This is a genomic window from Streptomyces sp. Je 1-332 (assembly GCF_040730185.1).
Classification (GTDB): domain Bacteria; phylum Actinomycetota; class Actinomycetes; order Streptomycetales; family Streptomycetaceae; genus Streptomyces.
In genome coordinates, this window is sequence record NZ_CP160402.1 from 2,084,143 (window position 1) to 2,140,229 (window position 56,087).

The 56,087-nt window shown below is 71.2% G+C and carries 54 protein-coding genes and 1 riboswitch (2 of these 55 only partly in view); of the genes, 22 read left to right on the top strand and 32 right to left on the bottom strand.

The features are described from left to right. The 7 genes in view from murD to rsmH are tightly spaced (at most 48 nt apart) and all read right to left on the bottom strand, a layout consistent with a single transcriptional unit that may run on beyond the window. Positions 1-834: the 5' portion of a UDP-N-acetylmuramoyl-L-alanine--D-glutamate ligase gene (gene murD, locus ABXJ52_RS09710; protein WP_367040973.1), read on the bottom strand. It extends 591 nt beyond the left edge of the window; 834 of the gene's 1,425 nt are visible here — the first part of the coding sequence; the start codon lies at positions 832-834; its stop codon lies beyond the left edge, outside the window. Continuing rightward, entirely contained in the window at positions 816-1,886 is a 1,071-nt protein-coding gene (mraY, locus tag ABXJ52_RS09715) for a phospho-N-acetylmuramoyl-pentapeptide-transferase (RefSeq protein ID WP_160504534.1), read from the bottom strand. Before mraY ends, murD begins: the two co-directional genes overlap by 19 nt. Next, a complete protein-coding gene (gene murF / locus ABXJ52_RS09720; protein ID WP_367040976.1) occupies positions 1,883-3,295 on the bottom strand; it encodes a UDP-N-acetylmuramoyl-tripeptide--D-alanyl-D-alanine ligase in 1,413 nt (470 codons plus the stop codon). Before murF ends, mraY begins: the two co-directional genes overlap by 4 nt. Positions 3,296-3,299: 4 nt before the next feature. Further along, positions 3,300-4,952, bottom strand: a complete 1,653-nt coding sequence (locus ABXJ52_RS09725) for a UDP-N-acetylmuramoyl-L-alanyl-D-glutamate--2,6-diaminopimelate ligase (protein WP_367040978.1) — start codon at positions 4,950-4,952, stop codon at positions 3,300-3,302. Positions 4,953-4,972: 20 nt separating this feature from the next. Continuing rightward, a complete protein-coding gene (locus tag ABXJ52_RS09730; protein ID WP_367040980.1) occupies positions 4,973-6,931 on the bottom strand; it encodes a penicillin-binding protein 2 in 1,959 nt (652 codons plus the stop codon). Positions 6,932-6,936: 5 nt separating this feature from the next. Next, entirely contained in the window at positions 6,937-7,521 is a 585-nt protein-coding gene (locus tag ABXJ52_RS09735; protein WP_367040982.1) for a septum formation initiator family protein, read from the bottom strand. 48 nt (positions 7,522-7,569) lie between these two features. Further along, positions 7,570-8,526: a 16S rRNA (cytosine(1402)-N(4))-methyltransferase RsmH gene (gene rsmH, locus ABXJ52_RS09740; RefSeq protein ID WP_367040984.1), complete on the bottom strand. Its 957-nt coding sequence runs from the start codon at positions 8,524-8,526 to the stop codon at positions 7,570-7,572. 360 nt (positions 8,527-8,886) lie between these two features. On the opposite strand from rsmH, the gene ABXJ52_RS09745 reads away from it, so the two are divergent. From ABXJ52_RS09745 to ABXJ52_RS09760, 4 genes are all read left to right on the top strand, one after another. Continuing rightward, positions 8,887-9,510, top strand: a complete 624-nt coding sequence (locus ABXJ52_RS09745) for a carbonic anhydrase (protein ID WP_367040986.1) — start codon at positions 8,887-8,889, stop codon at positions 9,508-9,510. Between the two features lie 225 nt (positions 9,511-9,735). After that, positions 9,736-10,755, top strand: coding sequence for a MoxR family ATPase (locus ABXJ52_RS09750; protein WP_367040989.1), 1,020 nt, complete (start codon positions 9,736-9,738; stop codon positions 10,753-10,755). Further along, entirely contained in the window at positions 10,755-12,122 is a 1,368-nt protein-coding gene (locus ABXJ52_RS09755; protein WP_367040991.1) for a DUF58 domain-containing protein, read from the top strand. The genes ABXJ52_RS09750 and ABXJ52_RS09755 overlap by 1 nt, the downstream gene beginning before the upstream one ends. 67 nt (positions 12,123-12,189) lie before the next feature. Next, positions 12,190-14,604 (top strand): DUF3488 and transglutaminase-like domain-containing protein, encoded by a 2,415-nt coding sequence (locus ABXJ52_RS09760; protein ID WP_367040993.1) that lies wholly within the window; start codon positions 12,190-12,192, stop codon positions 14,602-14,604. 126 nt (positions 14,605-14,730) lie between these two features. Here ABXJ52_RS09760 and ABXJ52_RS09765 read toward each other — a convergent pair whose 3' ends face one another. The 3 genes from ABXJ52_RS09765 to ABXJ52_RS09775 all read right to left on the bottom strand — a co-directional run bounded on the left by ABXJ52_RS09765 (position 14,731) and on the right by ABXJ52_RS09775 (position 16,878). Then, positions 14,731-15,141, bottom strand: a complete 411-nt coding sequence (locus ABXJ52_RS09765; protein ID WP_367040995.1) for a DUF3040 domain-containing protein — start codon at positions 15,139-15,141, stop codon at positions 14,731-14,733. Positions 15,142-15,414: 273 nt separating this feature from the next. Further along, complete coding sequence (locus ABXJ52_RS09770) at positions 15,415-16,191, bottom strand: methyltransferase (RefSeq protein ID WP_367040997.1); 777 nt, start codon at positions 16,189-16,191, stop codon at positions 15,415-15,417. Between the two features lie 150 nt (positions 16,192-16,341). Further along, complete coding sequence (locus ABXJ52_RS09775; RefSeq protein WP_367040999.1) at positions 16,342-16,878, bottom strand: SAV_6107 family HEPN domain-containing protein; 537 nt, start codon at positions 16,876-16,878, stop codon at positions 16,342-16,344. Between the two features lie 162 nt (positions 16,879-17,040). Here ABXJ52_RS09775 and ABXJ52_RS09780 point away from each other — a divergent pair, with 162 nt between their 5' ends. From ABXJ52_RS09780 to ABXJ52_RS09800, 5 genes are all read left to right on the top strand, one after another. Next, positions 17,041-17,814, top strand: coding sequence for an ATP-binding cassette domain-containing protein (locus ABXJ52_RS09780; RefSeq protein ID WP_367041001.1), 774 nt, complete (start codon positions 17,041-17,043; stop codon positions 17,812-17,814). Beyond that, positions 17,786-19,870: a YhgE/Pip domain-containing protein gene (locus ABXJ52_RS09785; protein ID WP_367041003.1), complete on the top strand. Its 2,085-nt coding sequence runs from the start codon at positions 17,786-17,788 to the stop codon at positions 19,868-19,870. The genes ABXJ52_RS09780 and ABXJ52_RS09785 overlap by 29 nt, the downstream gene beginning before the upstream one ends. Positions 19,871-19,920: 50 nt before the next feature. Continuing rightward, positions 19,921-20,538, top strand: a complete 618-nt coding sequence (locus tag ABXJ52_RS09790) for a TetR/AcrR family transcriptional regulator (RefSeq protein WP_367041005.1) — start codon at positions 19,921-19,923, stop codon at positions 20,536-20,538. Between the two features lie 399 nt (positions 20,539-20,937). Beyond that, on the top strand, positions 20,938-21,552 hold the full coding sequence (locus ABXJ52_RS09795; RefSeq protein WP_367041007.1) for a DUF4126 domain-containing protein: 615 nt from the start codon (positions 20,938-20,940) through the stop codon (positions 21,550-21,552). A gap of 45 nt (positions 21,553-21,597) precedes the next feature. Then, positions 21,598-23,124 (top strand): NAD(P)/FAD-dependent oxidoreductase, encoded by a 1,527-nt coding sequence (locus tag ABXJ52_RS09800; protein WP_367041009.1) that lies wholly within the window; start codon positions 21,598-21,600, stop codon positions 23,122-23,124. A 13-nt stretch (positions 23,125-23,137) separates the two neighbouring features. Here ABXJ52_RS09800 and ABXJ52_RS09805 read toward each other — a convergent pair whose 3' ends face one another. The 5 genes from ABXJ52_RS09805 to ABXJ52_RS09825 form a co-directional block, all read right to left on the bottom strand. Continuing rightward, entirely contained in the window at positions 23,138-24,007 is an 870-nt protein-coding gene (locus tag ABXJ52_RS09805; protein ID WP_367041011.1) for a hypothetical protein, read from the bottom strand. Positions 24,008-24,051: 44 nt separating this feature from the next. Beyond that, positions 24,052-24,972 carry a methylenetetrahydrofolate reductase [NAD(P)H] gene (gene metF, locus ABXJ52_RS09810; RefSeq protein ID WP_367041013.1) on the bottom strand — a complete coding sequence of 307 codons (921 nt, stop codon included), beginning with the start codon at positions 24,970-24,972 and terminating at the stop codon, positions 24,052-24,054. Between the two features lie 88 nt (positions 24,973-25,060). Next, complete coding sequence (gene thiE, locus ABXJ52_RS09815; RefSeq protein WP_367041015.1) at positions 25,061-25,717, bottom strand: thiamine phosphate synthase; 657 nt, start codon at positions 25,715-25,717, stop codon at positions 25,061-25,063. Positions 25,718-25,803: 86 nt separating this feature from the next. Continuing rightward, the gene (locus ABXJ52_RS09820) at positions 25,804-26,169 is read right to left on the bottom strand and encodes an Rv2175c family DNA-binding protein (RefSeq protein ID WP_160504555.1); all 366 of its coding nucleotides are present in this window, start codon (positions 26,167-26,169) and stop codon (positions 25,804-25,806) included. Between the two features lie 66 nt (positions 26,170-26,235). Next, positions 26,236-27,402: an FAD-dependent oxidoreductase gene (locus ABXJ52_RS09825; RefSeq protein WP_367048930.1), complete on the bottom strand. Its 1,167-nt coding sequence runs from the start codon at positions 27,400-27,402 to the stop codon at positions 26,236-26,238. 183 nt (positions 27,403-27,585) lie between these two features. Next, a riboswitch (TPP riboswitch) is annotated at positions 27,586-27,698 on the top strand. Between ABXJ52_RS09825 and thiO the strand changes: the two genes are divergently transcribed. The 5 genes from thiO (at position 27,696) to ABXJ52_RS09850 (ending at position 32,928) form a co-directional block, all read left to right on the top strand. Next, positions 27,696-28,907 carry a glycine oxidase ThiO gene (gene thiO, locus ABXJ52_RS09830; protein WP_367041018.1) on the top strand — a complete coding sequence of 404 codons (1,212 nt, stop codon included), beginning with the start codon at positions 27,696-27,698 and terminating at the stop codon, positions 28,905-28,907. Its footprint overlaps the riboswitch before it by 3 nt. Then, on the top strand, positions 28,904-29,131 hold the full coding sequence (thiS, locus tag ABXJ52_RS09835) for a sulfur carrier protein ThiS (protein ID WP_367041020.1): 228 nt from the start codon (positions 28,904-28,906) through the stop codon (positions 29,129-29,131). Before thiO ends, thiS begins: the two co-directional genes overlap by 4 nt. Before the next feature lie 6 nt (positions 29,132-29,137). After that, positions 29,138-29,932: a thiazole synthase gene (locus ABXJ52_RS09840; protein WP_367041022.1), complete on the top strand. Its 795-nt coding sequence runs from the start codon at positions 29,138-29,140 to the stop codon at positions 29,930-29,932. A 91-nt stretch (positions 29,933-30,023) separates the two neighbouring features. After that, complete coding sequence (pknB, locus tag ABXJ52_RS09845; protein ID WP_367041024.1) at positions 30,024-31,985, top strand: Stk1 family PASTA domain-containing Ser/Thr kinase; 1,962 nt, start codon at positions 30,024-30,026, stop codon at positions 31,983-31,985. Between the two features lie 43 nt (positions 31,986-32,028). Further along, positions 32,029-32,928: a deoxyribonuclease IV gene (locus ABXJ52_RS09850; RefSeq protein ID WP_367041027.1), complete on the top strand. Its 900-nt coding sequence runs from the start codon at positions 32,029-32,031 to the stop codon at positions 32,926-32,928. A 17-nt stretch (positions 32,929-32,945) separates the two neighbouring features. On the opposite strand, the gene ABXJ52_RS09855 is transcribed toward ABXJ52_RS09850, so the two are convergent. Further along, a complete protein-coding gene (locus tag ABXJ52_RS09855) occupies positions 32,946-33,578 on the bottom strand; it encodes a sulfite oxidase-like oxidoreductase (protein WP_367041029.1) in 633 nt (210 codons plus the stop codon). A 174-nt stretch (positions 33,579-33,752) separates the two neighbouring features. Between ABXJ52_RS09855 and bfr the strand changes: the two genes are divergently transcribed. Beyond that, a complete protein-coding gene (bfr, locus tag ABXJ52_RS09860; RefSeq protein WP_367041031.1) occupies positions 33,753-34,232 on the top strand; it encodes a bacterioferritin in 480 nt (159 codons plus the stop codon). Between the two features lie 15 nt (positions 34,233-34,247). Here the strand turns inward: bfr and ABXJ52_RS09865 are convergent, their stop codons facing one another. The 3 genes from ABXJ52_RS09865 to ABXJ52_RS09875 all read right to left on the bottom strand — a co-directional run bounded on the left by ABXJ52_RS09865 (position 34,248) and on the right by ABXJ52_RS09875 (position 37,011). Next, positions 34,248-34,517 carry a (2Fe-2S)-binding protein gene (locus ABXJ52_RS09865; RefSeq protein WP_367041033.1) on the bottom strand — a complete coding sequence of 90 codons (270 nt, stop codon included), beginning with the start codon at positions 34,515-34,517 and terminating at the stop codon, positions 34,248-34,250. 164 nt (positions 34,518-34,681) lie between these two features. Continuing rightward, positions 34,682-36,034 carry a class II 3-deoxy-7-phosphoheptulonate synthase gene (locus ABXJ52_RS09870; RefSeq protein WP_367041035.1) on the bottom strand — a complete coding sequence of 451 codons (1,353 nt, stop codon included), beginning with the start codon at positions 36,032-36,034 and terminating at the stop codon, positions 34,682-34,684. Positions 36,035-36,069: 35 nt separating this feature from the next. Then, the gene (locus ABXJ52_RS09875; protein ID WP_367041037.1) at positions 36,070-37,011 is read right to left on the bottom strand and encodes a DUF2867 domain-containing protein; all 942 of its coding nucleotides are present in this window, start codon (positions 37,009-37,011) and stop codon (positions 36,070-36,072) included. Between the two features lie 51 nt (positions 37,012-37,062). On the opposite strand from ABXJ52_RS09875, the gene ABXJ52_RS09880 reads away from it, so the two are divergent. The 3 genes from ABXJ52_RS09880 to ABXJ52_RS09890 all read left to right on the top strand — a co-directional run bounded on the left by ABXJ52_RS09880 (position 37,063) and on the right by ABXJ52_RS09890 (position 39,708). After that, positions 37,063-37,650 carry a TetR/AcrR family transcriptional regulator gene (locus tag ABXJ52_RS09880; RefSeq protein ID WP_367041039.1) on the top strand — a complete coding sequence of 196 codons (588 nt, stop codon included), beginning with the start codon at positions 37,063-37,065 and terminating at the stop codon, positions 37,648-37,650. A gap of 10 nt (positions 37,651-37,660) precedes the next feature. Continuing rightward, the gene (locus ABXJ52_RS09885) at positions 37,661-37,720 is read left to right on the top strand and encodes a trp operon leader peptide (protein WP_106977022.1); all 60 of its coding nucleotides are present in this window, start codon (positions 37,661-37,663) and stop codon (positions 37,718-37,720) included. A 113-nt stretch (positions 37,721-37,833) separates the two neighbouring features. Beyond that, positions 37,834-39,708 (top strand): anthranilate synthase family protein, encoded by a 1,875-nt coding sequence (locus ABXJ52_RS09890; RefSeq protein WP_367041041.1) that lies wholly within the window; start codon positions 37,834-37,836, stop codon positions 39,706-39,708. A gap of 7 nt (positions 39,709-39,715) precedes the next feature. On the opposite strand, the gene ABXJ52_RS09895 is transcribed toward ABXJ52_RS09890, so the two are convergent. The 5 genes from ABXJ52_RS09895 to ABXJ52_RS09915 all read right to left on the bottom strand — a co-directional run bounded on the left by ABXJ52_RS09895 (position 39,716) and on the right by ABXJ52_RS09915 (position 44,772). Beyond that, on the bottom strand, positions 39,716-40,720 hold the full coding sequence (locus tag ABXJ52_RS09895; RefSeq protein WP_367041043.1) for a 2-hydroxyacid dehydrogenase: 1,005 nt from the start codon (positions 40,718-40,720) through the stop codon (positions 39,716-39,718). A gap of 129 nt (positions 40,721-40,849) precedes the next feature. Continuing rightward, complete coding sequence (locus tag ABXJ52_RS09900; RefSeq protein ID WP_367041045.1) at positions 40,850-41,887, bottom strand: 6-phosphofructokinase; 1,038 nt, start codon at positions 41,885-41,887, stop codon at positions 40,850-40,852. A gap of 167 nt (positions 41,888-42,054) precedes the next feature. Further along, positions 42,055-42,738, bottom strand: a complete 684-nt coding sequence (locus ABXJ52_RS09905; protein WP_367041047.1) for a response regulator transcription factor — start codon at positions 42,736-42,738, stop codon at positions 42,055-42,057. Next, entirely contained in the window at positions 42,735-43,961 is a 1,227-nt protein-coding gene (locus tag ABXJ52_RS09910) for a DUF5931 domain-containing protein (protein WP_367041049.1), read from the bottom strand. The genes ABXJ52_RS09905 and ABXJ52_RS09910 overlap by 4 nt, the downstream gene beginning before the upstream one ends. Positions 43,962-44,025: 64 nt before the next feature. Next, entirely contained in the window at positions 44,026-44,772 is a 747-nt protein-coding gene (locus ABXJ52_RS09915) for a lysophospholipid acyltransferase family protein (protein ID WP_367048932.1), read from the bottom strand. Between the two features lie 156 nt (positions 44,773-44,928). Between ABXJ52_RS09915 and ABXJ52_RS09920 the strand changes: the two genes are divergently transcribed. Both ABXJ52_RS09920 and ABXJ52_RS09925 read left to right on the top strand, forming a co-directional pair. Beyond that, positions 44,929-45,708, top strand: coding sequence for an alpha/beta fold hydrolase (locus ABXJ52_RS09920; protein WP_367041051.1), 780 nt, complete (start codon positions 44,929-44,931; stop codon positions 45,706-45,708). Further along, a complete protein-coding gene (locus ABXJ52_RS09925) occupies positions 45,701-46,348 on the top strand; it encodes a hypothetical protein (protein ID WP_367041053.1) in 648 nt (215 codons plus the stop codon). The genes ABXJ52_RS09920 and ABXJ52_RS09925 overlap by 8 nt, the downstream gene beginning before the upstream one ends. Here ABXJ52_RS09925 and ABXJ52_RS09930 read toward each other — a convergent pair. The 6 genes from ABXJ52_RS09930 to ABXJ52_RS09955 all read right to left on the bottom strand — a co-directional run bounded on the left by ABXJ52_RS09930 (position 46,345) and on the right by ABXJ52_RS09955 (position 51,236). Then, on the bottom strand, positions 46,345-47,109 hold the full coding sequence (locus ABXJ52_RS09930; RefSeq protein WP_367041055.1) for an endonuclease/exonuclease/phosphatase family protein: 765 nt from the start codon (positions 47,107-47,109) through the stop codon (positions 46,345-46,347). The two genes, ABXJ52_RS09925 and ABXJ52_RS09930, sit on opposite strands and share 4 nt — an antisense overlap. Before the next feature lie 97 nt (positions 47,110-47,206). After that, on the bottom strand, positions 47,207-48,148 hold the full coding sequence (locus ABXJ52_RS09935) for an ROK family glucokinase (RefSeq protein ID WP_367041057.1): 942 nt from the start codon (positions 48,146-48,148) through the stop codon (positions 47,207-47,209). A 54-nt stretch (positions 48,149-48,202) separates the two neighbouring features. Beyond that, entirely contained in the window at positions 48,203-48,670 is a 468-nt protein-coding gene (locus ABXJ52_RS09940; protein ID WP_367041059.1) for a DUF5304 domain-containing protein, read from the bottom strand. Positions 48,671-48,742: 72 nt separating this feature from the next. Continuing rightward, positions 48,743-49,873, bottom strand: a complete 1,131-nt coding sequence (locus ABXJ52_RS09945) for an ArsA-related P-loop ATPase (protein ID WP_367041061.1) — start codon at positions 49,871-49,873, stop codon at positions 48,743-48,745. 79 nt (positions 49,874-49,952) lie between these two features. Further along, positions 49,953-50,396, bottom strand: a complete 444-nt coding sequence (locus ABXJ52_RS09950; protein ID WP_367041063.1) for an SRPBCC family protein — start codon at positions 50,394-50,396, stop codon at positions 49,953-49,955. A 90-nt stretch (positions 50,397-50,486) separates the two neighbouring features. Further along, positions 50,487-51,236 (bottom strand): metallophosphoesterase, encoded by a 750-nt coding sequence (locus ABXJ52_RS09955; RefSeq protein ID WP_367048934.1) that lies wholly within the window; start codon positions 51,234-51,236, stop codon positions 50,487-50,489. Between the two features lie 339 nt (positions 51,237-51,575). On the opposite strand from ABXJ52_RS09955, the gene ABXJ52_RS09960 reads away from it, so the two are divergent. After that, the gene (locus tag ABXJ52_RS09960) at positions 51,576-53,372 is read left to right on the top strand and encodes an AMP-dependent synthetase/ligase (RefSeq protein WP_367041065.1); all 1,797 of its coding nucleotides are present in this window, start codon (positions 51,576-51,578) and stop codon (positions 53,370-53,372) included. Positions 53,373-53,543: 171 nt separating this feature from the next. Here ABXJ52_RS09960 and ABXJ52_RS09965 read toward each other — a convergent pair whose 3' ends face one another. Then, positions 53,544-54,686 (bottom strand): glycosyltransferase family 4 protein, encoded by a 1,143-nt coding sequence (locus tag ABXJ52_RS09965; RefSeq protein ID WP_367041066.1) that lies wholly within the window; start codon positions 54,684-54,686, stop codon positions 53,544-53,546. Between the two features lie 114 nt (positions 54,687-54,800). Here ABXJ52_RS09965 and ABXJ52_RS09970 point away from each other — a divergent pair, with 114 nt between their 5' ends. Next, a complete protein-coding gene (locus ABXJ52_RS09970; protein ID WP_367041068.1) occupies positions 54,801-56,069 on the top strand; it encodes a glycosyltransferase family 87 protein in 1,269 nt (422 codons plus the stop codon). Here the strand turns inward: ABXJ52_RS09970 and ABXJ52_RS09975 are convergent. Beyond that, positions 56,026-56,087: the 3' portion of a hypothetical protein gene (locus ABXJ52_RS09975; protein WP_367048936.1), read on the bottom strand. It continues 1,099 nt past the right edge of the window; the window shows 62 of its 1,161 coding nt (coding positions 1,100-1,161); its start codon lies beyond the right edge, outside the window; its stop codon occupies positions 56,026-56,028. The two genes, ABXJ52_RS09970 and ABXJ52_RS09975, sit on opposite strands and share 44 nt — an antisense overlap.

The following is a 56,087-nucleotide window of genomic DNA, read 5'->3' on the forward strand; positions in this document are numbered from 1 at the left end:
CTGCTTCTGGCGGTCCGGCACGAAGGCACGGTCGACCAGAATGCCGTCCACGACGCCCAGTTGCGAGGGCGCGGGCGCGTTCAGCGTGAAACCGATGGCGCGGCAGCCCTCTTCGACGTCGGCCTCGCGGACGAGGTCCTCCGTCGCCTTGTCGGCGACGTTGTAGACGCAGGCGACCTGATTGCCCTCGTAGATCCGGCCCTTGTCGGCGGCGTACGCCTCCATGGAGCCGTGCCAGTCCAGGTGGTCGGGCGCGAGGTTCAGGACGGTCGCCGAGTGGGCGCACAGCGAGGGCGCCCAGTGCAGCTGGTACGAGGACAGCTCGACGGCGAGTACGTCGTACGGCTCGTCGCCGGTGACGACGTCGAGGAGTGAGACCCCGATGTTGCCGACGGCTGCGGTGCGCAGACCGGCCGCCTCCAGGATCGAGGCCAGCATCCGTACGGTCGTGGTCTTGCCGTTCGTGCCGGTGACCGCGAGCCAGGGAGCGGCATCGGGGCCGCGCAGGCGCCAGGCCAGCTCGACGTCGCCCCACACCTCGACGCCGGCGGCGGCCGCTGCCGCGAAGAGCGGCTTGTCCGGCTGCCAGCCGGGCGTGGTGACGACGAGTTCGGTGCCTTCGGGCAGGGTGGCCCCGTCACCGAGGCGGACACTGATGCCCTCGGACCTCAGCTCGTCGGCCTGCGTACGGGAGCGTTCGTCGTCGCCGTCGTTGACGACCGTGACGACGGCGCCCAGGCCGTGCAGCACGCGGGCCGCCGGGATCCCGGAGACGCCGAGCCCGGCGACGGTGACGTTCTTCCCCTGCCAGCTGGTCACTTCTTGGCTGCCCATCCTGCGTAGAAGAGGCCGAGTCCGACGATCACGCACATGCCCTGGATGATCCAGAAGCGGACCACCACAAGGACCTCGGACCACCCCTTGAGTTCGAAGTGGTGCTGCAGTGGCGCCATGCGGAAGACGCGCTTGCCGGTCATGCGGAAGGAGCCGACCTGGATGACGACCGACATCGTGATCAGGACGAAGAGGCCGCCGAGCAGGGCGAGGAGCATCTCGGTGCGCGAGCAGATCGCGAGTCCGGCGAGCGCGCCGCCCAGGGCCAGCGAGCCGGTGTCACCCATGAAGATCTTGGCGGGCGAGGTGTTCCACCACAGGAAGCCGAAGCAGGCGCCCATCAGCGCGGAGGCCACCACCGCCAGGTCGAGTGGGTCTCTGACCTCGAAACACGCCTGTGGGTTGGTGAGCGTGACCGCGTTGGCGCAGGACTCCTGGTACTGCCAGACACCGATGAAGGTGTACGCGCCGAAGACCATCACCGAGGCGCCCGTGGCGAGGCCGTCGAGGCCGTCGGTGAGGTTCACGCCGTTCGACATCGCGAGGATCATGAACAGCGCCCAGACCACGAAGAGCACCGGGCCGATCGACCAGCCGAAGTCCGTGACGAACGACAGCTTGGTGGAGGCCGGGGTCTGGTTGCGGTTGTCGGGCCAGTTCAGCGCGAGCACGGCGAAGCCGATGCCGACGATCAGCTGTCCGGCCATCTTCGCCTTGGCGCGCAGACCGAGCGAGCGCTGCTTGACGATCTTGATGTAGTCGTCGAGGAAGCCGACGAGGCCCATGCCCGCCATCAGGAAGAGCACGAGGAGACCGGAGAGCGTGGTCTCCGTGCCCGTGATGATCTTCGTGAGGAAGTATGCGATGAGCGTGGCGAGGATGAAGGCGATGCCACCCATGGTCGGCGTACCGCGCTTGCTGTGGTGCTCGCGCGGGCCGTCGTCCCGGATGAACTGCCCATAGCCCTTGCGGGCAAGGAACTTGATAAGGAGCGGGGTTCCGACCAGGGTCAGGAAGAGCCCGATCACACCCGCGAAGAGGATCTGCCTCATCGGCCGGCGACCTGCCCCTCGGGAGACGCGGAGTCATCGAGCAGCGCCGTGGCGACCCGCTCGAGACCGACCGATCTGGAAGCCTTCACCAGCACGACGTCTCCCGGGCGCAGCTCGCTGCGCAGCAGGTCGATCGCCGCCTGTGCGTCGGACACGTGCACCGACTCCTCACCCCACGAACCCTCGTTGTATGCGCCCAGTTGGAGCCAGGACGCTTCCCTGCCCCCGACTGCCACGAGCTTGCTCACGTTCAGCCGGACAGCGAGCCGTCCGACCGCGTCGTGTTCGGCGAGCCCCTCGTCACCGAGCTCGGCCATGTGACCGAGCACCGCCCACGTACGACGTCCCTTGGCCATGGCCGCGAGCGCGCGCAGGGCGGCTCGCATGGACTCGGGGTTCGCGTTGTAGGCGTCGTTGACGACCGTCACGCCGTCCGGGCGCTCGGTGACCTCCATCCGCCAGCGGGACAGCGTGCCCGCCTCGGAGAGCGCGCGGGCGATCTCGTCTGCGGACATGCCCAGCTCATGGGCGACGGCGGCCGCGGCAAGCGCGTTCGACACGTGGTGCTCACCGTACAGCCGCAAGGTCACGTCGCTGCACCCGGAGGGTGTGTGCAGCGTAAAGGCAGGCTGTCCGACGTCTGTGAGCCGGACATTCTCGGCACGTACGTCGGCGTCGGCGGACTCTCCGAAGAGCAGGACGCGCGCCTTCGTGCGGGAAGCCATGGCGCGGACGAGGGGGTCGTCGGCGTTGAGCACGGCGGTGCCGTCGGCGGGCAGGCTCTCGACGAGTTCACCCTTCGCCACTGCGATCTGCTCGCGTCCGCCGAACTCGCCGATGTGGGCGGTGCCGACGTTGAGCACGAGGCCGATCTTCGGCGGGGTGAGGCCGGTGAGGTAGCGGATGTGGCCGATGCCGCGGGCGCCCATCTCCAGGACGAGGAACCGCGTCTCGTCGGTGGCGCTGAGGGCGGTGAGCGGCAGGCCGATCTCGTTGTTGAGCGAGCCGGGCGTGAAGACCGTGGGCGCCTTGCTCCGCAGGACCTGGGCGAGCAGGTCCTTGGAGCTCGTCTTGCCGACGGAGCCGGTGAGCGCCACGAGTGTGGCGCCGAGGCGCTCCACGACGTGCCGCGCGAGAGCGCCGAGCGCCGCCTGCACGTCGTCGACGACGATGGCGGGCACGCCGACGGGGCGCGAGGCGAGGACCGCGGCGGCGCCCGCCTCGACCACGGCGGACGCGTAGTCGTGGCCGTCGACGCGCTCGCCGGCGAAGGCGACGAAGAGGCTGCCTGGCTCCACTTCACGGGAGTCCCTGACGACCGGTCCGGTGACCTGGACGGACGGATCCGGTATGTCGTGCGGCTGCCCGCCGACGACAGTGGCGATCTCGGCGAGGGAGAGGGCGATCACAGATTCATCCCTGGGTTTGCTGGATTGCTTCGCGAAGTACCTGGCGGTCGTCGAAGGGACGCACCACCCCGGCGATGTCCTGTCCCTGCTCGTGGCCCTTGCCCGCGACGAGCACCGTGTCGCCCGGTTCGGCCCGGGCGACGGCCGCGCGGATGGCGGCGGCGCGGTCCTCGAAGACGGCGACGTCGCCGCGCTCGTGGATCGGCACGTCGGCGGCGCCGGCGAGCATCGTGGCGAGGATCGCGAGGGGGTCCTCGCCACGGGGGTTGTCGGAGGTCAGTACGGCGGTGTCGGAGAGGCGGGCCGCCGCGGCGCCCATCGGCATCCGCTTGGTCTTGTCCCGGTCGCCGCCGCAGCCGAGGACGATGTGCAGCTTGTTCTCGGTGACCTTGCGCAGGGCGCGCAGGACCGATTCGACAGCGTCCGTCTTGTGGGCGTAGTCGACGACCGCGAGGTAGGGCTGGCCCTCGTCGATGCGCTCCAGGCGGCCGGGAACGCCCGGCACCGCCGCGACGCCGTCGGCGGCCTGCTGCGGGTCGATCCCGGCGACGGCGAGCGAGACGATCGCGGCCAGCGTGTTGGCGACGTTGAAGGGACCGGCCAGCGGGGACTTCGCGATGATCCGCTCCCCCTGCGGGCCGACCGCGACGAACGTGGAGTCGAAGAGCCGGACGTCCACGTCCTCCGCGCGCCAGTCGGCGTCGGGGTGGCCCTCGGCGGAGAAGGTGGTGACCGGGACCTCTGACTCGGTGATGAGCCGGCGCCCGTACTCGTCGTCGAAGTTCACCACTCCGACCTTGGAGCGCTGTTTGCTGAACAGCTGCGCCTTGGCCTGGAAGTAGTCCTCCATGTCGGAGTGGAACTCCATGTGCTCCGGGCTGAGGTTGTTGAAGACGGCGACGTCGAAGACGCAGCCGTCCACCCGGCCGAGCACGAGGGCGTGCGAGGAGACCTCCATGGCGACGGCCTCGACGCCGCGCTCGCGCATCACCGCGAACAGCGCCTGCAGGTCGGTCGCTTCAGGGGTCGTACGTTCGGACTTGATCCGCTCCTGACCGATGCGCATCTCGACCGTGCCGATGAGGCCGGTCGACTTGATGCCCTCGAGGCCGCCCTCGACGAGGTACGCCGTGGTGGTCTTGCCGGACGTGCCGGTGATGCCGATCTGCAGCAGATCGCGGCCCGGATGGCCGTACACCGTGGCCGCGAGCTCCCCCATGGAGCCGCGCGGATCGTCGACGACCAGGACCGGCAGGCCCGTGACGGCGGCGCGTTCGGCGCCCGTCGGGTCGGTGAGGATCGCGGCGGCTCCGAGGTCGGCGGCCTGGGCGACGAAGTCGGCGCCGTGCAGCCGGGCGCCGGGCAGGGCGGCGTAGATGTCGCCGGGGCGGACCGCGCGGGAGTCGTGCGTGATGCCGCTGACCTCCCCCGTGCCCGGGGCGGCGACGCCCAGCTGATCGGCGATCCTGGCGAGCGGCGTCGCGGAGACCTGGACCGGCCGCGGCGGTCCCGGATATGTCACGGGAACGCCCTTCTGGGTGGTTTGGGACTGATCAGCGTGTGGCACGGCGGTGAGCGTACCGGGCGCACCGGGCTCAGAGCCAAGCGGGCGGTGTGGCGGGGGCTGGTTCCCCGGCCCCGGAGTGATCGTTGTCACGGGAATGTCCTGGTAGGGGCTCAGGGTTCGAAGGTGACGGGGAGCCGGGCCGCGCCCTTGCCGGTGGGCGGGACCTGGAGCGTCTTGAGGGCGAACTGCATGACTTCCTTGTAGATGGGTCCGCAGATCTGGCCGCCGAAGTAGCTGCCCTTGGTGGCGTTCTGGATCGCGCAGTAGACGGTGACGCGCGGTTTGTCGGCGGGCGCGAAACCGGCGAACGACGAGGTGTAGCCCTTGTACCTGCCGGTCTCGGGATCGACCCGGTTGGCCGTACCCGTCTTGCCCGCGACCCGGTAGCCGGGGATGCGGGCCTTGGTGCCCGTGCCCTCTTCGTCGTCGACGACCGATTCGAGCATGTGCGACACGGTCTTGGCGGTCTTCGCGCTCACCACCCGGGTCTTCTTGGGCTTCGACGCGGGCGTGAAGCGGCCGTCGGGCCCCTTGGTGCCGCGCACCAGCGTGGGCTCGACGCGTACGCCGTCGTTGGCGATGGTCGAGTAGACGGAGGTCGCCTGCATCGCGTTGATCGAGAAGCCCTGGCCGAACGGGATCGTGTACTGCTGCGAGGTGGACCACTTGTCGGCGGGCGCGAAGATGCCCGACGTCTCGCCGGGGAAGCCGAGCCCGGTCTCCCTGCCGATGCCGAACTTGCGCAGGTACGAGTAGAGCGACCGGTTGGCCTCCTTCTGGGTCTTGCCCAGTTCGCCGGTGGCCAGGATCGTGCCGATGTTGGAGGACTTGGCGAGCACGCCGTTGAGCGTGAGGTGCCAGGTCGGGTGGTCGATGTCGTCCTGGAAGAGCCGGTCGCCGCGGTGCAGTCGGTTGGGGACCGTCACGCGGGTCGCGGGCGTGGCCGCGTTCTCCTCCAGGACGGCGGCCATCGACATGACCTTGGCGGTGGAACCGGGCTCGAAGGCGTCCTGGAGCGCGGCGTTGCCCATGGCCGTCCCGTCGGCCTGCGAGAGGTCGTTCGGGTCGAAGCCCGGGGAGTTGGCCATCGCGAGGATCTCGCCGGTCCTGGTGTCCTGCACTATCACGTAACCGCGGTCGGCCTGCGACTTCTCCACCTGTCTGGTGATGGCGCTCTGCGCGGCCCACTGGATGTCGCGGTCGATGGTGAGCTCGACGTCGGAGCCGGGCACGGCGGGCGTCTCCGTGCTGCCGGCGGTCGGCACCTGGTGGCCGCCGGACTGGGCGTACCTGATCTTGCCGTCCTTGCCCGCGAGTTCCTTGTTGAGCTGCTGCTCCAGGCCGCCCGCGCCCTTGCCCTCGGCGTTGACCCAGCCCAGTATCCCGGCGCCCAAATCGTCGTTCGGGTACACGCGCTTGCTGCTGGGGTCCTGGAAGACGCCCGCCAGGATGTTGGCGCTCTTCTTGTCGGCGCCTGCCTTGTCGGCGAGTGCGCCGCGCAGGTCCTTGATCTGCTTCCAGACCTGCGGGGTCTGCCGGCGGGCGAGCAGGACGTAGCGCGTCTTGGGGGTCTTCAGCTGTTCGGTGAGCCGGTCGGCGTCCTTGTCGAGGATCGGGGCGAGGAGGGCCGCGGCCTGCTCGGGCGCGTCCTTGATGCCCATCTCCTTCGCGGTGAACATCGTGGGGTCGGCCGTGATGTCGTACGCGTCCACGCTGGCGGCCAGTTCGACGCCGCGGCGGTCGGTGATGCCGCCGCGCTCGGCGGTCAGGACATGGCTGAAGTAGCGGTTCTTCTCGGCCTTGGAGGTGTACACGCTCGCGTCGACCGCCTGCACCTGGAGCAGGCGTACGACAAAAGCGAGCATCACCAGGGTCAGGCCGAGGCTCACCATGCGAAGCCGGGGCCGCGGGCTGCCGAGCCGGATGGTGCGGGCCTTGGTGGCGGGGCGTGGCCGGCGGGCGGCGGGGCGGGGCCCTCCTCCGGGGCGGCGCTGTTCACCGGGGCGGGCGGGGCGCGAGGGCCGCGCGGGACCCGGGACCCTGCGTCGCGGGGGTTGGCGGTCCGTCACTTACGTCACCTGCCGGAGGTCGTGGGGCCGGGCGTCGCGGGGAGGTCGGGCGTGGGCGGGGCTTCCGAGGCCGCGGCGGAGGGTACCGGGGAGGCCTGGGGCAGCGCGGGCTCTGTGGGTTCTGCGGGCTCCGCGGGCTCCGCGGGCGGCAGCAGCGCCGGGATCGAGACGGAGGGCGCCGGGGAGGCCACCTCCTGGGGGCGCGGGTCGGGCTCAAGCGCGGACTGCTCGGCGGTGCCGGGGACGCCGCGAACGGTGCCGTCCGGGTTCAGGAAGGCCGGGTCGCCGCCCGGCACCATGCCGAGTTCACGGGCGCGGCGCTGGAGGGCGTCGGGGGCGGCGTAGGCGTCCACGTCCCGCTGGAGCTCCTGCTCCTGGTCGGTGAGCTCCGTCGTCTGCTTCTTGAGCTCGCTCAGCTGGAACGAGCCTTCGTTGAGCGAGGAGTTCAGGATCAGCAGGGCGATCAGACCGCCGCCGAGCAACAGCACGACGAGCAGCACGAACGGCGTGCGCGCGGCCTGGTTCCGCCCCGACGGCAGCAGCCGCGCGAGCCGGGCCGCCCTCCCCCGCAGCTCGGGCTTCTTGCTCATGGGGCCTCCTCAGGGACGCCGTTCACGGGTGCTCCCGGCGGGCGCGCTTCACGGAGTCTCCTCGCGGATGCGCTGCGCACCCCGCAGCCGTGCCGGGGCCGCCCGGCGGTTCTCGGCGATCTCTTCCTCGGTGGGGAGTTCGGCGCCGCGCGTGAGGAGCTTGAGCCGGGGCTGGTAGCGCTCGGGGACGACGGGCAGGCCGGGGGGCGCGGTCGTCGCGGCGCCGGCCGCGAACACCTGCTTGACCAGCCGGTCCTCCAGCGAGTGGTACGACAGGACGGCGATGCGGCCGTCCACGGCGAGGGCCTTCACGGCCGCCGGGATGGCCGCCTCCAGGACGCTCAGCTCGCCGTTGACCTCGATGCGCAGGGCCTGGAAGGTGCGCTTGGCGGGGTTGCCGCCGGTGCGCTTGGCGGCCTGCGGCAAGGAGTCACGGATCAGCTCGACGAGCCGCGCGCTGTTGCTGAACGGCTCCTTCTCGCGCTCACGGACCACGGCGCTCACGATCCGCTTGGCCTGCTTCTCCTCGCCGTACTGGCGCAGGATCCGCACCAGTTCGCCCGGTGCGTACGTGTTGAGGACCTCGGCTGCGCTCATGCCGGTCGTCTGGTCCATGCGCATGTCCAGGGGCGCGTCCTGCGCGTAGGCGAAGCCGCGGTCCGCCTCGTCGAGTTGCATCGAGGAGACGCCGAGGTCGAAGAGGACGCCCTGGACCTTCGCGATGCCGAGCCGGTCGAGCACATCGGGCAGTTCGTCGTAGACGGCGTGCACGAGCTCGGCCCGGTCTCCGAAGGGGGCGAGCCGCTCTCCGGAGAGCCGCAGCGCTTCCTTGTCGCGGTCCAGGCCGATGAGGCGGGCCGAGGGGAAGGTCGACAGGAGGGCCTCGCTGTGGCCGCCGAGTCCAAGGGTGCAGTCGACGACGACCGCGCCCGGCTGGGCGAGCGCGGGGGCCAACAGGTCCAGGCATCGCTGGAGCATCACCGGGACGTGTCGGGTCTGGCTCAAAGGGCCCTCTCAGATCCGGCGCGGCGAGACGTGCGCACGGCCGGGTCCCCGCCCGCTCAAGAAGGGGAATGGCCTGCTGGCGCCGGGGAAGTGGCGTCAGCCGACCGAGAGCGGGAGGAGGCCGAGCCGTACGTACGCGCCGCGCACGCGGGGGGATTCAGGTCAATCCCCGGGGTGAACATTCCAGCGGGGAGCAGGTCACGGCCCTCCCACTTCGCGTCACTTTAGTCCACCCCGTCGCCCGGTCAATCAACTGGCCTGCGCGTCGCGGACGGGTCATCGGCGAGCCCCGGACAGCGCCCCGTCACCCGTTCGGGGGCATGCGCCGCACCCCTGTGGGTTAGCTCATAACAAGACTCATTGACGTTCTTTGTCCCTTCTCACAGCGGGCCCGAGCGATCAGTGCCGACTAACGTCATAGCCATGTCGACTTCCGCATCCTCCACGGGCCACTCCCCCGCAGAGCCGAACGGTGGGATAACCGCCGCCGGCACCGTCACCGATCGCCTCGTCGAGGCGAACAAGGGGTACGCGAAGGCCTTCACCGATCCGGGCATGGACGCACGCCCCGTCCTCAACGTGGCCGTGGTCGCGTGCATGGACGCCCGCATCGACCTGCACGCCGCGCTCGGCCTCGAACTGGGCGACTGTCACACCATCCGCAACGCGGGCGGCGTGGTCACCGACGACGTCATGCGTTCCCTGACGATCAGCCAGCGTGCCCTCGGCACCCGCAGCGTCGTACTGATCCACCACACCAGCTGCGGCCTGGAGAGCCTCACCGAGGAGTTCCGGCACGATCTTGAACTCGAGGTCGGCCAGCGGCCCGCCTGGGCGGTGGAGTCCTTCCGCGACGTCGACCAGGACGTTCGGCAGTCGATGCAGCGGGTGCGGACCTCGCCGTTCCTGCTGCACACCGACGATGTGCGGGGATTCGTCTTCGATGTGACCACAGGTCTGCTGCGGGAGATCGACCCTGCGTGACGGGGTCCGGGCCGGCCCTTTCCGGACCGGCTCGGCCGCCAAAAGGCCGTAAGACCCGACATATCGCCGCCAGTTATCCACGGGCGAGTGACACAACCCGGTATGCCCAACAAGAATGCGGGTGGGGCATCACGCTGAACCATTCACGCGTGGTGTCCGTGATTCGGGGTGGGCCGGGCCGCACACAAACGCGTCGGCCCGGAGAACGTGTCCGAGGAGGGCCGGGTGACGACCTATGACGATCGAGCGAGCCTCACAGATCTGACCGCCACAGCGGAGCGTGTCCGCGGGTCGGTCGAGGGTGTGATCGAGGGCAAGCCAGAGGTCGTACGGCTTTCGCTGACCGTGCTCCTCGCCGAGGGGCATCTGCTGATCGAGGATGTACCGGGCGTGGGCAAGACCATGCTCGCCAAGGCGCTGGCGCGGTCCATCGACTGCTCCGTGCGGCGCATCCAGTTCACACCTGACCTGCTGCCGTCGGACATCACCGGTGTGTCGATCTTCGACCAGCAGCGCCGGGACTTCGAGTTCAAGCCCGGCGCGATCTTCGCGCAGATCGTGATCGGCGACGAGATCAACCGCGCGTCCCCCAAGACGCAGTCGGCGCTCCTGGAGTCCATGGAGGAGCGCCAGGTCACCATCGACGGGCAGACGTACGAACTGCCGAGCCCCTTCATGGTGGTGGCGACGCAGAACCCCGTCGAGATGGAGGGGACCTACCCCCTGCCCGAGGCGCAGCGCGACCGCTTCATGGCGCGCGTCTCGATCGGCTATCCGAACGCGGAGGCCGAGCTGCAGATGCTGGACGTGCACGGCGGTGTCTCGCCGCTGGACGACCTCCAGCCGGTGGCGCACGCGCACGACATCGTGAAGCTCATCGACGCGGTCCGCACGGTCCACGTCGCCGACGCCGTACGGCGGTATGCCGTGGACCTGGTGGGAGCGACCCGCAACCACCCGGACCTGAGACTCGGTGCGTCGCCGCGCGCGACGCTGCACCTGCTGCGCGCGGCCAAGGCCTCCGCCGCGCTCAGCGGCCGGGAGTTCGCCCTGCCGGACGACGTCCAGGCCCTCGCCGTCGCGGTGCTCGCGCACCGGCTGCTGCCCACGGCGCAGGCCCAGTTGAACCGGCGTACGGCCGAATCGGTCGTCCTGGAGATCCTCCAGCGCACGCCCGTGCCCGCCGCCGCCCAGCCGAACAGCGGCTACTTCAACCAGCAGCCGCCCGGCGCCCGGAGGCTGTGATGGCGGCCGGGGGGCCGCAGCCGGCGCAGGCCGAGGAGGGCAAGGGCGGACTGCGGACCGCGCTCGCGGGACTGACCACGCGCGGGCGTTCGTTCCTGGCTGCCGGGGTCGCCGCCGCCATCTGCGCGTACGTCCTCGGGCAGAGTGATCTGCTCCGGGTCGGGCTGCTGCTCGCCGTGCTCCCGCTGGTGTGCGCGACGGTGCTCTACCGCACCCGCTACCGCGTCGCGGGCAGCCGCAGGCTCTCCCCCGCGCGCGTGCCCGCCGGTTCGGAGGCGCGTGTCCACCTGCGGATGGACAACGTCTCCAGGCTGCCCACGGGTCTGCTGATGCTCCAGGACCGGGTGCCCTACGTCCTGGGGCCGCGGCCCCGGTTCGTGCTCGACCGGGTGGAGGCGGGCGGCCGCCGTGAGGTGTCCTACCGCGTCCGCTCGGACCTGCGGGGGCGCTATCCGCTGGGACCGCTGCAGCTGCGTCTGACGGACCCGTTCGGGATGTGTGAACTGACCCGCTCCTTCTCGACGTACGACACCTTGACGGTCATCCCGCGGGTGGAGGCGCTGCCTCCGGTGCGGCTCACCGGCGAGGCCAAGGGCTACGGCGACGGGCGCAACCGCTCGCTTGCCCTCGCGGGCGAGGACGACGTGATCCCGCGGGGCTACCGCCACGGCGACGACCTGCGCCGCGTCCACTGGCGCTCCACGGCCCGCTATGGAGAGCTCATGGTGCGCCGCGAGGAGCAGCCGCAGCGGGCCCGCTGCACGGTGCTCCTCGACACCCGGGGGCACGCCTTCCGGGGCGCGGGGCCCGAATCGGCCTTCGAATGGGCGGTGTCGGGCACGGCCTCCGCTCTGGTGCACATGCTCGAACGGGGTTTTTCGGTACGGCTGTTGACGGACACCGGGAACTCCGTCCCCGGTGAGGGCTCGGACGGTTTCGCGGGCGCCAGCCAGGAGTCGGCGGACGCGGCGGGTCTGATGATGGACACCCTCGCGGTGATCGACCACTCGGACGGCACGGGGCTCTCGCCCGCGTACGACGTGCTGCGCGGGGGCAACGAAGGCCTGCTGATCGCCTTCTTCGGCGACCTCGACCAGCAGCAGGCGACGGTGGCCGCCAAGATGCGGCAGCGCAGCGGAGCCGCGGTCGCCTTCGTCCTGGACAGCACGGTCTGGGCCCAGGGCCCCGGCGGGGCTCCCTCGGGCCCCGGCGACGAGCGGATCCGGATGCTGCGCGAGGCGGGCTGGACGGCCGTGGCCGTGCCCCCCGGGGTCGCTCTGGTGGACCTGTGGCGCCAGGCGGACCATCTGCGGGCGAGCACGGGCCCGGCTCCCGCCGCGGGGACGACCACCGGAGGCTGGGGATGAACGGCGGGCCGGGGGCGAGCGGTGGCCCGTCCGGCAGGACCACAGGCACGACAACAGGGGGACGTACATGAGTGGGCGCGCGCGACTCGCGCTCTGTGCCACGGCGGCCACGCTGATGGCATCGGGCGCGCTGCTGCCGCTCGTCGATCCGGCGACGTGGTTCGTCCAGGCGGCGATCCTGCTCGCGCTGCAGAGCGGCGTCGGGGCGCTCACCCGGCGGGTGCCGCTGGCCCGGCCGGTCACGGTCGCGGTGCAGGCCCTGGTGACGCTGCTGTTGCTGACGCTGGTGTTCGCCCGTGAGCAGGCGATCGGCGGGGTGCTTCCGGGCCCCGACGTGTTCCGGGCGTTCGGACTGCTGCTCGAAGCGGGCGGCAACGACGTCGGGCAGTACGCGATCCCGGCGCCGCTCAGTGACGGCATCCGGCTGATGCTGGTCGGCGGCGTCCTGGTGATCGGCCTCGCGGTGGACGCCCTCGCGGTGACGTTCCGTACGGCGGCGCCCGCGGGACTGCCGCTGCTCGCGCTGTACTCGGTCGCCGCGGGGCTCTCCGGGAACGGGGCCGGGTGGCTGTGGTTCCTGCTGGCGGCCGCGGGGTATCTGCTGCTGCTCCTCGCGGAGGGCCGGGACCGGCTCTCCCAGTGGGGGCGGGTCTTCGGGGGCGCGGCGCGCGCTCCCGGCCGTGTCTCCGGGGGTCTGGAGACCGACGGCGGCGCGATCGCGCCGGTCCGCACGGGGCGGCGCATCGGCGCGGTGGCCCTCGGCATCGCCCTGGTGGTGCCGCTCGCGCTCCCCGCACTCGACGGCGGGCTCCTGGACGGTACGGGCGGCGGCGCAGGCTCCGGTTCCGGCGGTGGCGGCACGATCTCCGCGGTGAATCCGCTGGTCGCGCTCCAGGACAGCCTGAACGAACCGGACGACCGCGAGGTCATCTCGTACAAGACGAACGCCAAGGAGACCGAGAACCTCTACCTGCGGATCGTCTCCCTCGACCAGTTCGACGGGACCACCTGGAAGACCACCGTCCGGAGCATCGAGGACGTACCGCCGCGCCTGGAGGACCCGCCGGGGCTCTACCCCGACGTCCGCAGGAGCGAGATCCAGACGAACATCTCGGCCGCCGACCGCTACGCGCAGAACTGGCTGCCGATGCCCTACCCGGCGAGCGAGGTGAAGATCAACGGCCGCTGGCGGTACGAGCCGGTCGGGCGCGCCCTGGTGGGTGACCGCGGGCAGACGACGCGCGGCGCGCGGTACGAGGTCAAGAGCCTCGTCGTGGAGCCGACGGCCGAGCAGCTGGCGAACGCCTCCGAGCCGCCCCAGCAGATCGCGGACGAGTTCACCAAGGTGCCCGGCTCCCTGCCGCCCGTGGTGGCCTCCGAGGCCCGCAAGATCACCAAGGGCGCGTCGAACGACTACGAGAAGGCGGTCGAGCTCCAGGACTGGTTCGCGTCGGAGGGCGGCTTCACGTACAACACGCAGGTGCGGGCGGGCAGTGGGCCCGCGGCGATCGCCCGCTTCCTGGAGCAGAAGGAAGGCTTCTGCGTCCACTTCTCGTTCGCGATGGCCTCGATGGCGCGGACGCTGGACATCCCGGCACGCGTCGCGGTGGGCTTCACGCCGGGTGCCGCGCAGGGGGACGGTTCGATGTCGGTCGGTCTGCGGGACGCGCACGCCTGGCCGGAGCTGTACTTCGAGGGCGTGGGCTGGACCCGCTTCGAGCCGACCCCGAACCGCGGCACGGTGCCTGACTACACGCGCCCGGACACCCCGTCCGACGGCGCGAGCGACCCGGCGGTGCCCGAGCCGAGTGCGTCGTCGGCGCCGTCCGACGAGCCGTCGGCCTCCGCGAGCTGCCCGCCCGACCAGCAGAAGCAGGGCGGCTGCACGAGCACGGCCCCCGCGATCGCGGGTGGTTCGGGCGGCGACGGACCGCCGATCGGCATGATCGTGCTCATCGCTCTGGGAGCGCTTGCGGTCGTCGGCCTGCCCTTGCTGCCGATGCTGTGGCGCAAGCGGATCCGGGCGGTCCGCCTCGGCTCGACGGGTCGTACGGAGGCGGACGCGGCCGCGCGGACGCTCGCCGCGTGGCTCGAGGTGACCGACACGGCCTGGGACCACGGAATCACGCCGGACGATTCGCAGACCCCGCGCAAGGCGGCGGCCCGAATCGTACGCATCGGGGAGCTCGCCGAGGCGCCCGCGGAGTCCGTCCATCGTCTGGCGGCAGCGGTCGAGCAGGTGCTGTACGCGCCACGGCCGCAGCCGGTGGCCGGCCTCGCCGACGACGTACACCGGGTGTCCGACGGTCTGCGGGGCACGGCGAGCCGCCCGGCCCGGCTGCGGGCGACACTCGCGCCGCGTTCCGCCGCACGAGTGGTGTGGGTGCTCTCCGACCGCTGGACGGCGGTCAAGGAGCGGTGGTCCGAGCGGATCACCAAGCGGTGGGCGGCGCTGCGGAGGCCTTCACAGCAGCAGGGCTAGCGGCAGGGCCGGCAGCAGGGGGCAGCAGGGCTGGAGAGCACAGGGCCAGCGGCAGGGCTGGAGCGCATGCGTAAGGGGTGACCGCCTGGGCGGTCACCCCTTACGCATTGCTGAAAAGCTAAGAACTCACTGGCCCTGTTCGTCGCGGCGGCGCTGCCACCGCTGCTCGATCCGGTCCATCATCGACTTTCGCTGCCGGGCCTGCCGACGAGCCGGGGCGCCGCCCGGTGCCGTGGGCGTGCCGGCGGCCGGTTGTTCACCTGGCTTGGGCGCTTTGCGCCATCCGGTGACGGCGAGCACCGCACATCCCAGCATGACGAGGAATCCCACCACGCTCACCCAGATCTGCTGGGCGACCATTCCGGCCATGAGAAGGGCGATACCCACAAGGAAGCCCGCGACCGCTTGGTAGACCCGTCGCCGGGTGTACGTACGCAGCCCGCTTCCCTCGAGCGCTGTCGCGAACTTGGGATCTTCGGCGTACAGCGCTCGCTCCATCTGCTCGAGCATGCGCTGCTCGTGCTCCGAGAGCGGCACGGAGTCCTCCTCATCGTGCAGTCGCCGGGGCGACCGGGGGTCCCCTTCAGGATAGGCAGGGAATCGCCCCCGTGAAACCCGCCCCTCTGCGCCAACTTCGCCAAACCGGACCACCCTGCCGCTCCGGCTCGCTGAAGCGTGCATTCCCCAGCGGCCGACCCGGCATGCCGGACGGTCTGCCTCGATCATACGGCGCCCATAGCCCGTTCGGGGGGTGTGTGCCGTACTCCATGTGCGGTCGCGCCGCTGATCAGCGGGCAGCGGGGTCGGACCTCAGGCCTCGTCGGCATCCCGGGTCTCACCGAGCACGTGCAGCTGGGTGGCCACGGAGTGGAAGGCGGCGAGCTCCGCGGCGGCCGCTTCCAGCTTGAGGAGGGCCTCGAGTGCGCCGGGCTCGGTGTCCACCAGAACGCCGGGAACGAGGTCCGCGAAGACCCGCACCCCGTGCACGGCGTCGACCTTGACGCCCGCGCCCTCGACCAGCTCGGTGAGCTGCTCGGCGGTGAAGCGCCGGGGCACGGGGTCGCCGTCGCCCCAGCGTCCTGCCGGGTCGCCGAGCGCCTGCCTGGCCTCGGTGAAGTGCCCGGCGAGCGCCCTGGCGAGCACGGCTCCGCCGAGTCCCGCGGCGAGCAGGCTGAGGGTGCCGGAGGGCCGCAGCGCGCTGACCGCGTTGCGTACGCCCTCGGCGGGGTCGTCCACGTACTCCAGGACGCCGTGGCACAGGACGGCGTCGAAGCCGGCGCGCTCCACGACGTCGAAGAGGCCGTGTACGTCGCCCTGGACGCCGCGCACCCGGTCGGCCACGCCCGCCTCGGCGGCCCGGCGCTCGAGCGCGAAGAGGGCGTTCGGGCTGGGGTCGACGACGGTGACGCGGTGGCCGAGGCGGGCGACGGGCACGGCGAAGTTTCCGCTGCCGCCTCCGGTGTCGAGCACGTCGAGGGAGTGTGACTCCCGGCCCGTGGCCTTGACCCGGCGGTCGAGGGCGTCCTTGAGGACCTCCCAGACCACGGCGGTACGGAGAGAAGCGCGGGGGCGCATCGGGTCCGACACGGCAGTTGACTCCTCGGCGCGTCCACCGCAGGTCCGCGGCGGAGCTAGGGGGTTCCCCCCGCTGCTCGTGCGGCAGTCGGGAGGGTGCGGGCGGCTCCCACCCTATTGCCTTCGGCCGACTGTCCCGTCACCCGTCCCGGACTGCCCCCGTCACCCGTCCCGGCCGGCGTCCGGCGGCTCCTGCCGGGGCTGGGGCAGCACGGGCTGGAGCACCAGCATCCGCTCGACGAGCCGTAAGAACATCGCCACGTCACGCAGCAGGTCGTCCGCGTCCCGGATGGTGGCCGCGCCCTGTATGCCTGCCTCCGCGCGCGCCCTGCGTGCCGCGCCCGAGGCGAACAGGGCGCTCCACTCGGTCAGTTCGGGCGCTATCTCGGGGAGCACCTCCCAGGCGCTCCGGATCCGCTGCCTGCGCCGGGGGGTCGTCTCGGGCCGTCCGCGGGCGGCGAGGACGGCGGCCGCGGTGCGCAGGGCGGCGAGGTGGGCGGTGGAGTAGCGCTCGTTCGGAGTCTCCAGGTGCGCGGCCTCGTCGATGCCGGCGCGGGCCTGGGCGAGCAGTTCGAGTGCGGCGGGCGGGGCCGTGGCCCGGCGCAGGACGGGGTGCACGTCGCTCGCGGGGCCGGTCGCTACGGGGGCAGGGCCGACGGGGTGGTGCCGACGTGCGGCTGCTGCGGAAGTGCGGGCCATGACGAACCTCCTGTCGTCGCGTAACGGCTATGTGGCCGTATGTGCACATCGTGTAGTACGCCACTGACAATCGGCTCTGACCTGCGGTTTTGCCTCGCCCGCCGGTTCGCGTTAGTTTTTGCACTGACCAGTCAGTTCAAAAAGAGGGTGCGAGGGGGAACTGTGGACGGGTCGAACGACGGCGCCCGGGGAGCCGCCGTCACAGCGCGGGAGTTCGGGCTCAAGGGGCCGCGGGGCTGGGCGTTTCGCGGGGTCGGGGTCGAGGCCGGGCCGGGGTCGCTGATCGCGATCGAGGGGGCTTCGGGGTCGGGCCGTACCTGTCTGCTGCTCGCGCTCGCCGGGCGGATGCGCCCCACGGAGGGAGAGGCCACCGTGGGGGGCTTCCGGCTGCCCAAGCAGCTCGCCGCGGTCCGCCGGATCAGTGCGCTCGGGCCCGTCCCCGGCGTGACGGACCTCGATCCGGCACTGACCGTGGCCGAGCAACTGCACGAACGGGCGCTGCTGGAGCGGCGGTTCGGCGGCTCGCTGCGGAATCTGCTGAGGCCGCGCGCCGAGCGGGCGGCCGAGGCACGGCTGCGGATCGACACGGCCCTGGCCGCGGCCGGGCTCGACACGGAGTCGCTGCCCAAGGGACGGCGGACCTCCGTACGCGACTTGGAGCGCCTCGAGATGCTGCGGCTCTCCGTGGCCCTGGCTCTGATCGGACGGCCCCGGCTGCTCGCCGTGGACGACGTCGACCTCAAGCTGTCGGACGCCGAACGCGGCGAGGCCTGGGCCCTGTTGAGGTCCCTCGCGGAGAGCGGCACCACCGTCGTGGCCGTGTGCAACGAAGCACCCGAGGATGCGATCGCCGTGTCCACCGACCGCGGCGCCGACAACGACAACGACGACGACAAGGAGACGGCGGATGCGCTCGCCGAAGCTGGCCGCGCTTGAGCTCAGGCGCTTCGGCAGGGGGAAACTTCCGCGCATGGCGCTGGTCGCGCTCCTGCTGCTGCCCCTGCTGTACGGCGCGCTGTACCTCTGCTCGTTCTGGGACCCGTACGGCCGTCTCGACCGCATACCCGTGGCGCTCGTCAACGACGACAAGGGCGCCACGGCCTCGGGCAAGAAGCTCGCGGTGGGCGACGGCATCGTCGACGGGCTCAAGGACAGCAAGACCTTCGACTGGCACGAGGTGAGCTCCGCCGAGGCGCGCAAGGGCGTCGAGGACGGGACGTACTACCTCTCCCTGAGGATGCCTTCCGACTTCAGCAAGCGCGTCGCGTCGAGTTCGGGCGACTCACCGGAGACCGGTGCTCTCCAGGTCCGCACGAACGACGCCAACAACTACATCGTCGGGCAGATCTCCCGGACGGTCTTCTCCGAAGTGCGCACGGCGGCCTCCACCAAGGCCTCGCGCACCTTCCTCGACAAGATCTTCATCTCGTTCTCCGACATCCACGGAGAGACGGAGAAGGCCGCCAAGGGCGCCGACAAGCTCGACAGCGGCATCGGTGAGGCCAAGAAGGGCTCGAAGAAGCTCGTGACCGGCCTCAAGGACGCCAAGAACGGCAGCAGTGACCTGGCCGGGGGCATCAAGAAGCTCGACAAGGGCGCCGGCAAGCTGGAGACGGGCTCGAAGAAGGTCTCGGACGGCACCCAGAAGCTCGCCGACAAGGTCAACGGCACCGCGGACCAGGTGCGGCCCTTCCTCAAGGACAACGGCAAGACCATCGGGGACACCGCCCGGCTCGTCGCCGACTCCTCCAAGGCACTGCGCGGCAACCTCGACACCTGGGTCGAGCTCGCCCCCGTGGCGGCCGACGGCGCCAAGAAGGGCTCCGAGACCATCGGCGGCCTCTACACGGAACGTTGCGAGAACCTCCCCGTACCGGACCCGGCCTGCCCGCGGCTCAAGAAGGCCAAGACGGCCGCCGAGAACGTGTCGACCATCGCGGACGACATGAACACCGTGGTCAAGGACCAGAACAGCGACGTCAAGAAACTCAACAAGCACCTCGCCGCGCTGCAGAAGAAGTCCGAGGCACTCGCCGAACGCGCACCGCACCTCGACGAGGACCTGGACAAGGCCGTCACCCAGATCAACGACCTCAACGCGGGCGCGGGCAAGGTCGCCAAGGGCGCCAAGAAGCTGCACACGGGCCTCGGCACCGCCCATACCGGCGCCACGGACCTCGACACGGGCATCGGCAAGCTGGAGACGGGCGCGAGCGACCTCAAGGGCGGCATGTTCAAGCTGGCCGACGGCTCCGAGAAGCTGTCCGGCGGACTGCACGACGGCGTCAAGAAGATCCCCGACTACGACAAGAAGGACCGCGACCAGCGCACCGACGTCATGGCCGACCCGGTGCAGCTCGCGTCCCGATCGATGCACCAGGCGCCCAACTACGGCACGGGCTTCGCCCCGTACTTCATCCCGCTGTCCCTGTGGGTGGGCGCGATGGTGGCGTACATGCTGATCCAGCCGCTCAACCGGCGCGCCCTCGCCGCGGGCGCCTCCTCCTGGCGGATCGCGTTCGCGGGCTGGCTGCCCGTCGCCGCCCTCGGTGTGGTGCAGACGGCGGCCCTGATGTCGGTCCTGCACTGGGGACTTGGCCTGCAGATGGCGCGAGCCGCCGCGACGGTGGGCTTCCTCTGCCTGGTGACGTGCTGCTTCGCGGCGATCGTGCAGTGGCTGAACGCGCGCTTCGGGGCGGCGGGACGCATCCTCGTCCTCGCAGCCCTGATGCTCCAGCTGACCTCGGCCGGCGGCACCTACCCCGTCCAGACGAGTCCGTCCTTCTTCAGCTGGATCCACCCCTTCTTGCCGATGAGTTACGTCGTCGACGCCCTGAGGAGGCTCATCACGGGCGGCGGGCTCGGTCCCGTCTGGCAGGCGTGCGTGGTTCTGACGGCCTTCACGGCGGGCGCACTGGCGCTCACCGCGCTCTCCGCACGCAAGAAGCAGGTATGGACCCTGGACCGCCTGCACCCGGAGCTGACCCTGTGAGCCCCGAAACCGCGCCTGTGCCGGCGCCAGGACCTGTGAGAATCGGGCCCATGGACAGCAGCGCAACCAGCACCCGGCGTGAGGCCACCCGGCAGAAGCTCTACGAGGCGGCCGTCACCCTCATCGCGGAGCAGGGCTTCTCGGCCACGACGGTCGACGAGATCGCCGAGCGGGCCGGGGTCGCGAAGGGCACGGTCTACTACAACTTCGCGAGCAAGTCGGTCCTCTTCGAAGAGCTGCTGCGGCACGGCGTCGGTCTGCTCACCGCCTCCCTGAAAGAGGCGGCCGAGAAGGCGGCGGGGAGCGGCGGCAGCCAGGTCGACGCACTGGACGCGATGATCCGCGCGGGCCTGGTCTTCATCGACCGCTATCCGGCCTTCACCCAGCTGTACGTCGCCGAACTGTGGCGCACCAACCGCGCCTGGCAGTCCACCCTGATGGTGGTCAGGCAGCAGGCGGTGGCCGTCGTCGAGGACGTCCTGCGCGCGGGTGTCGAGAACGGCGAGCTCAGCGAGGAGATCGACATCCCCCTGACGGCCGCCGCGCTCGTCGGGATGGTCCTGGTGGCGGCCCTGGACTGGCAGGCCTTCCAGCCGGAGCGCTCCCTGGACGACGTGCACTCGGCGCTCTCGCGCCTGCTCCAGGGCCGGGTGAGCGGCGGGCGCTGAGCAGCCCCTGAGCAACCCCCGAGCGGCACACACAAAGCGCCGGGCCGGTGCCACCCGTTCTCAAGGTGGCACCGGCCCGGCGCTTCCTGCGTTCCCCCGCAGTCCCCCGCAGTCCCCCGTTCGGCCCCTCGGCCGGTCATCGCCGAGCGGCCGCCCGTCTCCCCCGTGTCTCGCTCCCACCTTCGGCGGGGTGGGAGGAGCGGCCAAGGGCGCCGCGCCGTTCCGCCGCCCCGTGTCGGCGGTACGGGCGCTGCGCCCTTCTCCGTGTCCCTCACTCTTCCTTCTTCGCAGGTCGGGACCCATCCGCGCTGGTACTCATCTCCAGCACTAGGTACGGATACTCAGTCCTGGGTGCTCATCCCCAGGCCGAGCGGTTCCCGACTGGTTACGATCGCGTCCGTGTCCGTACTCCCCCTGGTCTTCACCAGCGGCTGGGCGAGCGGGATCAACGCGTACGCCGTTGTCCTGCTGCTCGGTGTCTTCGGCGCGACCGGGATCTCCGACGAGGTGCCCGAGGCGCTGCAACGTCCTGATGTGCTGATCGCCGCCGGCATCCTCTTCGCCTGCGAGGCCGTCGCCGACAAGATCCCTTACTTCGACTCGGTGTGGGACACGGCGCACACCGTGATCCGGCCGGTGTCGGGCGCGGTGGTGGGCGCGCTGCTCGCCGGCCAGAGCGGTTCGCTGTCCGACCTGGCGGCGGGCGCTGTGGGCGGCTCCACGGCGCTGGCGAGCCACTTCGTGAAGGCCGGGACGCGGATGGCGATCAACACCTCGCCGGAGCCGTTCAGCAACGTCATCGTGAGCACGGCGGAGGATCTCGGGGTGGGCGGGATCGTCACCTTCGCGATGTTCTACCCGGAGGCGGCGGCGATCATCGCGGCCGTGCTGCTGGTGCTCGGCCTGATCCTGGTGTTCTTCCTCGTCTCGCGGATCAGACGGTTCCTGCGGCGCAGGGCGCAGCGGCGCGAGGAGAAGCGGCTCGCGGCGCACGCGGGGCGGCCGCCGGACTGAGGCCTCCCGGCGGGACTGTCAGTGGTGGCCGATAAAGTCCCTGGCATGGCACGGATTGTGGTGATCGGCGCCGGGATGGGCGCGATGGCGGCCGCGGCCCGGCTGGCCGTCGCGGGCCACCGGGTGGTGGTCCACGAGCGTTCGGGGACGTACGGCGGCGCGCTCGGCAGCGTCGAGCGGGACGGCTTCGCCTTCGACACGGGACCGGCCCTCCTCCAGCTTCCGGCCGTCTATCGCGACCTGTTCGTCAAGACGGGCAAGGAACCGCTGGAGAAGTGCGTCGAGCTGTCCCAGGTGGAGCCCGCCGTGCGGCACGTCTTCGCGGACGGCACGACGGCCGATCTGCCGAACGCCTCGCGCGCGGGCGTCGGCGATGCCCTCGACGCGGCGCTCGGCAGCGGCGCGGGCGCCCGCTGGTCGGCGTACATGAACCGCGCCCGTGAGGCCTGGGACCGCACCAGGCGTCCCCTCCTGGAAGAGCCCCTGTGGCCGAACTGGCAGGTGCTCGCCGAGCGCGAGCCCTATCCCTCGGTGCCGCACAAGCGCCTCCTGCGGCGCGAGCGGCGCGCGAGAACCCTCACCGAAGTCGGTGAACTGGAACTGGGCGGCGACGCACGCCTTGTGGCGCTCCTCGAGCAGTACGCCCTCGCGCACGGCCTCGACCCCCGGTCGACCCCGGCGAGCGCGGCCGTCCTGCCCTACTTGGAACACACCTTCGGAGCCTGGTCCGTGCGCGGCGGGATGCGCGCGCTCGCCCGGGCCGTGTACGAGCGGTGTCTCGCCCGGCGGGTCGAGTTCGCGTTCGACTCCCCCGTCGTCCGGATCATCGAGAAGGACGGCCGCGCGGCAGGTGTCGAACTCGCGGACGGGACGGCGGAAGAGGCGGACTTCGTGGTCGCGGGTATTGCGCCCGGCGCACTGGACGGCTTGCTGTCCGGTGTATCCGCCTTGCCCGGCGAATCCGGTGTGAACATACGGTCGGAGGGTGAGGTGCGGCCCCGGTCAGGACTGCCGAGCCGTCTGACGGTCTTCCTCGCCCTGAGCGGCCCGCGGCCGGACGGGGCACCCCACCGGACGGTGCTGCACACCCCCGACCGCCAGGAGGAGCTCGACCGGCTCTTCGGAGACCGCCCCGGGCTGCCCGCCGCGCCCACCCTCACGGTGCTGCGCCCCGACGACCCCGCGCTCACCCCGGACGCCGGGCACGAGGCGGTCACGCTGACGGTGACCGTGCCCGCGCACACCGAGGTCACCGAAGCGGACGTGGAGCGATTGCTGGGCCGCGCCGAGGCCGTGGTGCCCGGCCTGCGGGACCGCCTCCTGTGGCACGAGGTCCGCACCCCCGCCGACATCGCGGAGGCCACCGGCGCGGACGGCGGCGCGGTCCCGCCCCCGTCCCTCGCCGCGGGAGAGGGCCGTCTGCTCCACCCGGCCAACAGCACACGCCTGCCGGGGCTTTTCGCCGTCGGCGGCTGGTCGCATCCCGGCGGCGGGCTTCCGCACGCGGGCATGTCCGGCACGCTGGTCGCCGGACTGATCGTGGAGGGACCGGAGTTCCGGGGCTCGCAGTGAGCGAGCCGCCGGGTCAGTAGCGGTACTGCTCGTTGTACCCCGCGTCGTACCCGTTCCCCTGGGCCTGCTCGCCCTGGTAGGGGTATGGCTGCTCCGGCGGGAGTTCGCCGCCGTACTGCCCGTAGGGGTCGTCGGCGTTGCGCTGCTGGGGCACCCAGACCCCGCCGGGCGGCGTCTCGTTGTACGTCCCGTCCCCGCTGCCGTAGGGATCGGCGGGGTAGGGCGCGTACTGCTGCTGGTCGCCGTACGTGTCGTAGCTCTGCTGGCCGCCGTACGTCTGCGTCCCGATGTACGGGTCGGAGTAGGCGGCGTACTGCTGCTGCCCCGTCTCGCCGTAGGCGTACGGCTGCTGGGGGTCGTAGCCCGCGGCGGCGTAGGTGTCGTAGCCGTAGCCGCTGTCCTCGGAGGCCGACTGCTGCTGTGCGAACGCCGCGTCGCTGTAGATGCCGTACTGCCCGGTGTCGTCGGGCAGCGGCTCAGGTGCGTAGACCCCGACGCCGGGCGGGGTCTCGGGCGGCGGCCCTGCCGGGCCCGCGTCCTCGTACTCGAGGTCGGAGACCTGGAGCGTCGGGTCCTGGGATGCCTCGGCGCCGCGCGGCGTCGTCTTGCGGCGCTTGCTCAGGCCGGGCCGGCCGCCGAGCGCCCAGCCGGTCGAGAAGCCACGGCGGAAGGACAGCGTCACGTACGTCTGGCCGGTGGCGAAGGCGATCGCACCCGCACCGATGACGATCACCGACGGCAGCAGCACACCGATGACCACGGCGAGGAAGCCGCCGAAGGCGAGCAGCCGCCAGCGCAGCCGCGCCTTGTACTGCAACAGCACTTCGCCGAGCAGCCACAGCGCGACGCATCCGAACGCGATGTAGAGGACCGTCCAGCCCATGTACGCCCCTCTCCCCCCGGCCGCCGCCCGAGGGGTACAGCCGGTCAGGCCTGCGGGTGATGCAGACCCAGATTCTCGTAGATTTCCAGCGTCGCCGTGGAGTTGTTGAGCGTGATGAAGTGCAGCCCCGGCACACCCTCGGCAAGGAGACGCGCGCAGAACTCCGTCGCGAACTCGATGCCAATGGAGCGTACAGCCGCCGGATCGTCTTTGGCTGTGAGGATGCGCTCTTTGAGCGCCGGCGGGATGGTCGCGTTGCTGAGCTGCGGCAGCCGTTCCAGCATGCGCACACTCGTGACCGGCATGATCTCCGGGATGATCGGCGTCGAACAGCCCGCCGCCTCGACCCGGTCACGCAGGCGCAGATACTCCTCCGGGTAGAAGAACATCTGTGTGATCGCGTAGTCGGCGCCGGCCCGGCACTTGTCGACGAAGTGCCGGACGTCGGTGTCCCACTCCTCCGAGCGCGGATGCATCGCGGGGAAGGCCGCGACGCCCACGCAGAAGTCACCGGACTCCTTGATCAGTCGGACCAGTTCGGCGGCGTACGTCAGGCCCTCGGGGTGCTTGACCCAGTCGGCGAGCGGGTCGCCGGGCGGGTCGCCGCGGACCGCGAGCATGTTCCTGATGCCGGCGTCCGCGTACTGCCCGATGATGTTGCGCAGTTCGGCCACCGAGTGGTCGACCGCGGTCAGGTGCGCGACCGGCGTGAGCGTCGAGTCGGCGACGATCTGCTGCGTCTCCTTGACCGTGCCCGCCCGCGTCGAACCGCCCGCTCCGTACGTCACGGAGACGAAGCTGGGGGCCACCGCCTCGACCCGGCGCAGGGCGTTCCACAGGTTCCGCTCGCCCTTCGCGGTCTTCGGCGCCGAGAACTCGAAGGAGTACGTCGTCTTGCCGGTCGCGAGCATGTCGCGCACGGTCCGTGCGCGATCAGTTCTGGTGGAAGCAGTGCCTAGGGCCATACGGGCAGGTTAGCCACGGTCCACCGCCACCGGCCAATCCCCGTCCAGCCTGCGGACAGCATCCCCGGAAGTTGGCCGAAGATCGCCGTCAGGCCGTACGCAGCCGCTTCGCGAAGTCGGCCGCCGCGGCCCCCGGATCGTCCGCCTCCGTGATCGCCCGTACGACGACGACGCGGCGGGCGCCCGCTTCGAGCACCTCGTCGAGGTTGCCCGCGTCGATGCCGCCGATGGCGAACCACGGGCGGTCCGTGCCGAGCGAGGCGGTGTACCGGACGAGGTCGAGCCCGGGGGCGTACCGGCCCGGCTTGGTGGGGGTCGGCCAGCAGGGACCCGTGCAGAAGTAGTCCACGCCGTCCTGCGTCGCCGCGGCGCCGGCCTCGGACTCGGCGTGCGTGGAGCGGCCGACGAGGACGTCGTCAGGGCCGCCGAGGATCGCGCGGGCCGCGGGCACCGGCAGGTCGCCCTGGCCCAGGTGCAGCACGTCGGCGCCGATGGCGTGCGCGATGTCCGCGCGGTCGTTCACCGCGAGGAGCTTGCCGTGCCTGCGGGCGGCGTCGGCGAAGACCTGGAGGTGTTCGAGCTCCTCGGCCGCCTCCATGCCCTTGTCCCGCAGCTGCACGATGTCGACGCCGCCGCCGAGGACCGCGTCGAGGAACTCGGGGAGGTCTCCCTGGCGCTTGCGGGCATCCACGCAGAGGTAGAGGCGGGCGTCGGCGAGCTGCTCGCGGGCAGGCTTGGTGGCCATGAAGAGGTCCCCCCGGGTCGTCGGTGGCCTACGGGCCGTGTGTCCCGGGGGACACACGGCCCGTACGCAACGGTTTTCCGTGTCGGTCAGACGGCGAGCGCCTGGGCGCGGCGCTTCACCTCCGTGCCGCGATTCTCGCTCAGGGCCTGCGCGGGCGTGCCGGGCAGGGTCGGGTCGGGAGTGAAGAGCCACTCCAGCATCTCTTCGTCGTTGAAGCCGTCGTCCCTCAGGAGCGTCAGGGTGCCGGTGAGGCCCTTGACGATCTTGTCGCCGTCGATGAAGGCGGCCGGCACCTGGAGCGCGCGGTTCTCACCACGGCGTACGGCGATCAGCTGGCCCTCCTTGACCAGCTGGCGCACACGCGTCACCTCGACGTCGAGCATTTCCGCGATGTCGGGGAGGTGGAGCCACTCAGGGACGAGAGCATCAGTCTTTGCGTCAATCTCGGTCACGGGGTCAAGCGTATCTCCGGGCACCGACAGCGGCCGGGCAGCGGCCCCCCGGTCACGACGCAACCGCTACGGGAGCACGGCCTTCTTCAGGGGGACCGCGGGGTCAGAGGCCAGTTCGGCGGAGAGGCCTGCGCCCGCCTCGATCAGCTTGCGGCCCTGCGCCAGGTCCCTGGGACGGCCCACCGCGAGGACGGCCACCAGGACGCCCCCGCGCAGCCAGCACACGGTCCAGGCGACGCCCAAGGGGTCGCCGCGCCACACCAGCTCGTCGGCGGAGGCGTGGTGCCCGGCGTACTGGACGAAGCGGCCGAACTGCTCGGACCAGAAGTACGGGACGGGGTCGTACGCCGAAGGGGTATCGCCGATGATGTTCGCCGCCACCGTGCGCGGGCCCTGCAGGGCGTTGTCCCAGTGGTGGACGAGGAGGCGCTCGCCATACCTTCCCGAAGGGAAGGAGGAGCAGTCGCCGACCGCGTACACGTCGGGCTCCGAGGTCCGCAGGTGGTCGTCGGCGAGGACCTCCCGGTGGGCGCCCAGGGTGATGCCGGAGTCCGCGAGCCAGGCCGTGGCGGGGCGTGCGCCGATGCCGACGACGACCGCGTCCGCGGGCAGCCGGGTGCCGTCGGTCAGGAAGACGCTGCCGGGTTCGACGCGGTCCACGCGCGCGTGGGTGCGCAGGTCGGCCCCGGAGTCGGCGTACCAAGCCGCCATGGGCGCCGCGACCTCCGCGGGCAGGGCCCCGGCCAGCGGTCGCTCCGCGGCCTCGACGACGGTGACCGAACAGCCCGCCTCACGCGCGGCGGTCGCGAACTCGGCGCCGATCCAGCCCGCGCCGACGACCACGATGCGGCGCTGTTCGGCGAGCACGGGCCGCAGCCGCTCGGCGTCGTCCAGGGTGCGCAGCAGATGGACCCCGGGAACCCCGGAGGCGCCGGGCAGCAGGATCGGCGCGGCGCCGGTGGCGATGACCAGGGCGTCGTACGGGACCGGGCCACGCTCGGTGTCCAGTTCGTGCTCCGCGGGGCGCACGCCCGTGACCTCGTGGCCCAGGCTCAGCTCGATGCCGAGGGCCTCGAAGTCGATGTCGAAGGCGGAGCCCTCCGCCTTGCCGAGCAGCACGGCCTTGGACAGCGGCGGCCTGTCGTACGGCTGGTGGGGTTCCGCGCCGATCAGGGTGACCGCACCGGTGAACCCCTGCTCGCGCAGCGCCACGGCGGTCTGCACGCCGGCCATCCCCGCGCCCGCGATGACGACCCGGCGCTCTTCCTGCCTCCGCTGCTCACTCACCCGATCACTGTAGGACGGCGGATGGCGCGCGCCTCAGGGCGCGGCGGGGAGATCTCTGACACACCGTCACAGCCCCTGACCGCACAGCTGCCCTACTACGCCGGGACGCCAAAGGCTAAGGTTGCCGTGCAGAGCACTCGCGGGAGCCCGGACGCACCGGGCTGAGAGGGAGGCTGGACGGCCTCCGACCGTACGAACCTGATCCGGGTCATGCCGGCGAAGGGAGGGGCTGGACACCCATGCATCCACGTACACCACCCCACACGACGAGTACGACCGGCGCGAGCACGACCGACGTCCTGGTCGTCGGGGGCGGCATCATCGGCCTGGTCACGGCCTGGCGGGCGGCGCAGCGCGGCCTGTCCGTCGCGGTCGTGGACCCCGAGCCCGGCGGCGGCGCGGCGCAGGTGGCCGCGGGCATGCTGGCCGCCGTCACCGAGCTGCACTACGGGGAGCAGACGCTGCTCGCCCTGAACGTGGCCTCCGCGCAGCGCTATCCCGACTTCGCGGCCGAGCTGACGGAGGCGAGCGGCCTCGATCTCGGCTACCGCGCGAGCGGCACGCTCGCCGTCGCCCTCGACTCCGACGACCGTGCGCACCTGCGTGAGCTGCACGCTCTTCAGCAGCGGTCGGGGCTCGCTTCGGAGTGGCTGAGCGGGCGCGAGTGCCGCCGTCTGGAGCCGATGCTCGCGCCGGGCGTCCGGGGCGGGCTTCGGGTCGACGGCGATCACCAGATCGACCCTCGCAGACTCGCCGCTGCGCTCCTCCTGGCCTGCGAGCGGGCGGGCGTGATCTTCCACCACGCGTGGGCGGAGCGCCTTACGGTCGTGGCCGACCGGGCCACCGGAGTCGTCCTCGCCGACGGCACCGCCCTGGAGGCCGGTCACACCGTGCTCGCCGGAGGCAGCCTCAGCGGGCGCCTCGACGGGGTCCCGGAGGGCGTACTGCCGCCCGTGCGCCCGGTGAAGGGGCAGGTGCTGCGGCTCACCGTGCCGCAGCGGTACGCGCCGTTCCTGAGCCGCACCGTGCGCGCCGTCGTGCGCGGCAGTCACGTCTACCTGGTGCCGCGCGAGAACGGCGAGCTCGTCGTCGGCGCGACCAGCGAGGAACTCGGCTGGGACACGACGGTCACGGCCGGCGGCGTGTACGAGCTGCTCCGGGACGCCCATGAGCTCGTACCGGGCATCACGGAACTGCCGCTGACGGAGACCCGGGCGGGCCTGCGCCCCGGCTCCCCCGACAACGCGCCGATGCTCGGCCCGACCGCGCTGCCCGGCCTCCAGCTGGCCACCGGGCACTACCGCAACGGCGTACTCCTGACGCCCGTGACCGGCGACGTGATGGCGCACGCCCTGACCACCGGTGAACTGCCCGACGAAGCACAGGGGTTCACTCCTCTGCGCTTCGCCGGAACCCCCCGAGCACAGCACTTCATGGAGCAGCACGCATGACTCTCCCGTCCGACACAGCCGTCACCGCCGTCTCCGTGAATGGAGAGGCGCGCGACGTGGCCACCGGCACCACGCTCGAAGCCCTCGTCGCGACCCTCACCGCGGCCCCGTCCGGTGTCGCCGCCGCGCTCAACGAGACCGTGGTCCCGCGTACGCGCTGGTCCACCACCCCGCTCACCGACGGGGACCGCGTCGAGGTCCTCACCGCCGTCCAAGGAGGCTGAACCGACATGGCAGACGACCCCTTCGTCATCGGCGGGCTCACCCTCTCCTCACGCCTGATCATGGGTACGGGCGGTGCGCCGAGCCTGGACATCCTGGAACGCTCCCTCGTCGCCTCCGGTACGGAGCTGACGACGGTCGCGATGCGCCGCCTGGACCCCGGGGTGCAGGGCTCGGTGCTCTCCGTCCTCGACCGGCTCGGCATCCGGGTCCTGCCGAACACGGCGGGCTGCTTCACCGCGGGCGAGGCCGTCCTGACCGCCCGGCTCGCCCGGGAGGCGCTCGGCACCGACCTGGTCAAGCTGGAGGTCATCGCGGACGAGCGCACGCTGCTTCCCGACCCGATCGAGCTCATCGACGCCGCCGAGACCCTCGTCGACGACGGCTTCACGGTCCTTCCGTACACGAACGACGACCCGGTCCTCGCCCGGAAGCTGGAGGACGTGGGCTGCGCGGCGATCATGCCGCTCGGCTCCCCCATCGGCTCCGGGCTCGGCATCCGCAACCCGCACAACTTCCAGCTGATCGTCGAGCGCGCGGGCGTGCCGGTGATCCTGGACGCGGGGGCGGGGACGGCGTCCGACGCGGCGCTCGCCATGGAGCTGGGGTGCGCGGGTGTGATGCTCGCCTCGGCCGTGACGCGGGCCCAGGAGCCGGTCCTGATGGCCGAGGGCATGCGGCACGGGGTCGAGGCGGGGCGGCTCGCGTACCGGGCCGGGCGCATTCCCCGGCGGCACTTCGCCGAGGCGTCCTCGCCCGTGGAGGGGATGGCCCGGCTCGATCCGGAGCGGCCCGCGTTCTGAGCGTCGCGTGCCTGTCACAGCTCGGCTGCAGTCGGGGCCCGAGCCAACCCGGGCGGGCAACCCTGTCAGCGGTGGCTCGTAGACTCCCTGCGTGGACACGACCCTTCAGGACCCGCTCGTCGGGCAGGTGCTCGACGGCCGCTATCGCGTGGACGGGCGGATCGCGGTCGGCGGGATGGCCACGGTCTACCGGGCCGTGGACACCCGCCTCGACCGCGTGCTCGCGCTCAAGGTGATGCACCCGACGCTGGCCGCCGACGTCTCTTTCGTCGACCGCTTCATCCGCGAGGCGAAGTCGGTCGCCCGGCTCTCGCACCCGAACGTGGTGGGGGTGTACGACCAGGGCGCCGACGGGGCGTACGTCTATCTCGCGATGGAGTACATCGCCGGTTGCACCCTGCGTGACGTGCTCCGCGAGCGCGGCGCCCTGCAGCCGCGCGCCGCCCTCGACATCCTGGAACCGGTCCTCGCCGCGCTCGGCGCCGCGCACCGCGCGGGCTTCGTGCACCGCGACATGAAGCCGGAGAACGTCCTCATAGGGGACGACGGCCGGGTCAAGGTCGCCGACTTCGGACTCGTGCGCGCGGTGGACACCGTCACGAACACGACCGGCACGGTCCTCGGCACCGTCTCCTACCTCGCTCCCGAGCAGATAGAGCACGGCACGGCCGACACACGCGTGGACGTGTACGCCTGCGGCGTCGTGCTCTACGAAATGCTGACCGGTGCCAAGCCGCACTCCGGTGAGAGCCCCGCCCAGGTGCTCTACCAACACCTCCACGAGGATGTGCCGCCCCCGTCGGCGGCCGTCCCGGGGCTCGCCGTCGAGCTCGACGACCTGGTGGCCTCCGCCACCGCCCGCACCCCCGACGTACGCCCGCACGACGCGGTGGCGCTGCTCGGGCAGGCCAGGCTGGCGCGGGCCGCGCTCTCCGTGGAGCAGCTGGACGCGGTGCCGCCGCAGGCACTCGCGGCGGACCCCGGCCACGACAACTCCGACGACCGTACGAGCGTGATCCCGCGCGCGGCACGCTCCGTACAGCTGCCGCTTCCCACGGACGGCGACGAGGACGGGCAGGACCGGCAGGACCAGCTCAACCGCACGAGTGTCCTCGCGTCACCGCCGCCCGGTCCACCGGCCACCCCGAGCCGCAGGCGCCCCGCTCCGCGCCGCCGCACGTTCGCGGTGGTCGCCGCGGTCCTGCTCGCGCTCGGCCTCGGCGCCGGGGTCTGGTACATCAACTCCGGCCAGTTCACGAAGGTCCCGCCGCTCCTGGCGAAGACCGAGTCGGCGGCCAAGAAGCGCCTCGGCGAAGAGGGGCTCGAGGTCAACGCCGTCAAGCGCGCCTACAGCGACACCGACAAGCGCGGCACGGTCATGGCCACCGACCCCGAGGCGGGCGAGCGCATCCGTGACAACGACTCGGTGACGCTGACCATCTCGAAGGGCCCCGAGATCGTGAAGGTCCCGAGCCTCGCGGACACTCCCGTGGCCAAAGCGAAGGACGAGCTCAAGGACGCCGGGTTCGCTCCCGGGATGACGAACAAAGCCTTCAGCGACGACGTCCGCAAGGGCTCCGTGATCCGCACGGACCCGAAGGCGGGCACCAAGCGCAAGGCGGGCTCCGCCATCGCGATCACCGTCAGCAAGGGCCCCGCGATCGACGTCCCCGACGTGACGGGCGATTCCCAGTCCGACGCGACGTCCGAGCTCGAGGACGCGGGCCTGAAGGTCAAGATCGCGACGAAGCGGGTGCACTCCGACGAGGACAAGGGCACGGTCATCGACCAGTCCCCCAGGGAGGGCCAGACGCAGCTCGCGGAGGGCGACACGGTCACGCTGACGCTGTCCAAGGGCCCCGAGATGATCGAGGTCCCGGACGTCGAGGGCATGAGCGTCGACGACGCCACGCAGGAGCTGGAGGACGCCGAGTTCGAGGTCGAGAAGGACCGAGGCCTGCTCGGTCTCTTCGGGGACACGGTGAAGAGCCAGTCCGTGGAGGGCGGCGAAGAGGCGCCCAAGGGCTCCACGATCACCATCGAGATCCGCTGATCCGCTGACGGGAGACTCACGCGCTCATGCCACCCTTGAGCGCGTGAGCAGCATCGACTCCCCCAGTACCGATTCCTTCAGCGCCTCGTCACGCAACCCCGTCGGCAGCCATGTCCCCGTGGCCGGCGGCCTCGCGTCCGTAGGGCTTTCGTACGCCCGTGACCTGGGCGCCGAGGCCGTCCAGGTCTTCGTGGCCAATCCGCGGGGCTGGGCCACGCCGCCCGGCAACCCGAAGCAGGACGAGGAGTTCCGCGCGGCCTGCGCCGCCGAGGGGATACCCGCGTACGTCCACGCGCCCTACCTCATCAACTTCGGGTCGCACACCGAGGCGACCGTCGAGAAGTCCGTGGAGTCGCTGCGCCACTCGCTGCGCCGGGCCCGCGCCATCGGCGCGCTGGGGGTCGTCGTGCACACCGGCTCCGCGACCGGTGGCCGGGACCGCGCCGTCGCGCTGCGGCAGGTGCGCGACCGGATGCTGCCGCTGCTCGACGAGCTGACGCACGACGACGACCCGTATCTCCTCCTGGAGTCGACCGCGGGCCAGGGCTTCTCGCTCTGCTCCCGCACCTGGGACTTCGGCCCCTACTTCGACGCCCTCGACTCCCACCCGAAGCTGGGCGTCTGCCTCGACACCTGCCACATCTTCGCGGCGGGCCACGATCTGACCGGACCCAGCGGCATGAAGCAGACGCTGGACCTCCTGGTCGACACCGTCGGCGAGGGCCGCCTGAAGCTGATCCACGCCAACGACTCCAAGGACGTGGTCGGCGCCCACAAGGACCGCCACGAGAACATCGGCACCGGCCACATCGGCGAGGAGCCCTTCCGCGAGCTGATGACACACGCGGCGACCGAGAACGTGCCGCTGATCATCGAGACCCCCGGCGGCAAGGAGGGTCACGCGGCGGACGTGGCACGGCTGAAGGAGCTCCGGAGCAGCTAGACCGAGCTGCCAGGAGATCAGAGCTCGGGGCCGTCCCCGGGCCCCTCCTGGTAGGAGTAGCGCTGCTCGGTCCAGGGGTCGCCGACGTTGTGGTAGCCGCGCTCCTCCCAGAAGCCGCGGCGGTCGGCGGTCATGTACTCGACGCCGCGGACCCACTTGGGGCCCTTCCACGCGTACAGATGGGGCACCACGAGCCGCAGCGGAAATCCGTGCTCCGCCGTCAGCAGTTCGCCCCCTTTGTGGGTGGCGAAGATCGTGCGCTCGTCCAGGAAGTCGGCCATGCGCAGGTTCGAGCTGAAGCCGTACTCGGCCCAGACCATCACGTGGGTGGCGTCGGGCGCAGGCGGGGCGATCTCGACCAGCGCCCGCGCGGGGACACCGCCCCATTCGGCGCCGAGCATGCTGAACTTCGTGACGCAGTGCAGATCGCCGACCACGGTGGCGTACGGAAGAGCCGAGAACTCCTCGTGCGTCCAGCAGTGCTTGGCCCCGTCGGCGGTGGCTCCGAAGACCCTGAACTCCCAGCGCTCCGGGCGGAACTTCGGCACCGGGCCGTAGTGGGTGACCGGCCAGCCCCGTTGCAGTCGCTGCCCCGGTGGGAGCTCCGGCTCCACTGCTTCCCGAGATGCGCGATCCGCCGACTGACCCATGTGTCCATCCTGACAGACCCGGGTAGGTGGACGTGACCAGGAGGCCGCCGACGGAGGCCGACCGGACGCTGATTGGGGCAACTCCTACTAAGCGTGCACTTACTGGACGGCCTCTCGCACCGGTGCAAGGATGCGCGGAACCTGCCCAGTTACCACGTGGAAGGAGCCTCTGCGATGCAGGGCGACCCCGAGGTCATCGAATTTCTCAACGAGCAGCTGACCGCCGAGCTCACGGCGATCAACCAGTACTTTCTCCACGCCAAGATGCAGGAGAACTTCGGCTGGCCCAAGCTCGCCAAGTACACCCGGTCCGAGTCGATCGACGAGATGAAGCACGCGGAGATCCTGACCGACCGGATTCTGTTCCTCGACGGCCTGCCCAACTACCAGCGGCTCTTCCACGTGCGCGTGGGTCAGACCGTCACGGAGATGTTCCAGGCGGACCGGCAGATCGAGGCGGAGGCGATCGACCGCCTCAAGCGCGGGATCGAGGTGATGCGCGGCAAGGGGGACATCACTTCCGCGAACATCTTCGAGTCGATCCTGGAGGACGAGGAGCACCACATCGACTATCTCGACACCCAGCTCGAACTGGTCGAGAAGCTCGGCGAGCCGCTCTACATCGCGCAGCTCATCGAGCAGCCGGAGGGCTAGACACCCTGCGGCGAGCTAGGCGGCCTCGTCCAGGCCGGTGTCCAGGCCGGTGTCCAGGGTCGCATCCAGGCCGGTGAGGACGGACTCGCCCTGGTCGGCCAGCTGCCTGCGGGGGCACGCGCCCCGGCCCAGTATCGCCTGGATGCTCCGTACGCACGAACCGCAGTCGGTGCCCGCCTTGCTGGCGGACGCTATCTGGCGGGGTGTGCAGGCGCCGTCGGCCGCGTGCTGCTTCACCTGTGCCTCGGTGACTCCGAAGCAGTTGCAGACGTACACGCGGTTCACCTCCCCGGGCAGGATTCATCGGCGGCGCCGTCCCGATTAATCGGTGAGGCTAACCTAACCTTACCCACGCCCCGGGGTCCACAAAAGCCCCGATACGCCGGTGGGGCACGGATCACATGGATCCGTGCCCCACCGTCGCGTCGTGCGGGAATACCTACTGATACCTACTGGTCGCGGTACATCTCCGCCACCAGGAACGCCAGGTCCAGGGACTGGCTGCGGTTCAGGCGCGGGTCGCAGGCCGTCTCGTAGCGCTGGTGGAGGTCGTCGACGAAGATCTCGTCGCCGCCGCCCACGCACTCGGTGACGTCGTCACCGGTGAGCTCGACGTGGATGCCACCCGGGTGTGTGCCGAGCGCCTTGTGGACCTCGAAGAAGCCCTTGACCTCGTCGAGCACGTCGTCGAAGCGGCGCGTCTTGTGGCCGGAGGCCGCCTCGTACGTGTTGCCGTGCATCGGGTCGGTGATCCAGGCGACGGTCGCGCCGGAGGCGGTGACCTTCTCGACCAGCTCCGGGAGCTTGTCCCTGACCTTGTCGGCGCCCATGCGGACGATGAAGGTCAGGCGGCCGGGCTCACGGTCCGGGTCGAGGCGCTCGATGTACTGCAGCGCCTCTTCCGTGGTCGTCGTCGGGCCGAGCTTGATGCCGATCGGGTTGCGCACCTTGGAGGCGAACTCGATGTGCGCGCCGTCCAGTTGGCGGGTGCGCTCACCGATCCAGACCATGTGGCCCGAGGTGTCGTAGAGCCGCCCGGTGCGCGAGTCCACGCGGGTGAGCGCCGACTCGTAGTCGAGGAGCAGCGCCTCGTGCGAGGCGTAGAACTCGACGGTCTTGAACTCCTCCGGGTCCGTCCCGCAGGCGCGCATGAAGTTGAGCGCGTTGTCGATCTCGCGCGCCAGCTGCTCGTACCGCTGGCCGGAGGGGGACGACTTCACGAAGTCCTGGTTCCAGGCGTGCACCTGGCGCAGGTCGGCGTACCCGCCGGTGGTGAAGGCGCGCACGAGGTTGAGCGTCGAGGCGGAGGCGTTGTACATCCGCTTGAGGCGCTCGGGGTCCGGGACGCGGGACTTCTCGTCGAAGTCGAAGCCGTTGACCGAGTCGCCGCGGTACGTCGGCAGGGTCACGCCGTCGCGGGTCTCGGTGCCCTTGGAGCGCGGCTTCGAGTACTGCCCGGCGATGCGGCCGACCTTCACGACGGGCACGGAGGCCGCGTACGTGAGGACGGCGCCCATCTGGAGCAGCGTCTTGAGCTTGTTTCGGATGTGGTCGGCCGACACGGCGTCGAAGGCCTCGGCGCAGTCGCCGCCCTGAAGCAGGAACGCCTCTCCCTTGGCGACGGAGGCCAGTCGGGCGCGCAGCTGGTCGCACTCGCCCGCGAAGACGAGCGGCGGATACGACTCGAGGTCCGCGATCACATCGCGCAGAGCCTCGGCATCGGGGTACTCAGGCTGCTGCGCCGCGGGAAGGTCTCGCCAGGTGTTGCCACCGTTAGTGGTGGTCTTAGCGTTCACGGTCACCCCCACAACATTACGGGGTGATGTCCGCCGTCCATTCACCCGCTCACCAAGTGAGACGGACCCGACACAGTCGAGCGCCGACGCTCAAGATCCCGCTCACCCGCGGCGGGCGTCGCCAGGGCGAGCCTGCGGTGCGCGCGGCGCATCATCATGCGGGCCATGAACGGATGGACGTGCTTGACCACGCCCCAGTAGGCCCGGCTGCGCAGGGCGTCGGCCCGCACCACCGTGCTGAGCGTGACGTGGCACCCCTCGACCAGGATCGACGCGCGGGCGGTCAGGCCCGCGGCCTCCACCTCCAGGAGCGCTTCACCGCCCTCGCGGGCGATCACCGGGAAGGCGTCGCGCAGGATGCCGGTCCAGGCCGCCGGGTCGCGCGGCTGCCCGGGGAGCAGCTCCATGCGGTACGCGTCCTCGTAACCCGGGCGGTCGACGGCGGTGCGGATCAGGCGGGCGGCCTCCGGGATGCCGATGGTCTCGGGGCGGCTCCACATGAGCCGGTTGTAGAGCCGCACCCGGGGCGACCACCGGACGGGGCGGGCGCAGCCGCCCGTCGCGGCCCGCTCGATGTTGTCGAAGACCTCTTCGATGATCGTGTCGTGCAGCGGCCGTACGACGGCGGGCCACAGCAGGCGGTCCTTGCCGATCAGTTCGGTCCGAAGGACGTGGCGGACACGGCAGTACCCCTCTCCGAGACCCTCCCCGGCCGGCTCGATGCTCAGCTCGTGGAAGCCGTTGTCCGGCGGCGTGAAGTCGAAGCGCACACGGCGCCCCGGCTCGTACTCCGTGACGCTGTAGCGGACCGGGCCGTGGCCGCCGGTCGCGCCCACGCCGAGCGGGCGGTCGAAGGTCATCGCGGCCCAGGCCGGCGTCGGGAAGAGCGGGTCGTCATCGGCGGAGAGCCGGTCGAGCAGGGCGCCCACGGCGTCCGCCGGAGCCTTGATCACGCGCTCGTGTTCGTTGTGTACCGCACTCATGTCGGACCTCCATACGCTGGCGTATGGTCGACCATACGGTACCGTACGGTCATGGCGCAACGGCAGAAGAAGAAGCCCGCAACGAAGCCCCGGCTCACCGCTCAGGACTGGGCGGACGCCGCCCTCACCGCGATCGGCGAGGGCGGTGTCGCCGCCGTCGCCGTGGAACCCCTGGCCGTCCGGCTCGGCACCACCAAGGGGAGCTTCTACTGGCACTTCGCCAACCGCGACGCCCTCATCGAGGCCGCCCTCGACCGCTGGGCACAGACCAACACCGAGGAGATGATCCAGGAGGTCGAGGCCGAGCCCGACCCCCGGCGGCGCGTCCGCCTCCTCTTCGGCGAGGCCATCGCGTCGGCCACCTCCGGCTCACTGGAGGTGGCCCTCCTCGCGACGGCCGGGCACCCCCAGGTCGCCGACGCCCTGCGCCGCGTGACCGAGCGCCGGGTGGCGTACGTGGCCAGGCTCTTCGCCGGGCTCGGCTTTCCCGAGCCGGAGGCCCGGCGGCGCGGGCTGCTCGCGTACACGGTCTATCTGGGGCACGTGCAGCTCGGGCACGCGGTGCCGTCGGCGCTGCCCACCGTCGACGAGTTCGGCGCGTATCTCGACGAGGCCCTGGACGTCCTGATGATGCGCTAGGGTGCGTGGCATGCACGCGCAGACGACGACTCGTAACTGGTGGTGGCCCGCTCATCCGGCGGCCCACTGACTCTGCGCGTATCGAGACTCGCGAAGGCCGCCCGAGGGGCGGCCTTCAGTGTTTTCCGGAGCGGGTTCTCCGGGCCGGGCCGTTCCTCTCCGAGTGAGAAGGAACAAGACCCGATGGAAGACCTGATGGACATCCCGAACCAGCTCGCGGGACTGCTGACGGACGACCGTCCGTTCGCCGTGCTCCGCCGCCGCACACCCAGCCACGACCACGACACGGTCGAGGTCCTGATCGGCGCGGTCGCCTCGTACGAGCGGCTCGCCGACATCCCCGACGCGGGCCTCGCCCTGATCCCCTTCCGGCAGATCAGGGAGCGCGGATTCGACGTACGCGACGACGGCACGCCGCTCGCGGTCCTGACCCCGGACGAGTCGTACGAACTCCCGCTCTCCGAAGCCCTGTCGGCGCTGCCCTCGCATGACGTGCGCGTCGAGGACGGGGCCTTCGACGTCGACGACGCCGCGTACGGGGAGATCGTCGGGCGGGTCCTTCGCGAGGAGATCGGGCGGGGCGAGGGCGCGAACTTCGTCATCCGGCGTACGTACGAGGGCGAGATCCCCGGCTTCTCCAGGGCGGACGCCCTGGCCCTCTTCCGCAGGCTGCTCGTGGGCGAGCGTGGCGCCTACTGGACGTACGTCGTGCACACCGGAGAGCGGACGCTGGTCGGGGCGAGCCCCGAGGTGCATGTGCGGATGTCCGGCGGGACGGTCGTCATGAACCCGATCAGCGGGACCTACCGCTACCCGGCCGAAGGCCCCACGGCGGACGACCTGCTCGGCTTCCTCGCCGACGGCAAGGAGACCGAGGAGCTGTCGATGGTCGTCGACGAGGAGCTCAAGATGATGTGCACCGTCGGCGACATGGGCGGTGTCGTCATCGGGCCGCGGCTCAAGGAGATGGCCCATCTCGCGCACACCGAGTACGAGTTGCGGGGCAAGTCGTCGCTCGACGCGCGCGAGGTCCTGAAGGAGACGATGTTCGCGGCGACCGTCACCGGCTCGCCCGTGCAGAACGCCTGCCGCGTCATCGAGCGCCATGAGGAGGGCGGGCGTGGCTACTACGCCGGGGCCCTCGCTCTCATCGGCCGCGACGCGGGCGGCGCCCAGACCCTGGACTCCCCCATCCTGATCCGCACCGCCGACATCTCCGCGGACGGAAAGCTCCGGGTCCCGGTCGGCGCCACGCTGGTGCGGGGCTCGGACCCGGCGGGCGAGGTGGCCGAGACGCACGCGAAGGCGGCGGGCGTCCTCGCCGCCCTCGGGGTGCGACCCGGCAGGCCCCGCGACGAGGGCGTACGCCCCGCACTGGCCGACGACCCGCGGGTGCGTGCGGCCCTGGACAGCCGGCGGGCCGGGCTCGCGCCGTTCTGGCTGCGGATGCAGGAGCAGATGGCGGAGCTGTCCGGGCACGCCCTGGTGATCGACGGCGAGGACACGTTCACGGCGATGCTGGCGCATCTGCTCCGCTCGTCGGGCCTCACGGTCTCCGTACGCCGCTACGACGAGCCGGGCCTGCGGGAAGCCGCCCTGGCACACGAGGGCCCGCTGATCCTCGGGCCAGGGCCCGGTGACCCGTCGGACCCCACCGACCCGAAGATGACCTTCCTGCGCTCACTGACCGCCGAGGTGATCAGCGGTCACCGCCACGGCGTCCTCGGCGTCTGCCTCGGCCATGAACTCCTGGCCGCCGAACTGGGCCTGGAGATCGTCCGCAAGGAGGTCCCGTACCAGGGTGCCCAGACGCGTATCGACCTGTTCGGACGGCCGGAGACGGTCGGCTTCTACAACAGCTTCGTGGCCCGCTGCGACGAGGAGACGGCGCTGGAACTGGCCGCGCACGGCATCGAGGTCAGCAGGGACACGGCCACGGGAGAGGTGCACGCGCTGCGGGGGCCTGGCTTCGCGGGCGTCCAGTTCCACCCGGAGTCGGTGCTCTCGCTGCGCGGGACGGCGATCGTGCGGGAGCTGCTGTCCGGGGTGCTGGTCTAGGACCGGGCTAGGAGGCGGGGGCCGCCGGTACGAGCACGTTCTCGCTGCGGCGGCCCTCCTTGTAGTCCAGGACGTTCTGCAGCGTGGTGTCGATGATCTGGCCGACGGCGTCCACGGTGTAGTACGCCTGGTGCGAGGTGACCACGACATTCGGGAACGTCACCAGGCGGGCCAGGGTGTCGTCCTCGATGGCTTCCAGGGACTTGTCGAGGAAGAAGAGCCCGGCCTCCGCCTCGTACACATCGAGCCCGACGCCCGCGAAGCGCCCCCTGCGCAGCTCCGAGACCAAGGCGTCGGTGTCGATCAGGCCGCCGCGGCTGGAGTTCACCAGGATCGCGTCGTCCTTCATCGTCCGCAGCGCGTCGGCGCCGATGATGTGCTGCGTCGCTGGGAGCAGCGGGACGTGCAGGCTGATCAGGTCGGCCTCCGCGAAGAGCTCCTCCTTCGCGACGTACTTCATGCCGAGTTCCACGCACGCGGGGTTCTCGGCGACGTCCCAGCCGAGCAACCGCATCCCGAAGCCGTGCGCGATCCGGGTGAACGCCTCGCCGATCTTCCCGGTGCCGAGCACGCCCACCGTGCGGCCCCGCAGGTCCCTGCCCATCAGGCCGTCGAGCCTGAAGTCGAAGTCGCGGGTGCGGTTGCTGGCGCGGACGATGCGGCGGTTGACGGCCATCGCGAGGGTCCAGGCGAACTCGGCGACGGAGTACGGCGAGTAGTACGAGACGCGGGCGATGGTGAGGCCGAGGCGCTCGGCGACCTGGAGGTCGATGTTGTTGAACCCGGTCGAACGCTGGGCGATCATGTGCGTCCCGCCCGCGGCGAGAGTCTGCAGGACACGGTTGCCGAGGTCCGCGTTGACGCTGGTGGAGACGATCTCGTAGCCGGCGGCGATGGGGGCGGTGTCCTCAGTGAGGAAGACGTCGAGACAGCGGACGTCGTGGTGCCCCTCGAAGGCCTTCTCGATGAGCGGCTTCTCATCGGCCTGCACGCCGAAGGCGAGGATCTCCATGGGGCGAGTGTAGGTATCACGGGGTAAATCGGCACCGCGGAGAAACGGGTGGGCGGGTGGGAGAAATCCGCCGCGAAGCAGCGGCACAGGGCACCCGCCCACCGGGATCAGCCGAAGATCAGCCGAAGATCAGCCGAAGAAAACGCCCACCTCGGAGTAGAGCTCCGGGTCAACAGTCTTCAACTTCGACGTAGCGTCAGCGATCGGTACACGCACAATGTCCGTCCCCCGCAGCGCGACCATCTTCCCGAAGTCGCCGTCCCGCACGGCCTCGATCGCGTGCAGCCCGAAGCGCGTGGCCAGCCACCGGTCGAAGGCGCTGGGCGTGCCGCCGCGCTGGACGTGCCCGAGGACGGTCGTCCGCGCCTCCTTGCCCGTCCGTCCCTCGATCTCCTTGGCCAGCCACTCCCCCACGCCCGAGAGCCGCACATGCCCGAAGGAGTCCTGCGTGCCGTCCTTGAGGACCATCTCGCCGTCCTTGGGCATGGCGCCTTCCGCGACGACGACGATCGGCGCGTACGACGCCTTGAACCGTGAGGTCACCCAGGCGCACACCTGGTCGACGTCGAAGCGCTGCTCGGGGATGAGGATGACGTTCGCGCCGCCCGCGAGCCCGGAGTGCAGCGCGATCCAGCCCGCGTGCCGCCCCATGACCTCGACCACCAGGACCCGCATGTGCGACTCGGCGGTGGTGTGCAGCCGGTCGATCGCCTCGGTGGCGATGCCCACCGCGGTGTCGAAGCCGAAGGTGTAGTCCGTGGCGGACAGGTCGTTGTCGATGGTCTTCGGTACGCCGACGACGTTGATGCCGTATTCGTCGGTGAGCCGCGCGGCGACGCCGAGGGTGTCCTCGCCGCCGATCGCGATGAGGGAGTCGACCTCGTACTTGGCGAGGTTCTCCTTGATCCGGCGGATGCCGTTCTCCGCCTTGAGCGGGTTGGTGCGCGAGGAGCCGAGGATGGTGCCGCCCCGGGGCAAAATGCCCCGCACGGCCGGGATGTCGAGCGGGACGGTGTCGCCCTCGAGGGGACCGCGCCAGCCGTCCCGGAAACCGACGAAGTCGTAGCCGTACTCCTGCACGCCCTTGCGGACGACGCCCCGGATGACGGCGTTGAGCCCGGGGCAGTCGCCGCCTCCGGTCAGTACTCCGATTTTCTTGGCCGCCATGGAAACGTCCCTTCGCCTCAGTGACCTGATGCGAGTCACGCTAATGGTGATCCAGGTCACTCGGGGACGGTCCGGATGGTCAATTCCTGGCCGGTACAGGGGAGTTGATCACGCGAGTTCACCCTTATGAGGGGTCGCCCGACGCGTATGAGGGGTCGCCCGATGTGTCACGCGTCGTCGAGACCTCGCTCGATCGCGTACCGCACGAGCTCGACGCGGTTGTGCAACTGGAGCTTGCCCAGGGTGTTCTGCACGTGGTTCTGCACGGTGCGGTGCGAGATGACCAGGCGCTCGGCGATCTGCTTGTAGCTCAGCCCCTTGGCGACCAGGCGCAGCACCTCGGTCTCGCGGTCGGTCAGCTGCGGCGCCTTCGGTTCGTCCGGGGTGCCGGGCGCCGGATCGGCCGCCAGGCGGCGGTACTCGCCGAGGACGAGGCCCGCGAGGCCCGGCGTGAAGACCGTGTCGCCGACGGCCGTGCGGCGCACCGCGTCGGTCAGCTCGGCGGTGGAGGCCGACTTCAGGAGGTAGCCGGTGGCGCCGGACTTGACCGCCTCCAGGACGTCGGCGTGCTCGCCGCTCGCCGACAGGACGAGGACGCGCAGGGCAGGGTTGGCGCCGACGAGTTCCTTGCAGACCTGGACGCCCGGCTTCAGGGGGAGGTTCAGGTCGAGTACGAGGACGTCGGGCGCGGCGGCCTGTGCGCGGCGCACCGCCTGGTCGCCGTCGCCCGCCGTCGCGACGACGTCGAACCCGGCCTCCGCGAGGTCGCGGGCGACCGCGTCCCGCCACATCGGGTGGTCGTCGACGACCATGACCCTGACGGCGCCGTCCTGCTGTCGTTGCTCGTTCATCGTTCCTTTCCCGCCTTCCCCCGTGGGACTCTCAGTTCTACTTCCGTGCCCTGGCCCGGCACCGAGATCAGCTCGGCCGTGCCGCCGATGTCCCGCAGCCGGCCCCGGATCGACAGGGCGACACCGAGCCGCCCCTCGCCCTCGGCCTCGGCGAGCCGGCCCTCGGGGATGCCGGGGCCGTCGTCCCGCACCGTCACGATCACCACGTCCGGCTCGTCCTCGACCAGGATCCAGGCTCCGGCGTCCTGGCCGGCGTGCCGGTGGACGTTGTCCAGGGCGGCGCCGACCGCGGCGGCCAACTCCCGGGCCGCCTTCGGCTCCAGGGCGACCGGAGCGCCCGGCTCCGAGACGGTCACCCGGGCGCCCGCGTACGGGAAGAGCAGGGACCTCAGGTCGCAGCTGTCACCGTCGTCGTCACCGGCTTCGTCGTCCGGCTCCTCCACCACGCGGACCACCGCGCCCATCGAGGCGTCCTCCGACTCGTGCGACGTCCTGACCAGGCCGCCCGCCACCAGTGTGCGCAGCGCGACCTCCTGCTCGCCCGCCATCCTGCCGAGCTCCGCGGCCTCGCCGCCGATCGCGCTGCCGCGCCGCTGCACCATCGCGAGGACCTGGAGCACGCTGTCGTGGATGTCGCGGGCCAGACGCTCACGCTCGCGGGTCGCGGCCTCGATCTCCAGGGCGCGGGCGAGGGTGCGCTCGGAGGCGCGGGCCACCTCGACGACGTATCCGATGGCGATGGAGGCGATGCACACGAGCAGGACGTTGTGGAGCGTGTCCTGGGTGGGCCTGCCGCGCTGCGCGATGTTGGCGACGCCGACGAGGGCCGACGCGAACGCCGCCCACCGCCAGCCGCCCTTGATCGCGAAGGCGAGCACCGCGCCCGCCGTCCATATCGACGGCAGCGTCGGGCCGTCGTGGACGATCCGCTGGTGCGAGTCGGCGACCGGCGTGAGCAGGATGCCGACCAGCGCGATGGTCAGGTCCGTGATCAGGAACCGCTTGGTGCAGCTGGCCGCGTTCGCGACCTTCGGCAGCGTGCCGATGGTCCATCCCGCGAGCACCACGTAGTACGCGACGGCCACCCACGGGCGGTCGAACTTCTCGTGCGCGGCCACGAAGAGGCCGATCGCGTACAGCATCGTCAGTACGCGGTAGCCGGTCAGGGCGCGCCACAGCGGCTGCTCGACCGACATCCTCATGACGCGTACGCGCTTGGTCATCTCCCCCACCCCTCGGGCAGCCCGGCGGCTCCCCGTGCGCCCGGCTCCTCTCACAGCGACGCGCTTACGTGCCGGACCGTTCCTTCTCGGCCGCCGCGACCGCTTTCTCCGCCTTCTTCTCCGCTTCCTTCTCGGCCTTCGCCGCCTCCGTGAGCCGGCGCTTGGCCGCCGTCGCGTACTCGTCGACGTACTCCTGGCCGGAAAGCTTCATGATCTCGTACATGACCTCGTCGGTCACCGCACGCAGGACGAACCGGTCCTGCTCCATGCCGTGGTACCGGCTGAAGTCGAGCGGCTCGCCGATCCTGATGCCCGGCCGCATCAGCTTCGGCATCACCTTGCCGGGCGGCTGGATCTTCTCCGTGTCGATCATCGCCACGGGGAGCACGGGCGCCCCGGTGGCGAGGGCCACGCGCGCGAGGCCGCCGGGCTTGCCACGGTAGAGCCTCCCGTCGGGCGAACGCGTGCCTTCCGGGTAGATGCCGAAGAGCTCACCGCGCTCCAGGACCTCGATGCCGCTCTTGATGGCCGCCTCGCCCGCGCCGCGGCCGCCGGAGCGGTCCACGGGCAGTTGGCCGACGCCCTTGAAGAAGGCCGCCGTGAGCTTGCCCTTCACGCCCGGGGACGTGAAGTACTCCGCCTTCGCGATGAAGGTGACCTTGCGGTCGAGGACCGCGGGCAGGAAGAAGGAGTCCGAGAAGGAGAGATGGTTGCTCGCCAGGATGGCCGGTCCATCGGCGGGTACGTTCTCAAGGCCTTCCACCCAGGGCCTGAAGCCGAGCTTCAGCGGCCCTCCGATGGCGACCTTCATTGCGCCGTAGATCAAACCGTGTGCCTCCTGTTAAGTGTGGATCAGACCTTAACCCGCAGTAAACCCAAAGGGCCCGACGACCCTGGTCGGTGTCAGTCCGGTCGCGTACGGTGAAGTACTCCCACCCCGCAGCCACATCTCACGAAGGAGACCGAAGTGCCGGTCCTCCCCGGAGCCGAGCCGTACCGCCACGAGGGCGGCGAGGTCGGCGTCCTCCTCTGTCACGGCTTCACCGGAACCCCGCAGTCCCTGCGCCCCTGGGCGGAGTACCTCGCGGGCCGCGGTCTGACCGTCTCGCTCCCGCTGCTGCCGGGCCACGGCACGCGCTGGGAGGACCTCCAGGTCACCGGCTGGCAGGACTGGTACGCGGAGGTGGAGCGCGAGCTGCGCGGGCTCCTCGAGCGGTGCGCGGAGGTCTTCGTCTTCGGTCTGTCCATGGGTGGCGCGCTGGCGCTGCGGCTCGCGTCGAAGCACGGCGACGAGGTGCGCGGCCTCGTCCTGGTGAACCCGGCGAACAAGGTGCACGGCCTGGCCGCGTACGCGCTGCCGTTCGCCCGGCATCTGGTGCCCACGACGCCGGGCATCGCCAGCGACATCGCCCTGGAGGGCTCGGAGGAACTCGCGTACACCCGGGTGCCGCTGCACGCCGCCCACTCGCTGCGCCGGTTCTTCCAGCGGCTCGACCGTGAACTGCCGCAGGTGACGCAGCCGTTGCTGCTGCTGCACAGCCCGCAGGACCATGTGGTGCCCCCGGCGGACTCGGCCAGGATCCTCGGCCAGGTGTCCTCCACGGACGTCACCGAGACCATCCTGGAACAGAGCTACCACGTCGCGACGTTGGACCACGATGCGGACCGGATCTTCGAGGAGAGCTACGCGTTCATCGGCCGGCTCGCCCCCAGTGTCGGTAAGGAAGGGACGGCCACCGGTGGCTGAGCAGGACAGAATCGAACCCGACGGCGACGAGAGCCGCGAGCCGGAGAAGCCCCAGGAGCCCTCCGAGGACAAGGGCCTGCCGATCGACGAGGACGCAGCCTGGCAGGCGATCGTCGCGGGGTACGGCCAGGAGCCGGCGGACCCGCCGGGCGCCAAGCCGTTCAAGTCCATCGAGGACCTGGCGCTGCTCGAACCGGAGACGAACGGGACACCCGGGTCGGGCGACGAGAGCGCCAAGAACAAGAACCTGACGGCGCCCGAGGACCCGGACGACTCCGGATCCAAGAAGACGCTGGGCGGCTCCGTCTCCTTCGCCCCCGGTATCGGCGCCGGCCCGCGTGACTACGACACCCCCGAGGCATCGGACGACGACCTCGGCGCGGACGACGAGGGCCACTTCGTCCCGCCGGAGCCGCCGCCGCTGCCCGCCGCGGACGTCACGGCGAAGTTCGCCTGGCTCGCGGTGCTCGGCGGCCCGCTGCTGCTCCTGCTCACCGTGCTGCTCGGCTGGCAGATGACGTGGTGGCTCGCGACGCTCAGCATCGGCGGCTTCCTCGGCGGCTTCGCCACCCTGGTGTCGCGGATGAAGGGCGACGACGACGAGGAGGGCGACGACCCCGGCCGCGGGGCGGTCGTCTAGGCGCGCACTGTCTTCTCGGCCGCGGGAATCCTGAGGGCGGCGAGCACCGGCAGATGGTCGGTGGCCGCCCGCAGATCCGCCTCGCTCACCCCGTCGAGCTCCAACGGCACACCGCAGCCGAGGACTTCGACCCCCTCGGTGGCGAAGATCGCGTCGATGCGCTGATGCGGGTCCCTGGGCGTCGAGGTGTTCTCGCCGCCCCAGGGCGCGGTCTCCCAGCAGTCCCGCAGCTCCGACGCGAGCCTGCGGAACGTACGCCCCTTGGGCCGGTCGTTCAGGTCGCCGCCCGCGATCGCGTGCTCCACGCCCATCCCGGCGAGTCGGTCGAGCAGCATCCCGCCCTGCTCGTACCGCTCGTCGGTCTGCAGGCTCAGATGGCAGCTCAGCACGCCGAGCCGGGCGCCGCCGAACCGCACGACGGCGGTGGCGAAGCCCCGCCGGTGCAGTCCCGGCGTCAGCGGGAGCAGTACGTCCTCGGTCCGCTCGACGGTGGCCCGCAGCGAGCAGAGCAGCGCGGGCCCGGACGCGGTGGCGCCGCCCGAGAGCACCACCAGGTCGGCGGCGCGCGCCAGCCGCGCCAGCTTCTTGCGCCACCGGAAGAACCGGGGCGCCTCCTGGATGAGTACGAGGTCGGGCGCGCAGGCGGCGATGACCCTGGCCAGCGCGTCGGTGTCGTCCCGCATGGACCGGATGTTGTAGCTGAGCACCCGGATCACGGCTGAACCGTCGTCTTCGGTGCGGGAGTTGGGCAGCGTCACCATGGGGATCAAGATACGCGCTGCTGGGTGCCGGCACGCCGAGGCCCGCCGCCCCGGAAGGGGACAGCGGGCCTCGTACGAGATGCGGGGTCAGCCGGAGCTACCCCTGGCGCGCCAGGTCGGCGGCGCCCACGAGCCCCGCCTTGTTGCCGAGCTGCGCGGCGAGCACCTGCGCGTGCGGGCGCCACTGCCCGCCGATGAGCCACCGGCGGAACGACTTGCGGATCGGGTCGAGCACCAGCTCGCCCTCGTCGGAGAGGCCACCGCCCACGATGAAGGCGGAGGGGTCGAAGAGCGAGGCGAGGTCGGCGAGGCCCGCGCCGACCCAGCGGGCCAGCTCGCGGTAGGAGTCGACGGCCACGGGGTCGCCCTGCCGGGCCGCCTCGCTGATGTGCTTGCCCTCGATGCCTTCCACGGTGCCGTCGCCGAGTCCGAGCAGGATCTCCGCGTTCTCCGGCGTCGCGTTGGCGCGCTGCTGTCCGTAGCGCAGAAGGGCGCGCCCCGATGCGTACTGCTCCCAGCAGCCCTGGCTTCCGCAGCCGCACAGCAGGCCGTCCGGCACGACCCGGATGTGGCCGAACTCGGCGGCCACGCCGAAGCGTCCGCGGCGCAGCTTGTTGCCGATGATGATGCCGCCGCCGAGGCCGGTGCCCAGCGTGATGACGATGACGTCCTCGTGGCCCGCGCCGGCGCCGAAGCGGTACTCGCCCCAGGCCGCGGCGTTCGCGTCGTTCTCGACGACGACCGGCAGGCCGACCCGCTGCTCGACCTTGTCCTTCAGCGGCTCGTGTCGCCAGTCGATGTTCGGTGCGAAGAGAACGGTGGCGCGCTTGTCGTCGACGTAACCGGCGGCGCCGATGCCGACGGCCTCCACGTCGTTCCCCTTGCCGGCCCCGGACACGGCGGCACAGATCGCGTCCACGATGCCTTCGGCGGTCGGCGGCGTGGGCACCTTGTGGGTGTCGAGAATGGTGCCCTCTTCGTCGACCACTCCGGCCGCGATCTTCGTGCCGCCGATATCGACGCCGATGGTGAGTCCCATGTGTCCCTCAGTTTCGGTCGAGCCCCGCTATGGGCAACCGTACCCGAGGGGTAGTCAGTCCAGGTCGATGTGTTCACCGGGACCGGGACCCTCGTCCCGCGGGCCGGGACCCTTCGCCGCGTCGCCGCCGCGGGTCCAGCGGCCCTCCTGGCCCTCGACCGCGGAGCGGTAGGCGGCGAGCAGTTCGCCGCCGGCGGCCGCGAGGTGGTCGAAGACGTCGGGGTTGCGCTCGATGACCGGTTCGACGGCGGCCTTCGCCTGCTGGACGACCTGCCGCACGGTCTGCTCGACGGCGCCCTGCGCGACCGCGCCGAGCAGCGGCGTCTGGAGCCCGGACAGCTTCTCCGACACGGCGTCGACGAGCTTGCGCAGCTCCTCGCCCGCCGATCCGGGCTGCGGCCCGTACTGGGCACGGCGCCGGGCCTTCTCCGCGGCGAGGTCCTCGGCGCACGCCTGCTCCCACGCGTCGGCGTCGGCGCTCGCTTCGGGTTCGGGCACTTCGCGCTCGGTGGCATCGCTCATGACGGACAGACTCCTGCGGAGGGCGGCCTATGCATTCGTACTCTCGACGTTACCCGAACGGCGGTAGCCCGTTCACCGTGTGCGCGGCCACAGATCGGGGTCGGGCGCGAACCGCACCCGCAGCTCGCCCTCGCGCAGCCCGGCCCCCACGACGGTGCAGCGACGCAGGGCGGACGGCAGGGGCACCATGCGCCGGAAGGGACCCGCGGTGACGACGAGTTCGTCCCCGCGCCGGATCAGACCGAGTTCTTCGCGTACGGCGCCGGGGAGCGGGATGTGCCAGAGCAGTACGCCCTCGTCGGCGAGGGCGTCCACGACGGGCCACCGCACGGGCTCCTGGGCCGGGGCGGGGGCAGGCACCCCGAGGCCCGCCAGGTCGTCGGCGCCGCGGGGGTCGCGGCACAGGTGCGGGAGGGGGATGAGCCGCTCGCCGTACGTCTCCTGCCACTCGTCCAGGGTCTTGCGCTGCTGGGCGATGAGCGCGGCGAACCACGTGTCGGCGGTGTCATCGGGCAGGACGCGGTTGGCGTGCAGGGCGTCGGTGCGCAGGCCGAGCAGCGCGAGGCCGGTGGCGGCGGCGCGCACGGCGTCGGCGCCCGCGGGTCCCGGCTCCGCGACCAGGCGGACGGTCGTGCCAGGGGCCTCGATCACGGCCTGCGCGGCGGCGAGCTCGGTGTCCCAGCGGGCCGCGGTCTCGTACAGCCAGGCGGCGGGCATCGGGACGCCCGCGATGCGGCCGAGCATGGGCCGCAGGGCGCGGGCCGCCTGCCGTTCGGGCGGAAGCAGCCTGCGGAGATAGCGGCGCAGCTGCTCGGGGAGCGCGAGGACGGTGAGGGCGCGGGGCACCGGGGGCAGGTCCACGACCACGGTGTCGTACGCGGCCTGTCCGGCGTCCCGCAGGGCACGCAGCAGGGCGAGCTCGTCGCTGCCCGGCAGGGGGGTGAGCTCCTCGCCTTCGAGGCGGCCGGCGCCGAGCAGGTCGAGCGCGGAGGCGGCACGATTCTGCAGGGCCAGGAGGTCGGCACGGAACTCGTCGCCGGGGGCGAGGCACTGGACGGTGAGGCCTTGCTCTTCCCCGGTGTCGATCCGGTCGGCGGTGATCAGGAGGGTCCTGCGGCCCTCGCGGGCGGCGGACAGCGCGGTGGCCGCGGCGACGGTGGTTCGGCCGGAGCCGCCGGGGCCGGTGACGAGGAGGGTGCGCATAAGGGTGAACGGTACGTGAGTCGAGACCGCCGCTTCGCGGCGGATTCCTCCCGGCCGGCCACCCGATCGCCCCGCGGTATCAAGCCTTCGGGCCGGACTCCACCCGCTTCTTCAGGCCCGCGAGCGCCCGGTCGGTGATGACCTTCTCCGCCTTGCGCTTGATCATCCCGAGCATGGGGATCTTGACGTCGACGGTCAGCTTGTACGTGACCTCGGTGCCCGCGCCCACGGGCCGCAGGAGGTACGTCCCGTCGAGCGAGCGCAGCATCTGCGACTTGACGAGGGTCCAGCTGACCTCGTTCTCGCCGGTCCACGTGTACACGAGCGTCTGGTCGTCCTTGATCGCGCCCGCGTCCATGACGAGGCGGACCTGCTTGGCGCGGCCCTGGTCGTCGGTGTCGAGCACCTCCGCCTCCTTCACCTCACCCGTCCAGTCCGGGTAGCGCGCGAAGTCGGCGATCACCCCCATCACCTCGGCCGGTGCCGCCTCGATCGTGATGCTCGAGCTGGTGTGTTCCGCCATCTCTGTGGCTCCTCCAGATGCGGTCCGGTACGGGGGGTGGTGTGTACGTGTGTGACGCGTGAAGGCTACCGCGCACGAAGTGGCCCACCGTCACCACTCCAGGGCCCACGGCCTGCCCGAGCTCGCGAAGTGCCCCACGTTCACACACTCCGTCGCCCCGATCCGCATACGTCGGGTCAACGGCTGGTGAACGTGGCCGAAAAGTGCGTAGCGCGGGCGGGTCTTGTGAAGGGCCGCGAGCAGTGCGCGGCTGCCCCGCTCGAAGCGGCGCGCGACGGTGTCGTACAGGAGCTCGGGCACGTCGGGCGGGATGTGGGTGCAGAGCACGTCGACCTCGCCGACCGCCTCGATCTTGGCCGCGTACTCCTCGTCGCTGATCTCGTACGGCGTCCGCATCGGCGTACGCAGACCGCCGCCGACGAAGCCGAAGACCCGGCCGCCGATCTCGGCCCGCCCACCGTCGATGACGGTGGTGCCGGGGCCCGCGTACTCGGGCCAGAGGGCCGGCATGTCGACGTTGCCGTAGGTGGCGTACGTCGGTGTGGGGAAGGCGGCGAACATCTCGGCGTACTGCTTGCGCACCGCGCTCTCGATGGCGGGCCCGCGGTCCATGCCCGCCCACAGCCGTGCGCCCAACTCCCTGGCCTCGTCGAAGCGGCGGGCCGTGCGCAGCTCGACGAGACGGTCGGCGTTCTCCTCGCCGAAGAGGTCGGGGAAGATGCCGCGCGAGTGGTCGGCGTAGTCGAGGAAGAGGACCAGGTCGCCGAGACAGACGAGCGCGTCGGCCCCCTCGCCCGCGCGGGCGAGGTCCTTCGTGTTGCCGTGCACGTCGCTGACCACATGGACCCGGAAACCTGACATGCCGATCACCCTAGAACGCGCGGGCAAACGTGGGTAGAGGCCCGGAGAAGGGGTGAGAAGGGGGCGGACCTGCGGTTACTTCCGAGTCGGGAATGGCGTGGCGTACTGTGCGGTTCAGACCACAACGACGTGTGACGCACCGAACATCTGGCCCGGACCCCCTACCGAACAAGCCATACCCATGGGTAACGTCCGGGCAGTCCAGTAGTGCTCCAGCCTTCTTTCCCCCCATGTCCACGGAGCACCTGCCCGATCTTGGACCGCACCGTCGCATCGCACAACGTCGTGGCGCCGGCGCCCTATGTAGGAGCAGCAGTCTTGCGCGAGTTCAGCCTTCCGGCCCTGTACGAGGTCCCTGCGGACGGCAATCTGACCGACATCGTCCGCAGAAATGCCGCGCAGCACCCGGATGTCGCCGTCATCGGCCGCAAGGTGAACGGCACATGGCAGGACGTCGACGCCAGGACCTTCCTCGCCGAGGTGCGCGCCGCCGCCAAGGGGCTCATCGCCTCCGGGGTGCGCCCCGGTGACCGTGTCGCCCTGATGTCCCGCACCCGTTACGAGTGGACGCTCCTCGACTTCGCGATCTGGAGCGCGGGCGCGGTCACCGTGCCGGTGTACGAGACGAGCTCCGCCGAGCAGATCCAGTGGATCCTGGGCGACTCCGGCGCCGTCGCCATCATCGTCGAGCTCGACGCGCACAGCGCCGCCGTCGACTCCGTGCGCGACCGCCTGCCCGACCTGGTCGACATCTGGCAGATCGACCGCGGCGGCGTCGACGAGCTGAACCGCGCGGGCGCCGATGTCTCCGAGGAGACCGTCGACGAGCGCGGCGCGGTCGCGGGCGCCGACGACCCGGCCACCATCGTCTACACCTCGGGCACCACGGGCCGCCCCAAGGGCTGCGTGCTCACCCACCGCAGCTTCTTCGCGGAGTGCGGCAACGTGGTGGAGCGCCTCAAGCCCCTCTTCCGTACCGGCGAGTGCTCGGTGCTCCTCTTCCTTCCTGTGGCGCACGTCTTCGGCCGCCTGGTCGAGGTCGCCGCGCTGATGGCGCCGATCAAGCTGGGCCACGCGTCCGACGTCAAGAACCTCACGGACGAGCTGGCCTCGTTCAGGCCGACCATGATCCTGGGCGTCCCGCGCGTCTTCGAGAAGGTCTACAACTCGGCGCGGGCCAAGGCGCAGGCCGACGGCAAGGGCAAGATCTTCGACAAGGCCGCGGACACGGCGATCGCGTACAGCCGCGCGCTCGACACCCCGAGCGGTCCCTCGCTCGGCCTGAAGATCAAGTACAAGACGTTCGACAAGCTGGTCTACAGCAAGCTGCGGGCCGTCCTCGGCGGGCGCGGCGAGTACGCGATCTCGGGTGGCGCGCCCCTCGGCGAGCGCCTGGGCCACTTCTTCCGCGGCATCGGCTTCACGGTCCTGGAGGGCTACGGCCTCACCGAGTCCTGCGCGGCGACCGCCTTCAACCCCTGGGACCGCCAGAAGATCGGCACGGTCGGCCAGCCGCTGCCCGGCTCGGTCGTCCGGATCGCCGACGACGGCGAGGTGCTGCTGCACGGCGAGCACCTGTTCACGGAGTACTGGAACAACGAGGGCGCGACCGAAGAGGCGCTGGCCGACGGCTGGTTCCACACCGGTGACATCGGCACGCTCGACGAGGACGGTTACCTCCGGATCACCGGCCGCAAGAAGGAGATCATCGTGACGGCGGGCGGCAAGAACGTCGCTCCCGCGGTGATCGAGGACCGCATCCGCGCGCATGCGCTGGTCGCGGAGTGCATGGTCGTGGGCGACGGGCGGCCCTTCGTGGGGGCGCTGGTCACGGTGGACGACGAGTTCGTGGGCCGCTGGGCCCTGGACCATGGAAAGCCCGCGGACTCCACGGCGGCTTCCCTGCGGGACGACGTGGACTTCCTCGCGGAGATCCAGAGCGCGGTGGACGACGGCAACGCGGCCGTCTCCAAGGCGGAGTCGGTGCGCAAGTTCCGCGTTCTCGGTTCGCAGTTCACGGAGGAGTCGGGGCATCTGACTCCGTCGCTGAAGCTGAAGCGGAATGTTGTCGCGAAGGACTACGCGGACGAAATCGAGGCGATTTACCGCGGGTAGCGTTTGCGGTGCCGCCCACTCGCCGTGGGGGTGCTGTTTTCTCGCGCCTACCGGTCGCACCTGGTTGCTCGCGCAGTTCCCCGCGCCCCTTAAGGGGCGCGGGGAACTGCGCGACAAGCCCACGACGACGGTCAGCCGCGCAACAAGCACCCGCGGCAACCCCTCACCCGCTCAAAGCAGTTCCCGCAACCGCTCCGCCAGGAGATCCCAGCGCCACCGCTCCTCCACCCACTCCCGGCCCCGCTCCCCCATCCGCGCCCGCAGCTCCGCATCCCCGAGCAGGGGGATGATCCGGTCGGCGGCCGCCTCCGGGGAGTCTCCCCGGACGACCCAGCCCGTCTCCCCGTCGAGCACCGCGTCCGGCGCCCCGCCGGAGTCACCGGCCACCACGGGAAGGCCGGTCGCCGAAGCCTCCAGGTAGACGATCCCGAGGCCCTCCACGTCGAGCCCGCCCCGCCGGGTGCGGCAGGGCATCGCGAAGACGTCGCCCGCGCCGTGATGCGCGGGAAGCTCCTCCCACGGCACCGCCCCGGTGAACCGCACGGAGTCCGAGACACCGGTCTCGGCGACCAGTTTCCGCAGCTCGTCCTCGTAAGGGCCGCCCCCCACGATCAGCAGCACCGCCTCAGGCTCCCGAGCCAGAATCCGCGGCATGGCCAGGATCAGCGTGTCCTGCCCCTTGCGCGGCACGAGGCGCGAGACGCAGACGACGACCGGGCGGTCCGTCAGGCCGAGGCGGGCCCGCACGGCCTCACCACCCGAACCGGGGTGGAACGTCTTCTCGTCGACGCCCGGCGGCAGTTGCACCATCCGCCCGGCCGCCGCGGGCGAAAGCGCCGCGGCGATGCGCGAGCGCGTGTACTCACCCAGATAGGTGACCGTGTCCGTCGAGTCACCGATGCGCCGCAGCAGTTGGCGTGACGCGGGCAGCTGCGCCCACCCCGCCTCGTGCCCGTGCGTCGTGGCGACAAGGCGCCGCGCGCCCGCCTTGCGCAGCGCCGGTGCCATCAGCCCCAGCGGCGCCGCGGCCCCGAACCACACCGACTCGCAGCCGTGTTCCCGCAGCAGCGAGACCGCGCGCCGCGTGACGCGCGGGGTCGGGAGCAGCATCGTCGTGGGGTCACGTACGACCTTGAAGGGCTGCTCCGCGTCGAAGGCGGCCGCCGCCTCGGCGCCCTCGCGGCCCCGCTTCCACGTGGAGGCGTAGACGACGAGCTGGTCGGGGTCCAGGCGCAGCGCCATGTTGTGCAGGAACGCCTGGATGCCACCGGGCCTGGGCGGGAAGTCGTTCGTGACGATCAGGGTCTTGTGCATCGACGCCGACAGTACCGAAAGCCCGCAGCGACGTGGGACGGCCTCGCCTCCCGGACGGCCCCGCCTCTTGGCCCAGCCCCGGCCCCGCCCGGCATCATTGACCCCCGAACCACAATGAAGTATCCGAAAAGGGGCGTGGTGCGCGTGGCGCGGATCCTGACCGTCTGGGTCCTGACCAGGACCGTGCTGCTGCTCTGCGTCTTCAAGGTGCTCACCGTCCCCGGCCCCGACGTGACCAGTGACGTCGCCGTCATCTACCAGGGCTGGTACGAGGTCCTGCGCACCGGCACCTTCCCCCTGGACGACGTCACCTGGCAGTACCCTCCCGCCGCCGCCCTCGCGGTCCTCTCCCCCGCCCTGCTGCCCTTCGTGGACTACACGTCGGCGTTCTTCGTGCTCGCCTTCCTCGCCGACGGGCTCGTCTGCGGGCTGCTCCTGTACGCGGGCCGGCGGCCCGGCAAGTCCCTTCGGGGGGCCTGGGTCTGGGTCGCGGGCGTGGCGCTGCTCGGGCCGATCGTGTACGCCCGTTACGACGTGATGGTGACGGCCGTCGCGGTCGCCGCGCTGCTCGCCGGGGCCCGGCACCCCCGCACGATGGGGGCGCTCGCGGGGTTCGGCGCGCTGCTCAAGGTGTGGCCCGCCCTGCTGCTCATCGGCATGCCACGCGCGCGTGCCACCCGGAGTTCCTGGGGCGCGGCGGCGGTCACCGCGGTCGGCATGACCCTCGTCTTCCTGGTGACGATGCCCGGCGCGCTCGCCTTCCTGACCTTCCAGCGCGACCGCGGCACCGAGATCGAGTCGCTCGGCGCGCTCGTCTTCCATGTCGCACGCCACCTCGGCTGGCGGGGCGAGGTACAGCTGAACTACGGCTCGGTGGAGTTCCTCGGCCCGTACGTCACGCTGGTCAGCACGGTGGCGCAGGGGCTCTCCGTGGTGGCCCTCTGCTGGCTGGTCGTGTGGCGGCTGCGGGCCCGCGTCCGTTCGGCGAGCACGGTCGCGGACGCCGCCTTCGTCGCCGTACTGCTGTTCACGGCGACGAGCCGGGTGATCAGCCCGCAGTACCTCCTGTGGCTGGTCGGGGCCGCGGCCGTGTGCCTGGCGTTTCGCGCGAGCCGCATGGCGCTGCCCGCGGGCCTGGTGCTCGCGGCCACGTTCGTCACGTTCCTGGAGTTCCCCCTCTGGTTCTCGCACGTGGTGGCGAGCGACCCGCTGGGCATCACCCTGCTCTTCGTGCGCAACGGTCTGCTCGTCGCGGCGGCGCTGCTCGCCTGCCGGAACCTGTGGCGGCAGACGGTGGCCGAACCGCGGGCCCGTGAGCGCGCCGCGGCGTCCGGAGAGGTCAGCCGAGCTCCTCGCGCAGATACGTACGCCACCGCTCCGTGAACTCCTGCGGGGTGATGT

Excerpts from the sequence above, each read along its gene's own strand:
- ABXJ52_RS09790 (WP_367041005.1), top strand. The coding sequence starts at position 19,921 with ATGGACAGCAGCGCAACCAGCACCCGGCGTGAGGCCACCCGGCAGAAG.
- ABXJ52_RS09935 (WP_367041057.1), bottom strand. The coding sequence starts at position 48,148 with ATGGGACTCACCATCGGCGTCGATATCGGCGGCACGAAGATCGCGGCC.
- thiS (WP_367041020.1), top strand. The coding sequence starts at position 28,904 with ATGACTCTCCCGTCCGACACAGCCGTCACCGCCGTCTCCGTGAATGGA.
- ABXJ52_RS09825 (WP_367048930.1), bottom strand. The coding sequence starts at position 27,402 with ATGGCCGGCGTGCAGACCGCCGTGGCGCTGCGCGAGCAGGGGTTCACC.
- ABXJ52_RS09840 (WP_367041022.1), top strand. The coding sequence starts at position 29,138 with ATGGCAGACGACCCCTTCGTCATCGGCGGGCTCACCCTCTCCTCACGC.
- ABXJ52_RS09905 (WP_367041047.1), bottom strand. The coding sequence starts at position 42,738 with ATGAACGAGCAACGACAGCAGGACGGCGCCGTCAGGGTCATGGTCGTC.
- ABXJ52_RS09875 (WP_367041037.1), bottom strand. The coding sequence starts at position 37,011 with ATGAGTGCGGTACACAACGAACACGAGCGCGTGATCAAGGCTCCGGCG.
- ABXJ52_RS09915 (WP_367048932.1), bottom strand. The coding sequence starts at position 44,772 with ATGAAGGTCGCCATCGGAGGGCCGCTGAAGCTCGGCTTCAGGCCCTGG.
- ABXJ52_RS09890 (WP_367041041.1), top strand. The coding sequence starts at position 37,834 with ATGGAAGACCTGATGGACATCCCGAACCAGCTCGCGGGACTGCTGACG.
- mraY (WP_160504534.1), bottom strand. The coding sequence starts at position 1,886 with ATGAGGCAGATCCTCTTCGCGGGTGTGATCGGGCTCTTCCTGACCCTG.
- bfr (WP_367041031.1), top strand. The coding sequence starts at position 33,753 with ATGCAGGGCGACCCCGAGGTCATCGAATTTCTCAACGAGCAGCTGACC.
- metF (WP_367041013.1), bottom strand. The coding sequence starts at position 24,972 with ATGGCCCTAGGCACTGCTTCCACCAGAACTGATCGCGCACGGACCGTG.
- ABXJ52_RS09930 (WP_367041055.1), bottom strand. The coding sequence starts at position 47,109 with ATGGTGACGCTGCCCAACTCCCGCACCGAAGACGACGGTTCAGCCGTG.
- ABXJ52_RS09940 (WP_367041059.1), bottom strand. The coding sequence starts at position 48,670 with ATGAGCGATGCCACCGAGCGCGAAGTGCCCGAACCCGAAGCGAGCGCC.
- ABXJ52_RS09950 (WP_367041063.1), bottom strand. The coding sequence starts at position 50,396 with ATGGCGGAACACACCAGCTCGAGCATCACGATCGAGGCGGCACCGGCC.
- ABXJ52_RS09900 (WP_367041045.1), bottom strand. The coding sequence starts at position 41,887 with ATGGCGGCCAAGAAAATCGGAGTACTGACCGGAGGCGGCGACTGCCCC.
- ABXJ52_RS09735 (WP_367040982.1), bottom strand. The coding sequence starts at position 7,521 with ATGAGCAAGAAGCCCGAGCTGCGGGGGAGGGCGGCCCGGCTCGCGCGG.
- ABXJ52_RS09945 (WP_367041061.1), bottom strand. The coding sequence starts at position 49,873 with ATGCGCACCCTCCTCGTCACCGGCCCCGGCGGCTCCGGCCGAACCACC.
- ABXJ52_RS09880 (WP_367041039.1), top strand. The coding sequence starts at position 37,063 with ATGGCGCAACGGCAGAAGAAGAAGCCCGCAACGAAGCCCCGGCTCACC.
- ABXJ52_RS09970 (WP_367041068.1), top strand. The coding sequence starts at position 54,801 with ATGAAGTATCCGAAAAGGGGCGTGGTGCGCGTGGCGCGGATCCTGACC.
- ABXJ52_RS09775 (WP_367040999.1), bottom strand. The coding sequence starts at position 16,878 with ATGGCCCGCACTTCCGCAGCAGCCGCACGTCGGCACCACCCCGTCGGC.
- ABXJ52_RS09910 (WP_367041049.1), bottom strand. The coding sequence starts at position 43,961 with ATGACCAAGCGCGTACGCGTCATGAGGATGTCGGTCGAGCAGCCGCTG.
- ABXJ52_RS09785 (WP_367041003.1), top strand. The coding sequence starts at position 17,786 with ATGCGCTCGCCGAAGCTGGCCGCGCTTGAGCTCAGGCGCTTCGGCAGG.
- ABXJ52_RS09895 (WP_367041043.1), bottom strand. The coding sequence starts at position 40,720 with ATGGAGATCCTCGCCTTCGGCGTGCAGGCCGATGAGAAGCCGCTCATC.
- thiE (WP_367041015.1), bottom strand. The coding sequence starts at position 25,717 with ATGGCCACCAAGCCTGCCCGCGAGCAGCTCGCCGACGCCCGCCTCTAC.
- ABXJ52_RS09965 (WP_367041066.1), bottom strand. The coding sequence starts at position 54,686 with ATGCACAAGACCCTGATCGTCACGAACGACTTCCCGCCCAGGCCCGGT.
- ABXJ52_RS09805 (WP_367041011.1), bottom strand. The coding sequence starts at position 24,007 with ATGGGCTGGACGGTCCTCTACATCGCGTTCGGATGCGTCGCGCTGTGG.
- ABXJ52_RS09760 (WP_367040993.1), top strand. The coding sequence starts at position 12,190 with ATGAGTGGGCGCGCGCGACTCGCGCTCTGTGCCACGGCGGCCACGCTG.
- thiO (WP_367041018.1), top strand. The coding sequence starts at position 27,696 with ATGCATCCACGTACACCACCCCACACGACGAGTACGACCGGCGCGAGC.
- ABXJ52_RS09755 (WP_367040991.1), top strand. The coding sequence starts at position 10,755 with ATGGCGGCCGGGGGGCCGCAGCCGGCGCAGGCCGAGGAGGGCAAGGGC.
- ABXJ52_RS09800 (WP_367041009.1), top strand. The coding sequence starts at position 21,598 with ATGGCACGGATTGTGGTGATCGGCGCCGGGATGGGCGCGATGGCGGCC.
- ABXJ52_RS09855 (WP_367041029.1), bottom strand. The coding sequence starts at position 33,578 with ATGGGTCAGTCGGCGGATCGCGCATCTCGGGAAGCAGTGGAGCCGGAG.